Below are 57,671 nucleotides of genomic sequence, written 5' to 3'. Positions count from 1 at the left end.
TGATAATAGAAATTTTGACCTCAGCCAAATCGGTATTCAGCCTCTATCAGAGATCCACTTTGTTGATAATAGAGGAAACCTTAAGCAGGCCTACAACTTCAAATACATCTATATCTATGGAGCCATTGCTTTGGCTATACTGTTTATCTCCTTTATCAACTTTGTAAACCTTAGCATTGCGGGTTCAACCAAAAGACTGAAAGAGGTTGGCATCAGAAAAGTAGTTGGCGCCAGCCGAGGCCAGTTGATCATACAGTTTATAGCCGAGTCGTTCTTGATCGCATTTTTTGCTTCGGTCGCTTCGATCCTTCTGTCAAGTTATTTATTCATTCCCGCTGTGAATGATCTTATGAATAGCCAAATCACCTTGAATCTGACTGATCCATTTATGCTTTCAGTCGTAGCGAGCTTAGTGCTTTTGATTGCCTTAAGTTCAGGTTCTTATATTGCATTTTTCATTATCTCCTCCCAGCCTATAAGTGCTCTAAAAGGTGGACTGAAAACAGGAAACAAAGGAAATACCTTCAAAAATATACTGCTCGGCCTCCAATTCTGTATCTCAACAGTACTCATCCTATCAAGCATTTTCATATACAAACAGCTCAATTTTCTTGGAAACAAGGATTTGGGAATGTCCAAAGATCAAATCGTCAATGTGGCCCTGAGCAATACAACTGCTCAAGAGAATGGTGACCTGCTGGCTTCGAGATTCGAACAGATCTCAGGAGTAAAAAATGTATCTGCCACAGACTTTAGACCAGGAGGTGCTAACTGGAACCAGACCGTATGGTGGGAAGGACAGCAAGAGCCAATTAGCATGTTTTTGATTGGAGCGGATGAGAACTTCGTAGAAACCGTAGACATGGAGCTGATCGAAGGAGATTTGGCGTCTATCAGAAGCAATCAAAACACCCAGTACATTTTGAACGAAGCGGCCCTAAAGCAAATTGGCTGGGAAAGTGCCCTGGGTAAGTCTTTCAGCGCCTTCGGTCAAGCGAGTGCCGTCCCCATTTCCGGGGTCGTAAAAAATTACAACTTCAGGTCTTTACATCACAATGTTGACCCCTGTGTATTGGTAATCAGAGCCAATAGAAATCATAACCAATTGGCAGTAAAATTAGACGGAAGCAATGTTCCGGCATTAATATCCTCTCTAGGCGCTGCATATTCTGAGGTATTACCCGAGATGCAGTTCGAGTTTTCGTTTATGGATCAAAGCTTTGCTAAGCTCTACGAGGCGGAGACGAGAACAAGCAAAATTGTGGGTGTACTAACATTTGTAGCTATCCTTTTGGCGGTATTGGGTCTTTATGCCCTTTTGACTTTCGCTGTTCAGGAGCGCACTCGTGAGTTGGCCATCAGAAAAGTACTGGGTGTAAAAACTCAGCAGGTGTTACTATTACTATCAAACACCTACGTGCGCCTGATGATTATTGCGAACGTGATTGCAATTCCTGTCACTTGGTATATGCTCAGTGAGTGGTTGAATAATTTTAATTATAGAATTGATCTTGGAGTCTTCACCTTCCTGACCGCCATACTGATGACCTTTACTATCATCTACCTAATCGCTGCCCTTAAGACTTGGCAATCGAATAGAATCAATCCAACGGAAGCGCTGAGAAACGAATAAAATCAATTCATGACGATTCATCCTGTCAATCCTACGATTCGGTAAGACTTATTTATAGGAGTCCTATGACCATTGCACATTTGAGCTATCAAACACTCAAAAGCAATGCAACGTCTAAAACTCATCCTAACAATTTTTGCCCTGAGCACAGTTAGTGCTCTTGGGCAAACGGTCATTAAAGGCACCGTTAAAGATGCCAAGGGAGGCAGCATTCCTGGTGCCAACATTTACATCAAAGACACTTTTGATGGAGTCAACTCTCAAGCGGATGGGTCGTTCGTCTTTGAAACTGAGGAGTCTGGTAGTCATATTCTGGTGGTCAGTTTTATTGGCTTTAAGGATATCGAAAAGCCTATTGAGCTCACGGGAAAGCCATTGGTACTGGATCTAATCTTGCAAGAAGAGATCAATAAGCTTGATGGTGTAACCATTACAGCTGGTGCTTATGAAGCCAGTGATGTTAAAAAAATCACAGTCTTAAAACCTCTTGATATTGTAACCACAGCCAGCGCAGCTGGCGATATTATGGGAGCCATCAATACACTTCCAGGAACAGCCACCGTGGGTGAGTCAGGTCGTCTTTTTGTACGAGGTGGTGAGGGCTACGAAACCAAAGTATTTATTGATGGGCTTGAAGTCCGAAATGCTTTTGGTGCTACTGCTCCCAATGTACCCACACGTGGTCGTTTCAGTCCTTTCCTATTTAAAGGAGTCACCTTCAGCACCGGAGGATATTCTGCTGAGTATGGACAGGCCTTGTCCTCAGCTTTGGTATTAAATTCAAATGACATTGCAGAAAAAACACAAGGCGACATTTCACTCATGTCTGTTGGCGGAGACCTCGCTTACACCAAAAAATGGGATAAGACCTCTGTCTCGGGTAAAATTCAGTATACCGACTTAAGGCCATATCAAGATTTGGTTCGTCAATTTTTTGATTGGGAGCAAGCGCCTGTCGGCAAAGTGGGAGAACTGGTTTTCAGGCATAAAGTCAGCAAGAATGGGCTATTGAAAGTCTATACGAATATTGATGTTTCCAACTTCAGAATCCGCTTCCCTAATATCAATAGAGATGGGATCAAAGACACCATTAGCGTAGATAATAACTATGCTTATGTAAACGCAAGTTATAAAGACATCCTCAACAAGAAGTGGTCAATTCGTGGTGGTCTTTCTACTACTTACAATAAAGAAAAGGTAGGCTTCAACAACGATAAAATTGATGAAGTAGAGAAGGGAGCCCATGGTAAAGTTGCCCTCAATTGGGATGCAAGTGATAAAATCACCGTCAATATGGGGGGTGAATTTTTCCACAAGCGTTTCGATCGATCTTTCGGTCTTTCGGATGGTCCTTTAGACAGTTTTGGCTTCGAAGACAATATGATTGGAAGCTTTGTCGAAGCAGACTACTTCGCATCTAACAAGCTCGTCTTCCGCACAGGCGTTCGTTATGAGCATTCAACATTGGTCAATCAAAATTGGGTAAGCCCTCGATTGGCAATGTCTTATAAAGTAAATGACTACGGACAGTTCTCTTTGGCCTACGGCAAGTTTTTGCAATCTGCACAGAATGACTACGCTTTTGTAAACCGACAGTTGGCTCCTGAGCAGGCAACACATCATATTTTCAACTATCAATACATCCGTGAAAACAGAGTATTCAGAGTAGAAACCTATTGGAAGAAGTATGATGATTTAGTAAAGTTTCAGAGCCCTAATGACTTCAATCCATTGAACTACAACAACACTGGTTTCGGTGAAGCCAAGGGTGTGGATGTATTCTGGAGAGATGGCAAGACTTTTAAGGGAACGGACTACTGGGTTTCTTACTCATTTGTAGACTCTGAACGTAACTATCAAGACTTCAACACGCTGGCGACTCCCTCCTTCTTATCTAAGCACAACTTTTCATTTGTATTGAAGCACATGGTACAACCATTAAGGACACAATTTGGAGCGACTTACAATTATGGATCAAGCAGGCCTTTTCACAACCCAAACAGGCCTGGTTTTCAAAACGATCGCACGCCAGATTATCACGATTTAAGTCTGAATGCAGCCATTCTGCTCAAGCAAAACATTATCATTTATATGTCTTCTTCCAATATTTTTGGAAGGGACAACATATTCGGCTATGAGTACGCAGCTCAGCCAAACATCGATGGTATTTATGACAGACAGCCTGTAAGACAAGGCGCTAAGAGGTTTATCTTTCTTGGCTTGTTTATCACGCTTACCAAAGACGGACAGGAAAATCAATTAGAAAATTTATAAGTCAAAAATCATGAAAACAATCACAACAATAATCATCGTAATGGGACTAATGATAGGCATGGTTCCTACAAAAAAAGAAGTAGAAGGCGTAACGGTAACGGTAACCGTTGGTAGCCTAAGAAATGAAAACGGCTATATCGCTATCGCTCTTCACAATGGAGAAACCGAGTTTCCTGGAGACGATGCATTTATGACCAAGTACGTGGAAGCTGATGGAGGATCTGTGGAAGTAGTATTCAAGAATGTACCGGTCGGAGAATATGCTTTGGCAGTACTGCACGATGAAAATGGTAATGAAGAAATGGATTTCAACAGCTACGGAATGCCATTAGAAGGCTATGGATTTTCAAATGAAGCCATGGGTGAGCAAGGCCCTCCAGATTTTGAAGATGCTGCTTTTGATGTAGATGAAGATACTGACGCTTATGTTGATTTAATGTATCTAGGTGGTTTCTAGAATCCTAAAAACTCTTTTTAAATCCTCGGCTTGCCGGGGATTTTTTGTTTTGAGAAAGGTAAACCAAAACTAGTCTTTCTTCTTCTACGATTCATCTGGCTTATTCTACGGTTCGGTCAATCCTTTTATGCCGCTTCGCAGGTTCGAACTACATTTAACTTATCAAAAACGAAAACACAGGATCATGAAAAAGATATTTTTATTAATCGGATTATTAGTCGCAGGATTCGCGCTTCACGGGCAAGGTAAGGAAGCTTACACTAAAGCAATGTCAAAGGCATTAACTCAAATGTCTACTGTAAAGACCATTGAAGACAGACAGGCTGTGGCCAGTCAGTTTGAAAGAATTGCAGCTAAGGTTGATGAAGAATGGTTACCTAGCTACTACGTTGCACTTAACTATATCAATATGTCTTACATGGCTGAAGGCATCAGCACTAAAGACAAGTACACTACAAAAGCACAAGAGTTTATAGACAAAGCAATCGCTCTCGAGCCCAATAATGCGGAAGTAGTGGCCCTTCAGGGTTTCAACTACATGACTCAGTTAGCGGCAGACCCTAATTCTAGAGGTCAAATGATGTCTGGTAAGGCTATGCAACAATTTAGCATGGCAGTAAGAATAGCCCCTGAAAACCCACGTGCTAACATGTTATTAGGACAGATGCAGCTTGGTATGGCACAATTCTTTGGGTCGCCAACTGACCAGCCATGCGCAAAGGTCAAGCAAACTATTCCAGCCTTTGAGGCAGAAGAGGCCAATGTGACGCTAGAACCAAACTGGGGGAAAGCGATGGCAGAAGGCATCATCAAACAATGTGGTCAATAAAAGAAGTTTTTGCTGAAAGCACTCACATTCGCGTGGTGCTTTCAGCCTAATAACTAAAACATCAACTCCCAATGGAACAGGCGCTCATCTTATCACATGTTATCGCAGGAATCACCTCCCTAATAAGTGGAATTATTGCTGGATTTTTCGGTCGAAAAGGAGGAAAGTTGCACAGACAAGTAGGTAAAATGTTTTTCTGGTGCATGTTCTGGGTTTTTGTAAGTGCCATTCTCATAATAAGCTTAATTCATTTCAATGCCTTTTTAATGGTAATCGCAGTTTTCAGCTTCTATATGGCCTTTTCAGGGTACCGTGCTTTGAAAATGAAGAAGACAAGAAAGGCAGAACAAATTGACTGGATCGCAGCCATTACAACCCTTCTATTTGGTTTAGGAATGATCGGCATGGGTGTCAACTATCTAGTACCAACATCCTTCTCCTCAGTCATTGGTTACTTATGTCTGTTTTTTGGTTTCTTCACTGCAAAAACCGCTTGGGATAACATACAAATGTATCGCAAACTCGAGTCGGCCGATAAGATGTGGTGGTGGTTTGCTCACATGAACTCTATGTCAGGAAGCCTTATCGCTTCGGTTACAGCATTTCTAGTCCAAAATGGTGAGATCTTTAACTTTCCTAATTCATACAGCTGGGCCCTGTGGGTCTTACCTACTTTTGTTGGGTTTCCAATTGTGAGTTATTGGGCCAGAAAATACAAAGCACAGTTCAATACAAAGGCTGTTTAAATATTATCTTTAATCATGGCGATTTATACGTTCAAGAAAGTTTGGCAAAGGGAGCTGGTGCATTTCATTCTCATATTTGCCCTAGGCTGTGCAATGGCTTTTGTCTTTGATACCAGCCTTTTTAATAAGCCATGGATCAACATTCGCTTAAGCATGACTTACTCCGGCTTTATGTGGCTTTTCTTTTGGAAAGGAAACTCATATCTGGTCGATTTCTGGAACAAAAGAATCTCTTGGCTAGAGCAACCAGGCAAGAGGTTTATCATCGGAGTCATTACAGTGCTCGTCTACACCCCTCTGGTTATTGTGGGACTTAATACCTCATACAATCTACTGCCAGGGGTAAGCACAAATTGGGGCGGAGTCGATGTTCTGATCTCCATCGGAATTACCTTTTTCATCACCTTTTTTATGTTCGCGAAGACCTTCTTGGACAATTGGAGAAAAGCCTCCTTAGATACAGAACGTATCAAGAGGGAGCAGATGTCAACAAAGTATGAGTCGCTAAAAAATCAGGTCAACCCTCATTTTCTGTTCAATAGCCTCAATGCCTTGACCAATCTTGTGTATGAAGACCAAGACATGGCAGCAGACTTTATTCGAAAATTATCCAAGGTGTATCGCTACGTTTTGGATAATCAATCGAAGGAAGTTGTACCGCTGGAAACGGAACTTGCCTTTGTGAACTCCTACCTTTTTCTTCAAAGGATTCGATTTGACGACAAGCTGAAAGTCAAGATTGACATTAGCGGGTACGAGAACAGAATGATTCCGCCAATCGCGCTGCAAATGCTCTTTGAAAATGCGATTAAACACAACACCATTGCCGAAGAAGAGCCTCTATATATTGACGTACACATCGAAAATGGTGAGCTATTGGTCATCAAGAATAATCTTCAAAAGAAGAACATTCCAATTGAAGAATCTTCTGGTGTTGGCCTAAAGAATATAAAGGCTCGCTACGAATTTCTTAGCCCAACGAAGGTTGAAATTCAGGAAACTGATTCAGAATTTATTGTCAAACTCCCATTGTTGTCTTTTTCCGAATGAAAGTACTATTAGTCGAAGATGAGTCGATGGCCGCGAAAAGGCTAACAAGGCTTCTACATGATTTGAACCCCAGCATAGAGATCCTTGCTCAGCTAGACTCTGTCAAGAGAGCTGTGAAGTGGCTAAATGAAAACGAGGCCGATCTATTATTCTTTGATATACAACTTGCCGATGGACTCAGCTTTGAAATTCTAGAGCAAGTCCAAGTGAGTGCTCCGATCATTTTTACAACGGCTTTTGATGAGTATGCTATTCAAGCCTTCAAATTGAATAGCATCGACTACCTATTAAAGCCGATCGATCCGGAAGAGTTAGGCAATGCGCTCAAGAAGTACGAGGATTTGTTTGCCAAAAGAGAGGTTCCTTCAATGAATATGGCACTTATCGAGCAGGCCATGCAGATGATGACAAAGAAGTACAAAGAACGATTTGTGGTCAAAATAGGAGAGCATATTCACACAATTGCCACTAACGATACAGCCTATTTCTTCAGTCAAGAAAAAGCCACCTATCTGCAAACCATCGAGAAGAACAGGTTCATTATAGATTATACCTTAGAACAGGTAGAGCAACTGGTCAGTCCGGAGCAATTCTTTAGAATTAATAGAAAATATCTTGTTTCTCTCGATGCCGTCAAAGACATAGTGACGTATTCAAACAGTCGATTAAGGCTTATTCTAAAGCATTCAGATGATATGGATGCTATAGTCAGTCGAGACAAAGTACAGGAGTTTAAAAAATGGTTAGACAGATAGTTGCATGAACAACTTAGTAGGAAGTGAAATTGGCCTCGTACACTTAATTGCCTCATTGGTAGCTACCGTTGCAGGCACTATAGTGATAGGAGCGCGAAAGGGAACAAAGTTCCACAAACAAGTTGGCTATGTCTATGCCATATCCATGCTTATTCTAAACCTTACTGCCTTCATGACCTATCGGCTCTTTGGCACTTTCGGTATCTTTCACTACGGTGCAATTGGCAGTCTGTTAACACTTTTGGCTGGGATGATTCCTGCGATAAGAAGGAAAAGCAAAAGGTGGATTTACCGCCACTTGGGCTTTATGTATTGGTCGGTCATTGGCCTTTATGCTGCTTTTGCATCCGAAACATTTACCAGGATACCAGAGACTCCCTTTTTCGGAATGGTAGGTATAGCGACTGGAGTGATAATGCTCTTGGGCGCAAGATTCTTCATCCGATATCAAAAACGCTGGAATGAGCAGTTCTCAAAATATGTGAAAGACTAGCCGAAGCAGTCTTTTCGTTTATATTTGGACATGCTCAAGAGATTCGTTCTATTGCTTTTGCTGTGTTCTGGCAATATGCTTATTGCACAAAAACCGTCTGGCTTATGGGTGCTTAAGTATGTAAAAGCCCTTCAACCTGTTTTTACAATGGTACAAATTGACGGCCAATATGAAATGGTGGACGAGGACCCACAGGACTCCACTTTTCTATACAACTCAGGCCTAATGACTCTCGAATTCAGCAAAAGACAAAAGCCAGTAAGTCATGCATGGGATGGCAAGGAACAATGGGAAATGGACCTGAAGGATAACGAGATTTTCCTTTACGGTAAAAGAGACACCCTCTATGGCAGCTACAACACGGAAGAAATTATTCTGCGTTCTACGCTTGACGATCGGCCAACATATTATCATTTCACTCCACTTAAGGAGAAGAAGATATCCACACCAGCAATATTAGAGGGAAAATGGCAGATTGACTCTTCAAATCGACTCCTTAAAGATCTTCAAATAAGTTTTTCAGAGGATAGCACTTTTCAGATCACTACAGGCAAGAGTCTTGAAAGTAAAGTTTACTTTACGTATGATATGGAGAAGATAAAGGGTATAGAATACGATTTCCCTCCAAAAACAATAGAGAGTAAAGACAATGAGCTGGGTACTATCTACCTATTCAAAACAAGAAGAAAAACGATCAAAGGAGTCTTCTATCCTGTTACTGATGGTGTTTCTATACCAATCCGAAGTGAGCTTACACTTCTTCGAATTGACAACTGACCGAAAAACACAATTTTCATTAATTTAATCTTTCAATCTTCGCGGTAGAGATTAGTCATGAAAATTGTACCCCAAGCCTTCTATCTATCTCCAGCTATTAAGAAAATAATGGTTGACGGAGACTGTTCAATTATCCACAAGCAGGCATACAAAATGGACCTCGATAACCAAAGGTTGCTTTCAGCGCATGCTTTGACCATAGTATCAAGTGGGGCATTAATGGTCCACAGAGATGAAGGTATTCCCGTCAAAATTAATTCTGGTGAGATGGTTCTTCTTCCAAAAGGGCTCTATGCCATCACAGACCTTATACCTGATGACAACCCTTTTGAGGCCACCGTCATCTTCTTTAATGATAACATAGTCAAAGAGTTTCTAGAGCAAAAAACCAATGATATCTCAGAGGTAAAACCTGAAAGCACTCCCTCAAAATTTGATGTAAATAGCTCCTTCCGGGCATTCATTGATCAAACTATTTCATTATATGAGCATATGAAGCCAGGTCCATCAATAGTCAGGAATAAAATACTCGAAGCGCTTCACATGATTTGTGACACAAACTCAAATGGTGCTTTCATAGACAAGGTTTTAGCCCTAAAAACTAATCCAAAGAAAGAACTACTAAGGTTTATGAAGCTTCACTTTGATAAACCCTTGAGTGTAGAACAGTTCGCTCAGCTCAGTGGCAGAAGTATCTCTTCTTTTAGACGAGACTTTCGACAATCTTTCAAGGTTTCACCAAAAAAGTGGCTCATCCATCAGAGGCTCAACAAGGCAGAGATTCTTTTGATTCAAGAAAGAATCACTGTTACCGATGCCGCTCTAAGCTCAGGTTTTACCGATATTCCTCATTTTATAAGGTCATTCAACAAACAGTTCCTTAATACGCCAAAGCAATATTTGTTATCAAAACGGGACAAAAATCAATCAAACTAGTGCCTTGGTCGAAAAACACAATTTTCAAGCGCACACCTCAAATACTTTTGCCAAATGAACACAAGAAAAATGAAAATCGGATTTGTCGGGCTTGGTATAATGGGAAGTAGAATGGCAGCCAACCTCTTGAAGGAGGGGCATGAGCTCGTTGTCTACAATCGTTCAATTGACAAAGCTCAATTACTAGTGGACCAAGGAGCCTCAGTTGCCAAAAATGTCAAAGACCTTGCAACCCAAGTTGACTTAGTTTTCACGATGCTGTCGACACCCACAGTAGTCAGAAAAACAGCAGCAGAACTGCTCCCCAACCTAAGACCTGACAGCTGGTGGGTTGACTGTAGTACTGTGAACCCTTCTTTTTCAAGAGAAATGGCACAGCTATCGAAAACACATGGTGTGAACTTTATAGATGCTCCAGTTGCGGGTAGCAAGGCCCCAGCAGAGAATGGCGAGTTGCTATTTTTGGCCGGAGGACTAGAAAAAAACCTAAAGCCTATATCTCCCTATTTAGACTCAATGGGCAAAAAGACGATTTTTCTTAATGAAATAGGAAATGGTGCTAATATGAAAATGCTGATCAATCTTATGCTCGCCCAATCAATGGCCACCTTTTCAGAGGCAATTGCTTTAGGGAAAGGTATGGGATTACACCAAGAGCTTCTCTTGAACATTATGACTGCTACGCCTGTCGTCTCACCTGTTATGGGCTTGCTTAAAGACAGGCTCGTTGCCGAAAACTTTGATGTCAACTTCCCGCTAAAATGGATTCATAAGGATATTCTACTCGCTTTAGAAACGGCTGAGGAAGTAGGTGTCCCAATGCCAAGCCTCAATCAAACGGAGATACTCTATAGAGATGCCTTGGACAAAGACCTTGGAGAATTAGACTTTTCGGCAATCTATAAATCTCTGGTAATCTGAAAATTAATGATCGTCCATGGTTGATTTCCATGTAAGTCATCTACCTTGTCTAGAGATAGATGTCCATAATCAGCAAAGTGAAGGCGGTTGAAAAGATTTTTGCTTCCCTCGATAAAGAAATCTCAGCCCTTCAAGCCACCAGTGGACTTCATTGCATTTCGGGGTGTGGAAAATGCTGTTTTAAACCCGATATCGAAGCCACCCCGTTAGAGTTTCTTCCATTTGCTTTCCATCTCTACCTCACCAATCGCATAGAAGAAAAATATGACCTACTGCTAGAAAGGGAATCTAGCACCTGCACGATTTTCGAGCCACAACAAAGTTCATTGGTTAATGGAAGTTGCTCTGAGTATAAATTCCGGGGCTTAATTTGTCGATTGTTTGGTTACTCAGCTGTCAGAAATAAATATGGAAAAACCAGCTTTGTCACCTGTGCTCCCTTGAAAACCCAAAGCCCTGAAAAAGTCAACGCCATCAATACCGCAATAGGCAATGGGGGAAATGTTCCTATGATGAACGACTACTACTTTCAAATTAGAAGCATTGACCCTGACTTAGGCAATAACCTGCTTCCCATTAACCAAGCCATTCGACAAGCGATGGAGGCAGTTATGGGTTATTATGCCTATAGACAACCACCGCCAGCTCCGGGAATGTTAAGCGCATAAAAAAGCCCAAGATTTTCATCTCGGGCTTTTGATAAATCATTTAAGGTAAGGCCTAGTTTCCTCCGCCTGCTCTTTGCATTGGGTTAGAGCCTGAAGACTGTCCTCTTGCTGAGCCTCCTCTACTCTTGAATAACTCAAAGCGGTTAGGCTTTGCGCTTCTTGGGAAATAGTTATTGGCTTCATCTGTATCAGCAGTCTCTCTGTCAGGGTCTAATCTGATCTGAGCTACTTGCTTCTTCTTCATAAAGGCTTTAGTCACCTTATCTTCATTCTTTCTCCAGATATAGGCAGGAATTCTGTCTATCTCTTTTGTTCCATCCACGAAAGTCCATTCAATGATCAATGGCATTACCAAACCACCAACGTTGCTGAAATCTATTTCATAGAAGTTGGCTTTATCACCAAGAATAGCTCTTTCTTCATCTGAAAGCGTAGCATCAAAACGTTGATATGCCGCCTTTGCAGCATCCGTTACTTCAAACTGATCATAAGAGTAGTAGAAGTCCTGTAGTCTTTCGTCTTCTTCCACATAAAACTTTCTACCCTCTGCTCTATTTCGCTTTGCAGCTAGATCACTCTGAGTGTTTTTAGCTTGCTCGCTAAGAATAGGGTACTCTATCTCAGGGTTCTTTGTGCTCAACTGATACCATTTCACATCATCGATTGCAATGTCAACATTGTCGATAGTGAAGTACCATCCGCGGATAAACCAGTCAATGTCTACAGCAGAAGCATCTTCTAAAGTTCTGAATAAATCGTCAGGGGTTGGGTGCTTAAAAGCCCATCGTTTCGCATACTCTTTAAAGGCGAAGTCGAAAAGTTCGCGACCCATGATTGTTTCTCGAAGAATATTCAATCCGGTTGCCGCTTTCGCGTAAGCATTATTGCCAAAGCCAATGATATTCTCGGAATTAGTCATGATTGGTTCCAACTGCGATTTTGGCAAGGCCATATAAGGCGCAATTTTATGAGCTGGCCCTCTTCTGTGAGGGTAGTTAGGATCGAACTCTTGCTCCGTCAGGTATTGCACAAAAGTGTTTAAGCCTTCGTCCATCCAAGTCCATTGTCTCTCATCAGAGTTCACAATCATCGGGAAGAAGTTATGTCCAACCTCATGGATGATTACGCCAATAGCTCCATACTTAGTCGATTCAGCATAGGTTCCGTCAGCTAGTGTTCTTCCATAGTTGAAGCAAATCATTGGATACTCCATACCGTTAGAAGCTTCAACCGAAATCGCTACTGGGTATGGGTAAGGAATAGTAAAGTTCGAATATGTCTTTAGGGTATGTGCAACAGCCTTAGTAGAATATCGCTCATAAATACCATAGGCTTCCTTAGCATAGTAAGACATTGCCATTGGATGATCAGATCTTCCTTCGATGTCTACAGCCATTGCATCCCACACAAACTTTCTCGAAGAAGTCCAGGCAAAGTCACGTACATCTTCGGCTTTGTAGTGCCAAGTCTTGGTTCCAGAAGCTTTAGTCTTTTCATTTTCCTTAGCCTCGTCCAGTGTCACAATTTTAACAGGCTCAACAAATTCCTTTTGTGCCTGATTCCATCTTTTCTGCTGCTCAGAAGTAAGAATTGATTTTGCGTTTTGTAATACTCCCGTTGAACCTACCACATGATCTGAAGGTACAGTCATTTTCACATCGTAGTTACCGAAGGTCAATGCAAACTCTCCACGTCCGGTGAACTGTTTGTTGTTCCAGCCTTGGAAATCAGAGTAGACAGCCATTCTTGGGAACCAACCTGTGATCGTATAGATGTAGTTGCCATCTTCCGGAAAGTATTCATGGCCTCCACGTGCTCCAGAAATAGCTCTCGGGGTAGTATTATACCACCATTTGATACTGAAGGCGATCTTCTGACCTGGTTTTAATGGAGTAGCCAAATCAATACGCATCATTGTCTGGTTGATGGTATAGTTCATATTGTTACCCTTGGAGTCTTTCACTTCCATAATGTGAAATCCCCAGTCATTATCATGACCATCGAGGCCATCCAATTGTCCAAAAGACATTCTAGGGCGGATACTGCTTGGATCGAACTTGTAAGAGTCGTTCTCAGGGTTTCTCACATTTTCGTCTAAGGCCAACCATAGATAGCTCAATACATCAGGTGAGTTATTGAAGTATGTAATGGTTTCGGCACCTGTTAATCGCTGATTATCGTCATCAAGTGTCGCTTCAATTTTATAATCAGCCTTTTGCTGCCAGTACTGTGGGCCGGGAGCTCCAGAAGCCGTTCTATAAACACTCGGGTCCCTTAACATACGCTCCAACTGCTCAAAGCGCTTCCCATGATTACTGTTAACTACTTGAGCAATAGCACTCGACCCCATAAAGGTCAAAACCATTGCCATAAGCCAAAGTCTTTTCATTCCTATATCGTTTATTTTACCAAAATTTAGTTTCTAACATGATTGTAATGGCTATTCCAGCCACAGCTGACGAAATGATCAAGTTCCAATCTCTACGCGCCACATTGAATATGTTGACAAACACAAAGGAGATGATCATAAAGAATGCCACAATTATAATCTGACCCAATTCAAGACCAAGATTAAAAGAGAGTAGGGGAGTTACAATGCTATCTTCCCGACCCAAAATGCTTTTCAAATAATTTGAGAACCCTAATCCATGAATCAGGCCAAAAACCAGCGCGAAGAAATAATTAGTGTTGAATCGGGCAGGAGTTAGGGCGCTTTGCTTGCGCAAAATATTAGAGAAGGCGGTAATGAAAATGGTGCATGGAATCAAAAATTCAATGATATCGCTTCTGAAATTCACTATCTCCAAGGTACTCAAGGCCAAAGTGATGGAATGGCCAAGCGTGAAGGCTGTAATCAGGATCAACACCTTTTTCCAATCTTGTAGTAGATAGATAGCGCAAAGGGCAATTACAAAAAGTATGTGATCATATCCGTCAATATCTAGGATATGCTCTCGCCCTAATTCAAAATATATTGCAAACTGGCTCATAAACGGCCTTTATTTCAGGCCTGGATTTTGTAAGGAATGCAATAATAAAGTTTAATTTTGAATACCCCTATAAAACTTAAAAGCATGCAGCAAAAGCTTATTTGGTCGGTTTTTTTAAGTGCTGTTCTGTACTGGCACCCTTTTCATGTGAGCGTGACAGATATTGAGCATGATGCTGAGGCGAAATCTATTCAAGTGAGTCATCGGATCTTTTTAGATGACCTCGAGGTTGGATTAAAAAAGTATCACAACATCGAAAAACTCGATACTTACGAGCCTGAAAGTCAAGAAAGGCTTGATAGTTTAATCAGCTCATACCTTAAAAAGAAGGTGCTCTTTGTAATCAATGGTGAATCCATGACATTCAATTATCTAGGGTCTGAGCTTGAGGGTGATGCCCGCTGGTGCTATTATGAAATAGAGAATGTAGATCAAGTAGATGAAGCCGAAGTAACCAATGTTGCGTTGATGGAGGCCTTTGATGATCAACAAAATATTGTCCACTTTAAATCAAAAGGTAAACTCAAGAGTTATAAACTAGACAAGGACACCAAGTTTATCCAGTTCAAATTCGACTAGTGAAAAAACACCTACTCTTTATAGCCTTCATTCTTTCAATAACCGCGTGTGAGTTTGGCTCCAAGAAGCCAGCCTTTGTAGAAGTCGAAACCCCCGATAGCATCCCAGCATTTGTGGAGTATAGAATAGAGGTTTTGAATGAAAAGTCGGGGCCTTGTGAGCAAGACAGTCTTTCGAGTCAATGTACTACCTATGCTGTGGAGTATCCGGTAATCACCGGGATGATCAGTGAACAAGCCAAGGCTGAAATCAATGAGAACATCAAATCCGCAATCTTTGACTATGCCTTTCTCACTGAAAAACCTGAGAGTTTTCAGTCACTCATTGACGAACTATCGGCAGAATATACTTCAATATTAGAGGAGTACCCTGACTATAGTGCATCATGGTCAATGGAGGTCAACTCTGACATTATTTATCAGGACTCTAGCTTCATTAGCGTAGCATCAACCATTTATTCCTATACCGGAGGCGCTCATCCAAATCAGTATCAAGTATATAGAAGCTATGACCTGCAAACAGGTAAAGCTATCACTCTCTCTGACATCCTTTCTTCAGGTTTTGAAGAGGAGCTGAACCAAGCTGCAGAAATCGAGTTCAGGATGCTAAAAGAAATTCCTCCAAATGAGGAGTTAAAAGATAGAGGCTACTTTTTTGAAGGGGGTACCTTTGTTCTCAACGACAACTTTGCCATCATAAATAAAAGTCTGATTTTCTATTTCAACCCGTATGAAATTGCTCCTTATGCAGTTGGTTCTACGGAGTTAGAATTAAAACTTACTGATTACATCAATTTGTTAAACGAAAATGGAGTTCTAAATGATCTCAAGAATTAGTCTCTTACTTATTGCTCTACTAACATCCAGCCTCGGTTTTAGTCAGACTAAGGAAACTGATATAAGCTTTGTCATTAGAAATGCTGGTATCGGTGTTGATGGGTTTTTCGAAGAAAACACACTTACCTATAAATTCGACCCAGATAACTTAAACGCATCATATTTTAACCTTACCATACCAACCACGACCATCAATACCAATATCAAAGGCAGAGACAAACACCTACGAAAGTCTAAGTACTTTGATGTAGAAAACTATCCAAACCTCACATTCAAATCCACAAAAGTAATTCAGACTGATTCAGGTTATAGTTTATCTGGGGACCTAACGATTAAGGCCACTAAGCGTTCGATTGACATCCCCTTTACCATAGAAGAATCTGACGGTATGCGCTACCTAATGGGTTATGTCGAAATTGATAGGAGAGACTATGGAGTAGGCAAAAACCATCTGATCCTGGGTGATTTAGTGAAAATCAGTATCAAAGTCGCCTATCAAGAGAATTGAAATTCCTTGTAGGCGTTCCACCTCGTGCCATCATGCTTTAGCAACCAGAAGGAATCTACGATAAGTCGCTCATTAAAGTCTTTTTCTTTAAACTCATCCCAAGCTTCTAAAAAAGCATCCTTCTTTAAATCTCTAAAGGCAACTGTCATGTGTGGGTGGTAACCACGGTTATGCGTTGCATTGAAAAGGTTCATATGTCGCTTCGCAAAGTCCGCCAATCGCTTTTGAAAATCGATTAATTCTTGACTCTGTTGATTCTTGATGAACATCGTTTTGGGCGAAAATGCTCCATAACCGTTAAGTTCTAATTCAAATTTTGATTCTTTAGTTGCTTGCGCAAGTAAATCAAAAAGTTTTCCTTCCTTTTTTTCCTTCCATCGGAAAGGCATATGCAAAGTGATATGAGCCGGAGACCTTAAAGCACCCTTGCTACCATAGGTATCTCGAAAGTATTCTTTGATTTCCTGAACCTGCGATTGAACAGGCTCAGAAGGGATTATGGCAAGAAAATATTTCGCTTCGGTACGCTTCACTGCGCGAAGCTAATAATTGAAGATTGCTTATTCAATTATCTCAGCATAGTACCTAGCCAAGGCCACTAGGTCTTCTTCTTGTTTGAATTTGAGCTTCTTCTTTTTGATAAAGCCTCTTAACTGATCAGAGTACATTTCGAATACGCCTAAGGACCTCTTTCCAAATGATGTAACAGGAATCAGTTCAGTATTCTTGGCAAAGAAATAATCCGTTTGGACACCAGTACTTATGCTGCTTTGTAAACCTTCTCCATCATCCGAGTATACTTTTTTGGCAACCACCCTGCTGTGAGCCAGCACTCCTATTCTACCAATCTCCAAAACTTCAAAAAAGCCTTTAGTCAAATAGTCCACTGAGGCGAATTCCTTGATATTAACAAACAATCTTCTTTGTTCCTTTTGATCTATAAACTCAAATTGACTAATGGCCTCTCCCGAGATGTAATCTACTTTGCCATTTGACAAAATTTCAAAAGTATTCGACTCTGCATTGTAGCGCATTGCCTTTGATGATAGTTGAGATCCTTCGGCACTGGTAAAAACCATGCCCACGAATTCCTCTGTCAGGTAAGGGCCAGCAAAGCTTCTCTCAATTGTCTGTGCTGATTTATTCCTCTTTAGATTCTGATTAAATATGGTTAAGCCAGGCGCCTGGCTTTCTTCATGAGTACAAGATTCCAATGACTCTTCGTTGATCGATTGTCCCCTTAAAAAGAAACTCATTGAAAGAAGAAAGGTCAACCCTAAAAACCCTCTTCGAAACACTTTAATATTGTCCATCCCTTGGTCGATTTTATATACCAATTTAACTACTTCTCAGTCAGTCAGTTGTCACAATTCTATAACAATAGAACTTAGGAGTCGGCCAGATGTCCTTTCTCAGTTCATAATGTTTTTATTGCAATCCATTAGATTTGGCATATTGTTTGAAACGCTGCATCGCACAACCAAGCGATTAACAATGGAATTTATTAAGAGAAACTTTTTAATCTGTCTAGCTTTTACCCTTCTAATTGCATGTGATAAACGTAAAGATGGAGATGCACAAGACCCGTTTACATTTTCAGAGGCTGAAATTCTCCAAGTGCACAACGGAGATCAAAAAGAATGGAGGTTGACTGAATTCTATGAGTCATATCGCGACAAACTCAAAAGCGATTTAGAGCCCTGTGTTATCGATGATGTTTATACTTTCTCAGCCAATGATCGGGTTGCAACGGTGGTATATGGTGAAAACTCCTGCTACTGGGATGATCCATCAATACAGTTTGGTGGAGCCACCTATACATATTATCCAGAATCAGGGGAGATGTTTTTAGACTTCTCAATTGCTGAACAAAAAGAATCTCTTAGTAGTGTCGTCATATGGGTCATGAGACTAATCGAATTGAGCCCTAACCGTATGGTTTTTGCAAATGGCACCTCTGAAAATAGAGGCAGAGCAGTAGTTTTCGAAACCAACTGACGGTAGTTGTTCTCTACATAAGATCATGTTGTTTTGGGAAGTGAATTCCTGTAAATTCCGCCTTCTTAAAACTCACTCATGATGAAAAAACTCTTAACAGCAGCTCTCATTGCAATTCTTACCACCTCTGTCTGTGTGGCACAACAACTCAAAAGTCCGGATGAATTCTTAGGCTATGAGTTGGGCACAAGGTTTACCCCTCACTATAAAGTAGTGGACTACTACCAGTATGTAGCAGGCGAAATGAGCAACGTTAAGACACATCAGTATGGTCAAACAAATGAGTTGAGACCACTAATAGCAAATCTTATCTCATCACAAGAAAACATCGACAACTGGGATCAAATCCGGACCGATAACCTTAAGCGAATCGGTCTTATGGAGGGCGATCCGGTTGGAGGAAAGATCGGTATAGTTTGGCTAAGCTATAATGTCCATGGTAACGAGGCCAACTCTACTGAAACTGCCATGAAAACGCTTTATGAGTTGGCAAGGCCTGGCAATTCCAAAGCACAAAACTGGTTGAAAAACACAGTAGTCATCATGGATCCGTGTATCAACCCTGATGGAAGGGATCGCTATTCCAATTGGATTAACCAAGTGGCTGGCACTACACCAAACCCTAGCCGTGATGCAGTTGAACACCGAGAGCCATGGCCAGGAGGCAGAGCTAACCACTATCTTTTTGACCTTAACAGAGACTGGGCATGGCAAAAGCAAGTAGAGTCTCAGCAGCGCATGAAGCTTTATAATATGGTAATGCCACACATCCATGTGGATTTCCATGAGCAGGGTAGCAATAGTCCATATTATTTCGCTCCAGCAGCAGAGCCTGTACATGAGCAGGTAACTCAGTGGCAAAGAGATCTTCAGGAAATGATCGGAAGAAACCACGCCAAGTATTTTGATGAAAATGGATGGCTGTTCTTCACTAAAGAGAGTTTCGATATCCTTTACCCTAGTTATGGAGACTCATACCCAATGTACAACGGTGCCATTGGTATGACATATGAGCAAGCAAGTAGCGATTTGGCCATTCTCACAGATGAAGGCGATACACTAACTCTTAAGGATGCTATCGCCCACCACTACACTACGGGGATGTCAACGATAGAGGTGGCTTCGGTCAATTCTGAAAAAATGGTTGATGAGTTCACTGCTTATTTCAATACTGCGGTGAATAGTCCAAAAGCGAAGTATAAGACCTATGTAATTCGCGGAACGAATCACCCTGATAGATTGTCTCAACTTAAAGACTTCCTAGACAGACATCATATCCAGTATGGTACCGGTAGTACAAGAAAAGCCGTTTCAGCATTTGATTTTCAATCTGGAGAAACCAAGAACATGACAATTCAAAATGGCGATATCGTTATTTCTGCCTATCAGCCAAAAGCTGTACTGGTACAGGCCTTCTTCGAACCAAATACTTATACAAGTACCTCTGCCACATACGACATTACCGCATGGTCGACACCATATATGTTAGGCTTGAATGCCTTCGCGACAGAAGTCAAAGTTGATGTCAACCCTGCTGAAATCGTAATTCCTGGGGCAGAAATGATCCTTAACAACTCCACGCCTCCGGCTTATTTAGCTAAATGGGAGACGTTGGAAGACGCTAAGTTTTTAGCTGAATTACTTAAGCACAACATCAAGCTTAGATATGCAGTAGAGAAATTTAATGTTGCCGGTAGAGAGTTTAATCCTGGAACATTGATTATCACCCGAAAAGGAAACCGGCAAATGAAGGGTCAGTTTGACGAGATCGTGAGGAAGACTGCAGTGAAATTCAATCGTAGCCTCTATTCAACGCCAACAACCTTTGTTGATGCTGGAAAGGACTTTGGGTCAAATAATGTTCCGTTTATCCAAAAGCCAAAAATTCTCGCGCTTCGTGGTGATGGTGTTTCTTCACTCGGTTTTGGTGAGTTCTGGTATTTCATGGAGCAGGAGTTGAACTACCCTATTACCATGGTGGATACAGATGCTTTCGGGTCTATTGACCTTGACAACTATAATGTCATTGTTATGCCATCTGGTTCTTATGGAAGAATGCTGAATGATAGCAGAATGAATAGTTTAAAATCATGGATCAGAAGCGGAGGGAGGGTTGTCGCATTAGAAAGTGCTATCAATACTTTTGCTGGTAAAGACGGTTTCCAATTAAAAAGAAGAGCTGAGGATAGTAAACCAGCCAAAAAAACAGATGAAGAAAAAGAAAAGGATGCACTGACTTCCTATGCTGACCGCGGAAGCAAGTTTGATGATTACAGGCTGCCGGGTGCTATCTTCAAACTGAAGGTTGACAATACTCATCCATTGGGCTTTGGGTATTCAGATCAATACTTTACACTTAAGAGAAACACATCTAGGCTTGCCTACTTACCAAATGGATGGAACGTGGGGATTATCGAAGGAGAAGCTTCTCATGTTGCTGGCGTAGCTGGCGCAAAAGTGAAAGAAGATCTTGCCAAATCAATGGTATTCGGAGTAGAAAATATGGGCCGTGGAGCGATTGTTTACTTTGCAGATAACCCATTATTTAGAGCTTTCTGGGAGAACGGAAAAATGTTTATGGCCAACTCTCTGTTTATGGTTGGGCAGTAATCTATTAAACTTAACAGAACATAGAAGGGGGGCTAAAGCCTCCCTTTTTCTATTTGAAGCACGCCCAACGCTACAGTTACTGCATCGCAAAAGTTCCGCAATTCATTGTTGATAGGTTCTTGATCCAGAACTTTGGTATAAAGAGCTTTCCTTTGATTGATTAGTCGGTCATTGCCCAAATAGCTTATACTAGGGTTAATCTTGTGCAAGACTTTTCTCAGCAAGACTTGATCCTTTTCTTTTTGGGCTTTTTCTAGTTTTACCAATTCTAAAGGAAGTGTCTCAAGAATAGTCTCAATAATCTCCTTCATCAAGGCGCCATCCCCCTGAGTAGAGGTTCTAAGGTTGTCGAGATTAATTGTGACTTGAGGTTCCTCAACACATAGCAGGGCTATTAAGCTGTCCGTGGCAATTGGCTTCATCAGGTAGTCATGGTTTTCTATTTCCTGAAGCCCGTCAAGTATCTCTTTGTCGTCACCAGACAAGAAAATGACCTTAGTGGATTGATTAAGGCCTGATCTACTTCTCAACCCTTCAATTGCGGAGATCATATCCCCATCAGGGAGGTTCACATCAGTAACGATAAAATCAAATGGTCGTTCTTGTGCCTCTAGTTCAAAAGCCTCTATACTTTTGACAAACGTTCCCTTAATGCCCATCTCTGAAGCAATCCCTTTTAAAAGGACGGTTCCTATTTCATCGTCTTCGACAAAAAGAACTTCTAAATGGCTCAAATCGGTTGTTGACTTATCCTCCTCTTGGACTGGTTCTAGGGTGGATCTTTGAAATTCCAGTTGGAAGGTCATCGTTGTACCTTTTCCCTCCTCACTTTCAATGCCAAGTCGGCCTCCCATCAACTGAATTAACTGTTGGGCAATTCCTAGACCTAGACCTGTTCCCCCAAACTGATGATAATCTTGTCCCTCAACTTGGGCATAAGGCTCAAGTATCCCTTCAATATCTCTATCCGACATGCCCTTTCCGGTATCTCTAATTGTAAAGGCTAAAGTTTGAATCGAATCACTGGACCGCTCTGCTGTTACAGCCAAACTAACATGACCACGATCGGTGAATTTCAAAGCATTACTCAAGAGGTTGTAAATGACCTGCGAAAACCTTACCGAATCGCCATCGACATGCACTGGAATAGTGGAGTCTATTTCAAGGTTCAGTTTAACTCCCTTTTCCCTAGCACTATGTTCAAAACCTGCTACAATATTTCTGATGGTTTTCTTGAGATGAAATGGGCTCAGGGATAGACTAAACTTACCTGCTTCTATCTTAGAAAGGTCCAGCACATCATTGATAATGGCATTTAAATGATTGGAGGTTGCCTTGAGCGCAGCCAGATAGTCTGTACTACCTTCACTTTGAGACGATCTTAATAGGTCAATCAAGCCTGAAATACTATTCAGAGGGGTTCGCATTTCATGACTTACTTCTGCGAAAAACTGCTCTTTGAACTTTTGAACCCGATGTAACTCTTCGTTTTTATAATCCAGTAAAGCCTTCTCCATTTCAAGATACTTCCGCTGTATCTCCAGAAACTCTTCATTGATTGCCGAGTCATTGCGCTCTTGCTGAACTTTTGTGATTTGTTCCTGATCCTTAGTCTTGTTTAGGATCACCCATTGAATTCGAGTATCATCGAACTTCACAAACTCCAGTGCGAACAAACCTTCGGCTCCTTCATTCCACTCTACAACATCGAAGACTAGCTTTTCACCAACAGGTAAGCCTGGAAATACCTCTTCAATACTTTTTAGAAAGTCGAATTGATCAAAAACGGACTTCTTTGCTTCTACTTTTATTAAGGTATCACAGGTATCTAATACTTCACCGTTCGTATGGAAAATGACTACCTGAGACAAGGGGGAAATCATCTCTAATTTTATCCGCTCAATTCTTGAAATGTGCTCGAACATTAGACCATCTTTTTGGCAAGTCGCTGAAACGCTTCCTCCACATGCAATCCAGTTTTGGCACTGGTTTCAAGAACTTCTTCTAGAGAAAGGCTATCCAAAATGTCTTCTCTTTCAGTGTCATTGACCAAATCCATCTTATTGGCCAATATCTGAACGGGTATTCCGGGAATGACTTGATTGAGGTAATCCAACTCTGATTGAAGGTTCTCATATGTCGATGGTCGACTAAGGTCAAATACGTAAAGCGCCCCGTGAGCACCTAACCTGTAGCTAACGGGAACTTTCTTCTGGCTGTCCTCACCTGCGATGTCCCAAATAATCATGGTAACATCAAAGCCATCGACTTGCACAACCTTCTTATCGATCTTAACACCGATGGTGGTGATGTATTGGTCCGAAAATTTCTGATGTACAAAGCGTTGGACCAAGGATGATTTGCCAACGCCAAAATGTCCAATGAGGATTACTTTCTTACTCAGTGACATCGTCAAAGGCATTAAAATGCTCTTCTAGACCAGAAGAAATTAATTCTTGGGAAGCTTCGGCCTCTTCTCCATCCTTTGCCTTGATGAGTACTTTCTCAGCAAAAGACAGCAACTGATCATCGAGTTTATCTTTAAATGCGGTGCTCATGCCGCCCGAACAGACTACTGAGATAAAGAATGACTTGAAGCTCTTGATGATTACCTTATAGTTTTCATAGTCGATGCTTTCCAGTTCTTGCGCATCTGCCGAAAAAGCATCTTCTACAAAGGCCTTAATAGCAGTGAGCATACCAGCGACCATATCTCCATCTAGCGATTCCTTTTTAGAGTAACTCCCAATGAGAATCCCTGAATTCCTTTCTATAACGTAGATTTCTTCAATTTTCGGTTCTATCAGATTGGATAGCACCATATCCTTTTGAGGTGTTCCTGAAACCCACGCTTTAATTCTCAACTTCCATCCTTCCCATGAAAAAGCCAGCTCCATTTGGGCATCCACTTTTTCGGAAAGTTTCTCGATTTCAGACGTGATATACTTCTTGATCATTCGACCAATAATGGGGTAGAGGACTTCTACCACTTCATCTTGAGATTCCTTGATCTGCTTTTTGATAGACTCGGTGATCTGAGGGCCAAAAAGCCCAGAAAAGTTCTTCTTGAGTGCTCCCTCCTGATCGGTGAGGATAGGGTTTACGCGCTCTTCAAGCTTCTCTTTATCATTGAGTTGCTGATCTAGTTCTTCTAATTTTTGAGCGAGTTCGTTTCTGTCCTCTCGGTCTTGTTCCAAGAGGATTTCTTTTAGTTTCTCAAAACCAACGGCCTTGCTCATTCGAAATGGTCTATTCTGCTATTTGTTTACCCATTTCCTGAAGCATACTCCCTAGGAGTTTGCGGTTGACTTTTTTCTCGTCTAAATCTGCAACAGAATCATCCATGTCAGACCTCAGTTGCGTGACTTTCTTATTCATATCACTGCGTAAGTCTGAAATCTCATTGGTCAATGTTTCCTTAGTCTGATTGATCAGCTTATTCAGCGCATCGCGGGTATCATTGATTTCGTTTTCGACATCAGTACGTGTCTTTTTAATGAGTGCTTTGATCTCATTAAACTCTGAATCATACTGCTGCATATTATCTCCAAAAATGAGCTGTTTTACTGCTTCAATTTTTGGATCAACACCTGTTGCTTCTACTTCAGGTGCCTTCTCTTCTTTCTGCTTTGCCATAATCTATTTTAATAATACTTTTAAAGTCTCTTTATCTACTTGTCCTGAAGGGAACAAACCGTTCTCGGTTTGAAACACCCTCAATCTATATCTAGTAATTGTATTAAAAATTCCATCTACCGGAATGCTATCTCCTTTGGAATTTAGCATCCGCTGTAGCTCCATAGCATCGTTGCCATTGGAACCAATGGCAAGACCCAGTAGATGCTCTTTGTGCATAAACTCGATGTCTTCCGGGGTGATTCCCTTTTCGAGCATCTTAATTTCATCGTTATTGTAGCCTTTCTTTTTGCGCTCAGCGGACTTCAAGAGCTTGTTCTCAAGTATTATTGCACTTGCCCGGAGTAACTCGTAGTATTCAGTCGCTTGAGTAGACTCGAAGTTCTCCTTATCCATATAGCGAACATCAATACCATCGTTGTTCCAGAGCGAGCGGGCATAAGAACCTACCTCAAGCGCTGTTTTATAGTATTCTTTTACCACCAATTGGTCATAGTAGTCTTTGTCAATGGCTTCTGAAATTGGGTAGTCATAGGCAGAAGGAGGGTTGAATCTTCTGTCTTTCAGGTATTGAACCGCGATGTAGGAAATGACCCCCAAGAGGATCACTATGGTCAGGAGGCGTTTCATGTTCTTTCGTGTTAAAAATAGTGTTCGGTTTATAAAAATAAGACATTTTTATTAGCGAAGAGTCCAGAAGGAACTTGTAATAAATTGAGAATATCAAAAAGCCCCAACTGGAGGTCAGTTGGGGCTTTTAAACAGCATTAGAGAGGGCTATTTGGTGATTACTTCCACGACTGTTTTATAATCCTTGATCTTGCGTTTGGGAAACTTTTTGAGAGACTTGTCTTTATAAATGTTAATGCTCTTGATAAAGCTATCCTTATACTCTAAGAGATAATTGTCTGGCATAAACTTACCATCGAGCACTAACACTGGTTTTTCAAACACCATCATTGAACTCCTGATTACTTGCCCAGCTGCTTCTTGTCCAGCTTTACTTTCACTAAAGTTATATCGGCTGTTTTTCGATGAAAATACGCCAGCCCTCTCCGTGCCCAGCTCCTCTTTGAGCTTTCCATCTCCCTGGTTAGTTATAATAGAAATTATGCCATCATAACCCTTTGTTTCCCCATTTGGATAGCGTTTTTGCTGAGCCCTATCCTTGAAAATCTGAATACTAGAAATATCCTCTTGTCTGAAGTCACTGAACTTTAAGTCAGGTCTCAGCTTGCCATCAACTTCGAGTACAGGCTTATTACCCAAGTTCTGAATCGGTTTGCTTACCAACTCCCAGATCTCCTCCTCGACTTTGCCTTTAGGAAACTCATAAAGCTGGTGGTCATCAGAGTAAACCGTAGACCTGAAAAGGTCAGCCTCTTGTTGTTTAGCCGCTAATTCATCGCTTAAAGCAAGAATCTCTTGTTGTTTTTGAAGTATAGCATCCAGCTTAGCTTGCTGTCGATCCGTAGTCTCTTCCAACATTTTTTTGTGATTAATATACTTTTCAGCATTGCTTCCCCCATCATGAAAAGCCAAAAGCTCCTTCTCGAGCTGTTTCAATTTTACGACCTGATCATTCAGCACTTTTGGGTCTACACTTTCAGGGTCAGTAGAAGCTTCGAGAATCATTTGATCTAATTTCTGCTGCTCTACTAGGAGCATATTTTGCAACAGTCTGGTTCTTTGAGCTTGCACTTTATCAAGCTCTACCATTTGAGTTTGATCTTTGAGCTGCTTCTGCCTTTCAAGCACCTCATAATGTCGATAAAAAGCCTCCTTTTGTTTAGGTGTCAATTTTTCAATGATCAGCCCAATGTTCTCCTCTAGCTTTCCAATTTTATCTATCTGACTGCGAGCAGCCTCGGTTTCCTCGTTTGATGGGTTGGTATCGTTACTCAAGCGCACAACCATTTTATCCCCTAATTCCTTTTCATGGGCCCAGAGGTCCACAAGTCTAGTTAACTCCTTAAAGTTTTCATTCCCGAGATTGATATTTGAAGGCTTATTTTTTTTGGTTGTTTGCGGGTTACTACCCATAAACTCCGACATTTTTTTCTCAGCGACTTTGGAAGAATAATTGTTCAATCTCATGTAAGCTTCCGAATACACCTCAAACGTCTTTCCTCTCAGCCTTTTGTCATCCCTTGTAATTCTAGTAGGTTTTCCATTAGAATCAGTCGTAACCACAATGAGGCTCGAGTCTTCTAGGATCTCCATGGTGGCCTGAGCTACCGTTATGGTATCGCTTTTTTCTTGTTTGTCTGATATGTCAAATCTTAATATCGAATCATCAGATGTACCGATAATACCCGGTTTGTCAAGATCAAATGTCAGAATATTCGGAAGTGTATCGCTAAGGTCTCTCTCAAGATTCGATTCAGTCAGTTCAGGTTCAACAATAGCTTTCTTTTGACTCTGGCTGGTAAAAAGAAATACTGACAATAAGATGACGCAAGGCAAAATTAAGCCCGTCCAGTTGGGTTTTTGTTGTTTTTTCATAATTCTATTGACACGTTTGAGTAATTGGTTCTTTGAGCTCCCGGCAAAACCGATAGATGGAGACAGCATTGAAAATTCTTGGGCCTTGGTAAGGGCACGCACTAAGGTCAGACCATCGGCATGTCTATCCATTACCATTTCGTCTGAGGCAAATTCGCGCTCATTGTCAAGCTGGCTTTGCAGCCACCAATAGACAGGATGGTAAAAATAGACTGCTCTTAACCCGTTGATAACTATGTTGATAAGGAAATCATTTCTCTTGAGGTGTGCGAGTTCATGTAAAAAGATTACCTCCACTTCATCCATCGTCAAACCCTGAATAAGCCCTAGAGGAAAGAGTATTATTGGTTTAAAGAACCCATAGACCATCGGGCTCGAAACCTTTGACGACTCCTTTAGGAAAATCGTTCTTTTCAAGTCAAATTCGTTCTTCAGTTTCTCTAAAAGCCTAGTTATTTCATTTTCCTGAATCTCAGAGGCTTCTGATTTCAAGCGATTTAGATAAGCGTATGAGCCCAAAGACCTTAGCAAAACAAATGCAAGTCCGATCGTCCAAATGACTCCTATCCAAGGTGTCATCTCTACAAATTCAAATACTTGGTTTTGAACTTCTGCAGGTGTGGACAGGGGCTCATTATAAAAGTTCGCAGATTCAACGGACGAGCTAATGGTTAATTCTGCACCTGAGATTTCCACAATGGGTTTTGCCCTTTCAAATCGTTGATTAAAGGTATAGACTCCAAGTATAGGTAGGGCCAAAATACAGACTAGTAAGAAGTTATGCCTGAGCCGTGCCCTGCTCTTTTTCATAAGCAAAAGCCCGAAAAAGGCTATGGACATGACGATAGCACCTTGCCATAAGGAATCGATTAACGTCATTCCCAAGGCGTCAAACAATTGTCTATTGATCACCATCTTCAAGCTTTTTAATAAGTTCTTTAATCTGATCAAGTTCTTCTTTAGAAGTCTTACCTCTACCCAATGCACTGAGCACTAACTGAGAGGACGAGCCTCCAAATGCCATGTCAAGGAGTTTGTCAACCATCGCCTCTTGCACTTGTCCTTTCTGAGCAACAGCTCTGTAAATGTGTGTACGACTGGTTTCATCCCTCTCAACTAGACCTTTTTGTGCCATGATCTGCATGATCTTCAGGGTTGTGGTATAACCAGTCTCCTTAGATTCGTTAATCTTATCATTAACTAACCGAACACTGGAAGGTCCATTAGACCATAACACTCTGAGTATTTCTAATTCTGAATCTGTAGGCTTAGTCATATTCACTTTTATCTTTTTATATAACAGATGAGCGCACCCATACCTAAGCCCTTTTCAATGAACTTTGGGTTCTGCGCATCTAAATCTATCTCAACAACAAGAATTTCCTCCGGTTCAGGGGTTGGTACTAATGGAGTTCCTTGCTTCAGGAGTTGTACTTTCAATTTTGTCTCTGTCGATTCCATCTCTTCAAAAATCACTTTTTGAATTGGGCCAAATTCATCAATGACCTGCCTGTAGAACTTTAGATGGTCATCGAAATTCTTCATTTTATTTAACACTTCCGGAGCATAATAGGTCTTGATAAATGAAGAAATGGCCTCATCCGTACCTTTATTCTGGGTTTCAATCCAAGCGTTCAAAATGACCATTGCATCCTTAGGTGCTTCACTTTGAACAGGGGTGACATGGAACCAGGAAATGATTAAGAATAAGAGAACTTTCATAACTACGACTTGTTTCGTACTTCAATTATATACGAACAATTTCGTACTTCCAAATTTTACTACGAAGTATTTCGTAATTCTTTTGTCTTTTAACTTTATTTAAGAATCGTAGTTTTGATTAATCATGTCTGACAAAAAGAAGAAATCTGGTAAGAGCGAAGAGCTGGGCTTTGGCCAAAAGGCATATACCAAAACCACGCGGTTAATCTCTCAAAATGGAGAATTCAATGTCGAAAAAGGAGGATTGAATTTTTGGCAATCTCTCGATATCTACCATGAGCTTATTTCTATGAAGTGGTGGAACTTTGTAGGGCTAATTACGCTCGCCTTCTTTTTTGCTAATCTGATATTTGCCCTCTTATACTATATCTCGGGGATTGACAGTATTGCTGGCCACGAGGCAAAGCCTGGCTTAGACCACTTTATTAACTCATTCTATTTCAGTACACAGAGTATCACCACCGTAGGTTTTGGAAAGCTTTATCCAAACTCAAATGCCGCTAGTATTTTGGCAGCAATAGAGTCTTTCATTGGCTTATTAGGGTTTGCGCTAGCCACGGGTTTGATGTTCGCTCGCTTTTCTAGACCTGGTAGAAACTTGATCTACAGCAAGAAAGCAATCATTGCTCCTTATCAAGGTATTAACGGCTTGATGTTTCGGTTCGCAAACGGCAATAAGAATCAGTTAATCGAAGCAGAAGTAGATGTAGTGATATCCTACTGGTATCCTCAGGGAAATCGAAGGGTCTTTAAAGGTGTCAACCTAGAAAGGAAGAAAATCAATTTCTTTTCAATGAGTTGGACTATCGTTCATCCTATAGATGAAAAGAGCCCAATCTTTGGTTGGAACCAAAAAGATTTTGAAGAAAAGAAAGTGGAAATCATCATCATGTTCAAGGCCTTTGACGACACTTATGTAAGGCAAGTTTATGATCGCATGAGTTATGTGGCAGAAGAGGTTGAATGGGGCAAGAAGTTCTCTCCAATCTATAATGACTCGAAAAAAGGCAAGATATTAGTCGATATGGAGAAGCTTAGCGAGACAGAGGCTGCTCAATTAAATTAACCTTCCATCCCACTTTTTTTGGCCTCAGTGTATTAGTCCTTGATTTTGAGAGACTCAGCGTTAATTTCAATAGTCTGATTAAAGTCAACGCTATGAAATTCAAGCACAATATTTTCAAACTCTGCGGTATTTGTCTTATCGCCATGTGGCTATATATGGCCCCAGCGCAAGCGCAGGAAGGGTACCAACGTCCTCCTGAAGTAATTGCCAAACTGATCGATGCCCCTTCGACACCTTCGGTAAGTATAGACTCAAAAGGGGAGTGGATGCTCTTGATGGAGCGGCCAGGTTACCCAAGCATTGCTGAAGTAGCGGCTCCTGAGCTTCGCATTGGTGGGACTCGAATCAACCCTGCGACAAACGGCCGAAGTCGTCAAACATTTATGACTGGCCTAAAACTGAAAAACATGGATTCCGGAGAGGAATTTAGCTTTAGTGGCATGCCAAGCAACCCTCAGCTCGGTAATGTTGGTTGGTCTATGGACGAAAGCAAAATAGCATTTACACATACAGTAGCCACGGGTATAGAGCTATGGGTAGCCGATGTAAAAACCAAAACCGCAAAGCGTCTTTTAGGTGCGGTGATCAACAATGCCTATGTTTCTGCTTATGACTGGATGCCTGACAATCAAACGCTTATAGTTAGTACCGTTGTGGATGGTAGAGGGGAAGCACCAAAGAAGCCTAGTGCCCCAAAAGGCCCCGTTTTGCAGGAAACTTCAGGTGCAGAGGCGCCATCGAGAACTTATCAAGACTTACTCAAGAACTCGCATGACGAAAACCTATTCGAGTACTACACAACCGTACAGCTCAGAAAAGTAGATCTCAATGGCAACGCCACCAAGATTGGTAAACCAAGTATTATTAAGAGGTTCAACCTATCGCCTGATGGAAAATATATGCTTACGCAAACCATCCAGAAGCCGTTTTCTTATTTGGTCCCTGCTTCCAGGTTTCCGTTCAATTATGAGGTTTGGGACACCAACGGCCGATTGGTAAAAGTAATGGCAGAGATCAGCCTTGATGAAGTACGGCCAAAGGGATTCGATGCCACAAGGTTAGGAGCCAGAAGTATGACATGGAGAGCAGATAGGCCTGCAACACTCTATTGGGCAGAGGCCCAAGATGGTGGTGACCCTAAGAAAGAAATTACTGAAAGAGATATGGTATACATGTCTGATGCCCCTTTCAACGCTGCTCCTACAGTATTAGCCTCAACAAGTTTGCGTTACTCAGGAATTACCTGGGGAGACGATTCTAGGGCACTACTAAATGAAGGTTGGTGGGCTCAGAGACTGGACAAAAGGACTTTAATAAACCCGTCAAAACCTGGAGAAGCAGGTACGGTGATCATTGATCGGAGTACCACGGATAGTTATAATGATCCGGGTAGACCAATGATGAAAAAGACCAAGTACGGAACATATACCATGATGTTCGACAAGGACAACCTGTTTATGAATAGCATTGGTGGCTCTTCTGAAGGGAATCGTCCATTCTTGAGCAAATTCAACCTAAAGTCTAAAAAGCAGGAAATACTATTCCGTTCCGAAGCGCCATACTATGAAAGACCAATCGATATTCTTTCTTCAAAAGGCGATAGGATCATCACACTCCGAGAGTCTGAAAATGAGCCTCCTAACTATTATGTGAGAAACATCAAGAAGGGAACGATGAAACAAGTAACCGACTTTCCTCATCCTCAACCGGATATGATGGCGGTTAACAAGGAGATCATCAAATACCAGAGAGAGGATGGTATAGACTTAACAGCTGTGCTTTACACGCCATCGGGTTATGACAAAGAAAAAGATGGTCCTTTACCCGTTCTCATGTGGGCATACCCTCGTGAGTATAAATCGAAAGCCACTGCCGCCCAAGTACGAGGCACCCCTTATTCATTCACGAGAGTAAGTTCTGGTTCACCATTGTTTTGGGTACTAAGAGGCTATGCGGTTATGGCAAATACCGAGTTCCCGATTATTGGCGAGGGAGAAGATGAGCCGAATGACACGTTTAGAGAGCAGTTGGTTATGAATGCAAAGGCAGCCATTGACGCTGTATCAGCACTGGGTGTGGGCGACAGAAATCGAGTAGGTGTCGGAGGGCATTCTTATGGCGCCTTTATGACGGCCAACCTACTGGCACACTCTGATCTTTTTGCAGCCGGTATTGCAAGAAGTGGGGCCTATAACCGAACATTGACTCCTTTTGGTTTTCAGCGAGAGCAACGAACTTATTGGGAAGCACCAGAGTTGTACAATTATATGTCTCCGTTTATGCATGCGGACAAGGTTAACGAACCTTTACTACTCATTCACGGAGAGGCTGACAACAATTCGGGTACATTCCCGATTCAGAGTAAAAGATATTACAATGCCATAAAAGGGCATGGAGGCACTGCACGACTTGTTATGCTTCCCGATGAAAGCCATGGATATAGAGCTAAAGAGTCTATACTTCATATGCTTTGGGAAATGGACACATGGCTGGAAAAATATGTGAAGAATGCCGCAACAAAACCGGAACCTACGAGTATAAACTCTAAAGGAAGGTAGTAACAAACACAATCATTTTGCTAGGGCTCGTTAACGCGGGCCCTTTCTTTTTGCCCTTTGATCAAAGTCTAATAAGAAATTCAAACCAATTGATTTATATTCCTAAGTCAAACAAACAAACATGAAAAAGTATATCTCCCCACTCATTTTGGCAGCACTCCTATTGGTTGCCATTAACCTTGATACTCAAGCACAACGAAGAAAAGGCAAGAAGGCCGAAAAAACTGAGGTCGAAGACCCTCTCAAAGGAGTGTCTCTAGGTACCATGGCCTTCCGAAGCATTGGGCCAGCATTGACATCGGGTCGAATCGCTGATATTGCTGTTAATCCGGATAATTCCAACGAGTTTTATGTTGCAGCAGCAGCTGGTGGTGTCTGGAAAACAACCAACGCTGGAACCACCTTTAAACCAATCTTCGAAAACTATGGTAGCTATTCAATAGGCTCGCTCGCCATGGACCCGAATAACCACAATGTGATTTGGGTAGGTACTGGAGAAAACAATAACCAACGCTCAGTATCATATGGTGATGGTGTTTACAAGTCGATTGACGGTGGAGCCTCATTCAAAAAAGTGGGCCTCGACAACTCCGAACATATCGGCATGATCAAAGTAGACCCAAGAAATTCAGATGTGGTTTATGTAGCAGCTACAGGTCCTCTTTGGAGCGCTGGTGGTGATCGAGGTCTTTACAAAACCATTGATGGTGGAGAAAATTGGGAAAAGGTGCTGGAAATCAGTGAGCATACAGGAGTTAACGAAATACACATGGACCCAAGAAATCCAGATGTCCTTTATGCGACTGCACACCAACGCAGGAGGAGGCAATGGACTTACCTAGGCGGTGGCCCTGAATCAGGTATTTACAAATCGACCGATGCCGGAGCTAATTGGGAAAAAGTTAATAAAGGACTTCCTGGTGGAGATAAAGGAAGAATTGGGTTGGCGATTTCTCCAGTTGACCCAGAAGTGATTTATGCTGTTGTTGAAGCGAAGCCTGGTCAGGGAGGTTTTTATAAGAGTACCAATCGTGCTGCTTCTTGGCAAAAGATGAGCGGCACATCTTCTAGCGGTAACTACTATCAGGAAATTGTAGCCGACCCTGTCGATGTAGACCGAGTCTATTTGCTAAATACATTTACTCAAGTGACGGTTGATGGCGGTAAAACCTTTAACAATCTAGGAGAGCGAAGTAAGCATTGGGACAATCACGCCATGTGGATCGACCCAAATAACAACAAACACTTACTTCAAGGTTGTGATGGGGGAGTTTACGAGTCTTTCGACCAAGGTCAAACCTGGAAGTTCTTCACTAATCTTCCAGTTACTCAATTCTATAAAGTCTCCGTTGACAATGCCAAACCTTTCTACAATGTAATGGGTGGTACACAGGACAATTATAGTCTTCATGGACCCTCTCAAACAGTAAGCCAACATGGAATAGTAAGTAGTGATTGGATTGTAACTCAGGGTGGTGACGGTTTCGAATCGGTTCCTGATCCTGTGGATGACAATATTGTATACGCCCAATACCAAAACGGAGGTCTGATCCGATTTGACCGCAAAAGCGGAGAGGGTGTGACGATTATACCTAGACCAAGAAAAGGAGAGAAAGCCTATAATTTCAATTGGGATGCTCCTCTCATGGTAAGCCCACATGATCATAAGACGCTTTATTATGCGGCTAACAAGCTATTCAAAAGTACCGACCATGGTGATTCCTGGACGGTTATTAGTGATGAGCTAGACCAGGATATCGACAGAAACTTACTTCCGATTATGGGCAAAATTTGGCCGATGGATGCAGTCGCAAAAAATGGTTCTACTTCAAGATATGGAGCAGCCGTATCGCTTGATGAGTCAAGGGTTCAAAAGGGGCTTTTATATGTTGGTTCCGATGATGGACAGATTAGTATTAGCGAGGATGATGGAAGCTCTTGGAGACAGATCAATCGATTTGATGGAGTTCCAGAAAACACTTATGTCTACGACTTAATCGCTTCAAAACACAATGCGAATACAGTATATGCCGCTTTCAATAATCATAAGAGTGGTGATTTCACCCCTTATGTTTACGTGAGTAACGACAAAGGACTCACATGGACAAACATCAGCTCCAACCTTCCTGAAGGAGCTGTCTATGCACTAGAGCAAGATCATGTGAATCAGAATATCTTATTTGCGGGCACTGAGTATGGCGTACATGTGACGGTAAATGGAGGTGCTAGTTGGACACCTTTGAAAGCCGGATTGCCCACAATCAATGTTAGGGATATGGCCATTCAGGAAAGAGAAAATGACCTAGCACTTGCCACTTTCGGACGAGGCTTTTATATACTAGATAACTATAGCCCGTTAAGAGAACTAGCCGAAAAGGCGACTGAAAAAGACGCCCATATTTTCGCCATAGAAGAATCCCACATGTTTAATACGTGGACTCCACTGGGAAGCTTAGGCTCTAGGGAGAAGGGTTTTCAGGGAGAGTCGTTTTACACTGCCAATAACCCAAAAACAGGGGCTGTCATCAGGTACTGGCTAAAAGACAGTCCAAGTACGCTCAAGGCTGAACGCCAGAAAAGGGAAAAAGAAGCTTTTAAAAACGGAGAGCCTATACCATACCCTACCATAGAAGCCTTCAAGACAGAGCAAGACGAACAGCCGTCATTTCTAATATTCACTATCAAAGATCAATCAGGCGATATTGTGAGTGAGTTGAGAAAACCAATGGGTAAAGGAATGAACGAGGTAGTGTGGGACCTTACTTATATGAGCTTTGGTCAGGTTAATACCAGGCAAGCCAGTCAAACACAAAGCCTCCCATCTTCGAATGTATATGTTGTGCCAGGCAACTACACCGTCTCAATGAGCAAAAACGTGGCCGGGGAAGTCATCGACTTGACCGATGCTGTGAGCTTTAAGGTGAGTGAACTTGACAACAGAACAATTCCTGCCAGCGATTGGGCAACTATGGCGGCATTTAAAAAGAAGGCTGTCAAGCTTGTTAATGCTATCAATGCTACGCAGGGTGTACTGGGTCAGCTCAACACAAAGATTCAGGGCTATAAAGCAGCCGCCAAAGGTTTGCCTGCCAAGGAATCTGCCACAATGTTCACGGAAGTGCGACAGCTAGAAGACGAGTTAAGAACAGTAAGGGAAATGTTGAATGGAGATCGAACACCAAACCGATTGGATATTGATGGGGAATACAGTACTGCCAACAGGGCTCAGAGTGCTATCTTCGACATCTTCGGCTCTACTTCCAACGTAACAGGCACTTCGGAAAGAAACTATGGCATCGCTGCGGATGAATTTGCCGCAATACTAAATGCAGCCAAGTCAATACACACTAAGTTTGAGCAAATGGATGCGAAACTTGGTAGACAAGTAGGCCTGCCACTGCTGCCAGGTGCTCTTCCGAATTGGAAAAAGTAATAATCAAAAGAGGGTGACTTAGTCAGTCACCCTCTTTGTTTAAAAGTAACAACCCTCGTGCATGATGACCAATGGTTTCTTCGACCACGCTCATAATATATGTATATACTGCTACTTGCATAACAATTTATTTGCTGTGATCGACAGATAATTGTATGTAAAAGAATGATTTTCTGTTGTATATTTAAAAGTCATTCTATCCTCGACTTAGTAGTTATAAGTAGCAAAAGCCTTAAATTTGCTCAGCGCGCTGTGTTGGATCATTGAAATATGTAGTATTCATACTGGTTTTCTTTTCTTCTGAGAGGGTTATTTCTCAGGACCTAATTTCTGTTGCCTCCACTTTCTTAAATGATAAGAACTACATCGAAGCAAAATCATCTATCGATGAAGCCTTCGACAAAAGCACATTGGTTGATAATCCTGGGGCTTGGTTTATGAAGGCAAGGATCTATCACGAAATACTACTTTCCAACGATCGTAACCTGAATCAATTCAAAGAGGACAAAAATGCCTTCATTAAAACGATAGTCGAAGCTTACAATAAGACCATTTCCTTATCCGTACGAACGAGCAACTTCAATGTACTCGCTAAAAACCAAATAGAGATACTATGGGCCTACGGTATCAACGAAGGTCAAAGGCTTTTTCAAGCTCAAGCTTTCGATAGGGCTATCGAGGCTTTCGAAATTGCCAAAATCACCAAACCAACAGAGTCTAGAGCCTATATCTCAGCAGCAGTAAGCGCACTATATGCTGGTAAATACCAATTAGCGATAGATAATTACACAGCTGTCAAGGATATTGATGATTTACCCAGAGACGGTTATGATGGTCTGATTCTCGCAAAAAGGAACCTTCGGGTTTCTGATCAAGAATTACTAGAGGTCGTTGGCGATGCCCGATTTGATTACCCCAACCATGTTCCTTTTGTTATTGAAGAGGTGAGAACGCTTATTCGACTTGACAGACTGGACGCTGCCGAATCAGTTTTGAACACGGCTATTAAAAGAAATCCGAATGATGCCAGACTGGTATTAAGGCAGGCTGATTTATTCGATATCATTTTTAAGGACGCATATATCAATGGTGAGCCTGAGCGATCGGAACGTTATTTTGAGATGGCCTCCACTAACTACGAACGCTTTCTAAACCAAACCCCAGGACACTTTGCTGCAAACTATAACTATGCGGTAATGATCAACGAACAGGCAAATAGGGTTTACACACGAATCAACCTCATGAGCAATGAAGAATACGAGATTCGAGGTAGAGAGAGCGAGGAAATTGGCCATGACTGGACCAGAAAAGCACTGCCATATATGGAGAAGGCTTGGGAGCTAAAACAAGGTGATGCTAAGGTTATGGAGGCTCTTGCCGTATTTTACAAACGCCTTAAAATGGACGACAAGCTAGCTGCCCTCAATGGAAATTAAAGTCGTTGTGGGGTCTAAAAACCCTGTAAAAATCAAGTGCACCCAACAGGCCTTCGATAAGGTATTTCCCAATCATAAATTGACAGTTGATGGAGTATCAGTGCCTTCAGGCGTTAGTGATCAGCCCATGTCCGACAAGGAAACTTTTACCGGGGCACTTAACAGAACGAAACAGGCCAAGATAGATTTTCCAAAAGCCGATTACTGGGTGGGCATAGAAGGTGGTATTGAAGATAGCGAAGCGGGAATGGAAGCTTTTGCCTGGGTTACTATCCTTTCTTCAGACCAACAGGGGCAAGCCAGAACGGCCACTTTTCAGCTGCCTCCAAAGGTACAAGAGCTAGTCCGACAAGGTATTGAACTCGGTGTGGCCGATGACATGGTCTTTAAGCGAAGCAACTCCAAACAGGCAAATGGAGCAGTCGGCATTTTGACAAACGACCTTATTGATAGAACAAGCTATTACGAACCAGCCGTAGTACTGGCGCTTATCCCATTTTTACATTCAGAATTGTATTAAAAAAGCCATCCCGATTACTCGGAATGGCTTCTATTCTCTTCTAGGTGGCCTATCTAGACCTATTCAAGTTGTTATCAAAAACCTTTGGCTTCCTTGGCATTTTTTGATCCATATTGGCCGTTTGCATTACCATAGTAGCAATGATCACAGCATTTTTTCTTAGGTCCGCGGCTTGAAGTCTTTCGAACAAATCCATATTGGTATGGTGTGTTCTTGTACCATAGTCAATTGGGTCTTGGATAAACTGAAACCCTGGTAGTCCAATACCATCAAATGCTTGGTGGTCCGTCCCTCCAGTATTTCTAATGGTTACGGTATTAGCTCCCATATCTTCAAATACTGAGAACCAGCTATCGAAAATTGGTCTTACCGCTTCGTTTTGCTGTAAATAAATACCGCGAATAGCACCAGTTCCATTATCCATATTGTAGTAAGCGGAAAACTTCTCATGCGCTTTATTTGGACCTCCATTTTTCATAAAAGTGTTCTGAACATAGTTTCGAGAACCGTAAAGGCCTTGCTCTTCACCACTCCAAAGTGCGATACGAACTGTTCTCTTTAATGGTACACCAGATTCTTTCAAAATTCTGATAGCCTCCATCATTGTAGCCGAACCTGCTGCATTATCTGTTGCACCTGTACCAGCAAACCAAGAGTCCATGTGAGCACCAAGCATTACCACCTCATCTTTAAGGTTTGGATCTGATCCCGGAATCTCTGCAATTACATTATAACCCTTTAAGTCACTGCGATGAAACTCCGTCTTAGTATCTGCTTCAATCATTACAGGCTCACCCTTAATGGCTAGTCTTACCATTCTGTTATAGTGTTCCGGTGCAATTTCCATTTCAGGAAGTGCATTTGGATCTCTTCGGGCACCATTAGATGTGAAGAAAGTTCCTTGTCCTCCACCTCTATGCGTATTGAGTACCATTTTTACGCCCTCATCTTTAAATAACTGATAAGCCGCATTTCTAAGGTTAGCTCTTCTTCTGAACTCAGAGACTCTTCTTTGTGTAAAGTCTCCATTAGCATTGCTGACTCTAGAGGACGTCATTCCCTCTAGCTCGTCATCGGTCCATCTTTTGGCATCAGCTTCAAAAGTTGTTCGTGCCTCAATGCTAGTTGGCAGCATAACCACTTTACCCGCCAGCTTACCTTTATACTCTGTCAAATCAGCTTCATTCTGAATGTTGACGTAGACTACTTCTGCTTGGATTTGACCATTGGTTCCTGGAGTCCATGCTTTCGGTATGCCGATAATCGCTTGATAGTAAGGAGCAGTCATCGCGAGATACGATTTCTTTACGTCCCAACCCGGACCAAACTCTCCCCATGCTTCAACCTTAACATTTGAAAGGCCCCATTCCTTCATTTCTGCTGAAGTCCAATCGTAGGCTTTCTTAAGGCCAGAAGACCCTGTAAGTCTTGGCCCAATTCGATCGGTCAAATTCCAGGCGATATCCATCACCTGACTATTATTCAACCCTTCATCTTTGATTTTATAAACTGCGTTGTAGTCGACTTCCGTGTTTTGGAAGGCCATCGCGCTAGTGCCCACAAAAAATAGGCAAGCAAAAAGTATACTTAGCTTCTTCATTTTTTCATTGGTTTTCCTAAATATAAGAAGGACAAGAATGAAGCGCTCAGAAATTTAGACGTGTGGAGAATATGTGGGATTAGTTCGATTTTTCTTGGATAACCTTATTCATCTGAGCCAAAAAAGTGCTCAATGCTTGGCTCCAATCGGTGGAAGCATCCCATTCCTTACCCACATAAATGTTATTATTTCTCAGGTCATTGAGGTAGAACTTATGAATGATTCTACCTGTGGGTTTCGGTCTGTCAGGAAAAGGCAACCACTCGTAAACACGGTCATCGGTTCCACTAACAAACATCAGTTCATACTGAAAACCTTCCTGTCTCAAGGCTTGATTGGTCTTTGCCGCATCCTTGTAGAAAATATTGTTGGTACTATCAGTTACCAATGCTTGAATAGCGTAGTCACGATCCCGAATGCCTTGAATGAATTCATCCCGAGCATAGAAATTCTCATATCGAAATGAAGCAGGACCTATTTGATCAAAAAGCGCGAGATCGAGCGCCTGCACTGATACTTTAAATTCTGCCAGCCTTGGAGGAATACTCTTTGCAACAATGCCCAAACTTACCTCGGGAAAGAAAAACTCGGGTGATTCATTAACCAATAGGTTATCGCGATATACCGCCCCCGTCTTAAAGTAGGTATTCAATTCGCTGGCCACACTTTCCAGTTTTGAAGCAGACCTAGTCCAGAAAACACTGCTCTTATCAAAAAAGGAAGGTTTTCCGTTATAGGGGCCCATGGCAATAAATATGGGTGAGTCTTCATCCTTAGCGGCAAAAAGGATCACATTCTGAATTTCTCGTTGATTCAAATAAGTCGGAATCTCTAAAACCTTGTTAGGAATGGAAAAGAGTGACTCTACTTGTATGTACGCTACAGCATCTATTCCTTCTTCAGCCAAAAATTGCTGCAGTTCATCCACCAAAATCATCCACTCGTTCTGTTCAGCGACCTCAGGCACAGAAAGTAACACAATTGACTTAGTACTTAGAATATTTTCGGGAGGATATAAGGCTTGATTAAGCTGAAGCTTTTCAAGCATTTGATTGGTCTCTGACTGACTATTGGCAGAATGCCAAAGGCAAATGAAGACAAAAAAGTACGCTAACTTCTGTATAAATGGTCGCAAGACTTCGTTTCGTATTGATTAAGTTTATGAAAGTTAATTAAACCACAACCGAAAAGGATTTCATCAACTTTCGACAACCCTAGTAACGATGCAAAGGTATTCAAATTTCATTGCCCTATTTATTCTCGCCCTGATCATTTCCCTGCCTGCCACAGCTCAGATAGATCGTCTCGACTCTGAATATATGCTGGATGACCTAAGAAGGCTTTCTCATGACGCGGCTCAGGGCCGAAGAACTGGGACTCCCGGAGCAGAAGCTGCCAGACGATTTATTGTAGGTCAAATGAAGGATGTTAAAGCAAGAAGTCTTAACAAAGGCTATTTGCATCCTTTCACCTTTAAGAATAGGGCTGGAGAAGAGATCGAAGGCGTGAATGTGATTGGTTATGTCCGAGGACGCGAAGAAACTGCTTTTGTAATTACAGCACATTACGATCATCTGGGCGTACGCGATAGCGTGGTTTATAATGGGGCTGATGATAACGCCTCTGGGGTCGCAGCACTACTTGCCATGATGGAGTATTTTAGAGCGAACAAGCCTCGCCACACGCTGGTTTTTGCTGCGCTGGATGGTGAAGAAATGGGCTTACAAGGAGCAAAAGCCTTTCTGGAAGATGAGCGTATTCCCTTGGAGAACATTGTGTTGAATATCAACATGGATATGATCAGCATAAACGATAAAAATGAGCTTTATGTAGCAGGAACGCATCATTATCCTAACCTGAAACCCATCATTGAAAAAATTGACCCTCAACCTCTGAATCTTAAACTAGGCCATGACTCGCCTGACCTTGGTAATGATGACTGGACAGGTCAATCTGATCATGGAGCATTCCATAAAAAAGGCATTCCGTTTCTATACTTTGGTGTTGAAGATCATCAACATTACCACAAACCAACTGATGATTTCGAGAATGTAAATCAAGAATTCTATGTCAGAGCAGCACACGCAATATTGGATTGTATTTTGGCACTAGACACCTCACTCAACTGATATAAATATGATTCAAACCTTTATTAGTCACGCTTGGAAAGAGAGTTTCCGGTCACCAATTTGGGCGAAGAATCTACTAGCCAACATTTTTCTTGGGTTTGTAGGGGTTATGCTAATGGTCTACGCCATCATGGCCGGTGTAGGAATAGCCTTTGGCTTAGAGGAAGTGGTCCCAGGTAAGGACCCTGTTGAGCTCATCAACAGTCTGCTGCTCTATTACTTCTTCTTTGAGTTCATGATCCGATTCTTTCTACAAAATGTACCTGTATTAAGTATTCAGCCTTACTTACATCTACCTATCAAAAAGAGTCAGTTTTTGCATTTCATGCTTAGAAAAAGTCAGGTCAGTGTATTTAACCTTTTGGCCATTTTTCTTTTTGCCCCTACGGCAATTGTAAGAGTTGGTCGGGAATACGGAGCGCTTACAGGCTTATTATGGCTAGTGATGATCATTGGGATGGTCTTTACCATACATTTCCTGGGCATTCTTTTCAAAAAGAAACTCAATGATATGCCCAACCTTTTGTTGGGTATGGTAATCATCTTTGCAGCCCTCGGAGCTCTGGATTATTTCCAAATTGTATCATTTTCAATGATCTCGGATAAGCTGTTTGGTGCCGTTTTAGCACAGCCAGCTTTTGCAGCAATACCTGTTGCGCTGTGGTTACTCTTCTATAGGCTGAACTATATCTACCTATCAAAGAACACTTATCCGGAAGAAATCTCTACCAAAAAGAATAAAACGCGAGTCTCGGGAGATTTTGCATTCCTCAAAAGGTTTGGGAGAATTGGTGAGCTCATCGCCCTAGAACTTAAGCTGATTATAAGACACAAAAGACCAAGAAACACATTGGTTATGAGCGGGCTACTCCTCTTTTATGGATTAATCTTTTACACCCAAGACATCTACATGGAAGAGATGAGTGGCATCTTTCTGCTGGCAGGAATCTTTGTAACAGGTGCGTTCTTTATCAACCACGGTCAATTTTTACTGAGTTGGGAAAGTGGCTACTTCGATTTTGTTCTAATTCGAAAAATGAACTTAAGGCAATACTTCGAGGCGAAATACTATATGTTCGTGACGGCATGCACTATCGCCTTTGTAGCCTCTTTGGGCTATGCCTATTTCGGAGTCGAAATCATCTTGTTCAACCTTGCCGCTTATCTCTTTAATATTGGTGTGAATATTCCTTTCGTGATGCGCATCGCTATGTTTAACCCTAAGAAAATTGACCTCAATAAAGGAGCGGCATTCAACTATGAAGGTGTAGGAGCGGCACAATTTCTTATTGCCATACCGGTGCTGGGTTTACCATACTTGTTCTATGGTCCATTATTAGCCTTTGGTTATGGGACTTACGGTTTGCTTCTGGTCGCCCTTATCGGCTTGATAGGCTTCCTACTCAGAAATAAGGTGATAGATTATATTACCAAATCGTTCACTGAAAACAGACACAAAATCGCTGCGGGCTTCCGTGCACAATAAATGAATTCAATTATGATTGACGTTAAAGAGCTTTCGAAGACATACAAAGGTGTTGAAGTGGTTAATATCCCTGAGCTGTCCATTGGTAAAGGGGAGAGTTTTGGCCTTGTGGGTAACAATGGGGCAGGAAAAACTACTTTCTTTAGAATGATCCTGGATTTGATAAGGCCCACTAAAGGAGCTGTCACCTCCAAAGGAGTAGACGTTCGATCATCAGAAGATTGGAAGTTTTATACAGGTTCATTTCTTGATGAGTCTTTCTTAATTGACTATCTCACACCAGATGAGTATTTTGAGTTTGTAGGTTCACTTCACAACTACTCTCCTGGTGATATGAAAGAGTTTTTAGGCCAGTTCGAAGCCTTGTTCAATGACGAGATTGTTGGCAAGAAAAAGTATATCCGAGACCTGTCTAAGGGTAATCAAAAGAAGGTGGGGATTGCAGCAGCATTAATGGGTAGCCCGGAAGTAATTCTACTAGATGAGCCTTTTGCTAACCTAGATCCAACTACCCAAATTAGGTTGAAAAACTTACTTAAGGACTGGAAAGAAAACCACCAGCTTACTATGTTGATTTCTAGTCATGATCTCAACCATGTGACGGAAGTCTGTGAAAGAATTGTCCTTCTAGAAAAAGGATTGATCAAACAAGACATCGCTACCAGCGCTTCCACGCTCACTGATTTGGAAGAATACTTCGCTACTTACTAAGGAAGCCTAAACCTTACCATCCAGTCGCTATAGAGCGCATTTATCTTTATGCGATCACCTTGGGTGACATCTTTTGGTTGCTCAAAGTAGTATATAGCTTGAAGCCAATGGTCTAGCTCGCCTCCCGGTCCAGATGAATAAGTGTCTTCTTCATCCATATGTAAATCGAACCAAAAAGCTACCGCCTGAAGTTGACCACTTTCAATACATTTAGGCTCAAGGGTATCAATTTCCGGTTTGTTAAAGTCGATCTCATAATCGTTGACATCATTGAAATCATAGGCCCTCAAGTCAAACACTTCACTTAGGGGTTTGTATTCTTGAATTGCAAGATTTAACGGGGTATATGTATCCGAAACCCTGAACTCATCAAAGATGGAAAGATCAAAACCCGATATACTTTTGATAGGGTTAACTTGGTGAAGCTTTGGGATTTCAATTAACTGTGCCTTAAGGGAAATTCCGGCAGGAATAATTCTGACGTTCTTGGTTGCCACTTCCTCTTTGGCCTGTCTCAATGTAGGTAAGACGCCTTCGCCTAAACCACCTGAATCCAGAATTTCACAGATGATTAAATCAAACTTTTCATTATAATCCTCTCCCTGCTCTAAGTGGCTCGACCGCTTGTTGATAACTTTGATGCTGTCTCCAAACCCATTAGCGTCAACAATTCTCTTTGCTGCTCTAAATAAACCCTCGTGCTCTTCACAGGCTATTATTTCTTTTGCACCACATCGAGCCGCCATCATAGACAGCAAGCCAGACCCCGTCCCAATGTCAAGTATTCTTGTCTTTCTGTTTGTGTGCTTTTTTATCGCCTTCTCGAATGCATCGTTCCTGTTGGTATCCGCCAACATAGTAAAGTGCCACCTAGGAACACTTTCACTTCTTAACTCCTCAAGCGCATTTTTCGCTTGAGAATTATCGGGTTCGAAGAGAAGAATATGCTCATAGACTTTTTCTGCCTCCTCTGGTTTTTTCTGTTTTATGAATAAATCAGCTAGGGAAATGAGATCATCAATATTTTCAGGAGAAATACCGAACTCGTGTTCCCAATTCTCAGCAGGAGACTTACGCTGCTTCTCTTGTTCTTCCTCGTCACTCATCGACCCTGTCTCCGCCATTAAGGCAAAATGCTCTTAATCTCTCCAACCTTCCAATCAATCACCAAGCCCTTTGCTACCCCTTTGGCCTTTTGCTTTCCATAGAGATACTCGACCAGATATAGAGCAGGATCATATGATTTAGCCCCTCCAGATGAGGTAATCGCCTTTCCGTCATGAACAAAGCTCACATCTTCATAAATGTCCAGATCAGGGAAACGCTTTCTCATTTTAGCTATATCGCTCGGAAAAGTCGTGCACTTCACATTGTCCAAAAGCCCTGCTTGAGCTAGGATAAACGCACCATCACATAATGACATTACAAACTGGGCTTTTGCGCCTTTCTCTTTGACAAACGAGATCAAGACTTCATCCTCCAGATCAGAATCCATATTGTGCTCCGCACTCGGAACTACTAAAACATCAATCTCTGGCACATTCTCGAAGCTATAGTGCGGAGTAACAGTAATGCCCTCGAAAGTGACAATAGGTTCGAGGGTTGGTGAAACAATAAATGTTTTCATGCCCGGGTCAGTGTGAAAGATTGTGTGTTGAAAAATATCGTAAGGCGCCATCAGTTCAGAGTTGTAAACTCCATTAATCGCCAAAAAACCAACATTCAAGACTTTTGTCGGAGCATTCTCTGGTTTGTGAATTTCTAAACTTGTCTGCACAACTTCTTTCGAATCCTTTTCAACTCCACAAGCCGACAAGAACACTATTAAGCCTAAAAAGTAAACTTTCTTCATATCAATTTCTTTTGTAAATCACTCCATTCTTCATCACCAGGTTCACTTTTCTCAAATTAGAGATGTCGTTCAAGGGGTTCCCTTCAACCACAATGATATCAGCCAAAAACCCTTCCTTTATTTGTCCTAGACGATCTAAGTGGAACATGTCAGCATTAAGAGATGTAGCTGATTCCAATGACGCTTGGCTGCTCATCCCATAGCCAACCATCATCTCCAGTTCCCTAACGTTATCACCATGTGTAAATACGCCAACATCTCCTCCAAAAACTATCTTGACTCCTGCATCAAGAGCCATTTTGAAAGACTTTCTCTTATTCACAATTCTGGTTGGTTCCGGATCAACATCTTTATTCCAGCCACCATATTGTGTTATAGCGTCACCTGCTGCTAGTGTAGGACAAAAACCAATCCCCTCCTTAGCCATTAATGCGAATAATTCAGGAGTTCCGCCATCTCCATGTTCTATGGTTTCAACTCCAGCTTCTATCGCCCTGCGCATACCTTCAGGGGAAGAGGCATGAGCAACGACATAACGTCCGCTACTCTCGGCAATCTCTACTATGGTTTTGAGTTCGGCCACTGTAAAAGTAGCCTCAGCAGTTCTATTAGGTCCCCAGCGATAATCAGCATATACCTTTATAAAGTCAGCTCCGTGCCCAATTTGGTCTCTAGTCACTTTGATCAAGTCATCAAATCCATCTGCCGTTTCTGCGCCTAATGGCACTTGTACGCCCTCATGAAAGCCTTTAGGGCCGTAACTTCCTGTTGCAACAATTGCTTTACCGGCTACCAGAAGTCTAGGTCCAGGAATTACTCCTTTTTGCACGGCCTGCTTCATGCCAACATCTGTGTAACCTGCACCTTCAGAGCCTAGATCTCGCATAGTGGTTACACCAGCCATCAGTGATGCCCTTAAATGATTCACGGCCCGGGCTGATCTTTCAGCCCAAGATTCTTTAAGTACCTGATCGTTCCAAGAGGTTTCGTTGTAAGGGTGTAGTAAAATGTGAGAGTGACCTTCAATTAAGCCTGGCATTAAAGTCATACCCTTGAGTTTTATCGACTCTCCTGCCTTTATATTTCTGTCTGGCCCCGCATAGGTAATTTCATTTCCTTTTACAGCCACCACCCAATTATCGTGCATGGTCACTCCATCGAACACTCTATCTGGTTTTAACAAAAAGTCTACCTGTGCATGACCAAAGAGAGGTAAGCATAGTATTAGCAGGAACAAAATGGGCTTTCTCATTTGGCAAACATTTGAGATGGGTCTCTAAACGACTTAAATTCTAATGCATTTCCGCTAGGGTCTAGAAAAAACATAGTTGCCTGTTCGCCCACTTCCCCTTCGAACCGAATATAAGGCTCGATAATAAAGTCCGTACTTACTTCTTTGAGTTTATCTGCCAATCCATGCCATTGGTCCCATTCCAAAACAGCCCCAAAGTGCCTAACCGGTACATTCTTTCCATCCACAGCATTTGTGTGTGCAGCGACAAGCTCCTCTGGTTTTACATGTGCACTGAGTTGGTTGCCAAAGAAGTTAAAGTCGATCCACTTGTCCGTAGAGCGGCCAATTTCGCAACCTAAAAGTCCCCCGTAGAACTCTCGCGTTGATTCGATATCCTTAATAGGAAATGCTAAATGAAAAGGAGAAGTCATTGTCTTTAATTTTAAGACAAATTGATCATTTCTAGTTTCGGGTGCAACCGATTTTTATATTCCATCACATTCTTGTGGTACTTGGTCACATTTAATTGTTGACTGGTGAACCGAGTGTTATGATTGGAGCATGAAACACATTAAACTGATTCGATTTACATATCTATTCATAATACTGATATTCCTTGGTCAGAAACTCTATTTTTTCGCAGGTTCTGTCGGCCAACAAGTAATATTAAACTCATTAAATGCTTTTGGAGATAAGGCACTAGCCGTAGACCATCATACCAACTTTTTGATTCAAAAAATAGTTAACTACTTAGTTTACATTGGGGTCATAATCTATGCCTATAAGTCCCTATTCCCTCAACTCACTATTCAGAAAAAATGGTCATTAGCTTTTCCAACAACAATGGTCATCTCTATTATTATTGGAGTGATCATGGCCTATATAGGCAGAGCCATTAATCCAGCACTCTTTCTATCCCCTTTTAGTGGAAAAGTTGCCGCTTCCTCAATATCAATGTTTGAACACTTGATTATAAGCAATGTCCTCGGGACAATGCATGCTTTTGGTATTGCAACGGTTCTGCTGAGCGTAGAAGACTTCATTCGACAACAGAAAAATCAAACCACACGGATAAACTGGTCATTTTGGCTCAGTTTAGGACTTATCTATTTCGTCCTTTCCCTTGTTTTGGCAACACGGGCGTTTGGGGGTCTATCAGGTCTGCTGCTAACTTTTACACCAACAGCAGCATTAATAGCCGTATTAATGACATTTTCATCTTACGTTTTCACCTCCACATTCCTCATCGAGTCAAAGGTGCACCTAAGAAGTCTTGGAGCCAAGGCCACACATTTCCTATTGCCATCTATTGGTTTGGTTGGAATTGTTGTGTTCAAATATAGTCATAGCATAGGTTTTGGAGATCTATGGCTTTTATCCGGCTGGAGAATAGCAATTAATTCATTTCTATTTCTATCCCCTATTCCAGCATTCGTAAGCTTTTTAGCCTTTCGATTCAACCTATCAAACGTGAAGTCTGATCAAGGTCTGCGAAAAGGCCTAGAAGTAAAGAAAACGGAACTCTCTTTACTCAAATCTCAAATCAACCCACACTTTCTATTCAATTCTCTCAATACCGTATATGGTTTGGCGCTAGAAGAGCAAAGCCCAAAAGCGGCAGAAGGCATTCAGAAGCTGAGTGATATGATGCGCTTTATGTTGCAAGAAAATACAGTTGAACACATTCCTTTAGAGCGAGAAATCAAATACATCAATGACTACATAGATTTTCAAACGCTACGAATAGCAGATAGGGAAAATATTCAATTAGAGATTAATATTAGTGATCGTTGCAAGGGTGAGATTGCTCCCATGCTTTTAATTCCAATGATTGAAAATGCGTTTAAACATGGCATAAGTTTAGAAAAATACTCTTGGATTAACTTAGCATTGAAATGTCAAAACGATGAAGTACACCTTAACATTAAAAACAGTATGCATCAAAAAATTGGAGGCAACTCTGAAGAAAGCGGTATTGGGCTAGAGAATGTTAGGCAGCGTCTGAAAATTCTTTATCCTAACAAACACCTTTTCCTTCTAATAGAAAGCGAAGAGCAGTTTGAAGCCATCATCAAAATAACATTGTCATGATCAAAGCCATTGCCATAGATGATGAGCCTGTAGCGCTCAAGGTTATTGAGAATCACGCAGCACGAATTCCGTACCTAAGCTTGCAAGCTTCTTTTACCAATGCCTTCGATGCACTTAGCCATCTCAATGCAAACAAGGTTGATTTGGTTTTTTTAGACATCAACATGCCAGACATCTCGGGCTTAGAGTTTTTAAAAAGCCTCACCACGAAGCCTAATGTAATTTTTACTACAGCCTATTCTGAATATGCCGTTGAGAGTTATGAACTAGAGGCGGCTGATTATCTACTAAAGCCTTTTGACTTCGGGCGATTTTTAAAGGCAGTAAACAAGGTGGCTGACTTGACTTCGGAAGAGAGTAAAGACCATCTATTTCTCAAAAGTGGCTATGAACACATTCGAATTGACAAAGCTCGTCTAAGGTACATCAAAGGTGATGGAAACTATGTTGGGTTCTATACAGTGGACCAAAAGATTCTTTGCCGCATGAAAATGTCTGAGGCAGAAGAGTTGCTGCCTAACGATACTTTCCTCAAAGTACATCGCTCATACGTTGTAAACAGGACTGAAATCACAAAGGTGGAAAAGCATCAAGTTCATTTAAAAGATGAAATCATTCCTATCAGCCAAACCTATTATGAGAGACTGATATCTCAGCTTTAGTTTCTTAAATTGGGCTTTCTAAAAAATGCCCATGAACACCAAAGACTTCCGAAAGCATGCCCATGAATTAGTCGACTGGATGGCTGACTATTTCGAGAATGTAGAAGACTACCCTGTCTTGCCTGACATCCAACCGGGCGACATTTTTAAGCAAATCCCCACAGAAGCTCCAAAGACACCAGAGTCTTTTGAGGCCATCTTTAAAGACTTCAAGGATGTCATTATGCCCGGAATTACCCATTGGGAAAGTCCGAACTTTATGGCCTACTTTCCAGCCAATAAGAGCAAAGCCTCTGTTCTGGCCGAAATGCTCATGAGCACTTTGGGTTCGCAATGCATGATTTGGCTAACCTCTCCAGCTGCAGCTGAACTAGAAGAAAGTGTGATGAATTGGGTACGTGATATGCTCGGTTTATCCAAGTCATTCACCGGTGTAATTCAAGATACGGCCTCCACGGCAACACTTTGTGCCATACTTACTGCAAGGGAACGAGCTACAGGATATGCGGTGAACGAAAAGGGTTTCCAAGAACAGAAATTCACCGTCTATGCCTCATCAGAGATCCACTCTTCCATTGAAAAGGCAGTGAAAATCGCGGGTATTGGAGCTGCCCAATTCAGACCGATAGCAGTTGATGAGAATTTTGCCATGAGGGCAGAAGTATTATCCAACACCATTGAAGAAGACATTGCGAAAGGATTTACTCCTATATGTGTGGTTTCAGCAATCGGCACCACAAGTACTACTGCGATTGACCCCATTGCCGCAATCAGCAAGATTTGCCAGACACATAAGGTTTGGCATCATGTAGATGCCGCTTATGCCGGCACGGCATTGGTACTTCCAGAAATGCGATGGATGTCAGAGGGTGTTGAAGAAGCTGACTCATTCGTTTTTAACCCACACAAATGGATGTTCACAAATTTCGATTGTACGGCTTATTATGTGAAAGATCCCGTTGCACTGGTCAATACTTTTACGATCACCCCTGACTATTTGAAAACCTCTGTCGATGGCGAAGTCAAAAACTATCGGGATTGGGGAATTCCCTTAGGCCGAAGGTTCCGGGCCTTAAAACTGTGGTTTGTTATCCGAGAAATGGGTGTAGAAGGGATTCAATCAACCATTAGAAAACATATTACCCTCGGAAAATGGTTGGCTAATGAGATCATAGCACATCCTGATTTCGAACTAATGGCTCCTGTACCGTTAAACACTGTCTGTTTTAGGTTTACTTCCGGCCCAGAAGACCAGCTTGATCAAATTAACGAGCAGATTATGACAAGTATCAACAAATCAGGTAAGCTCTTTTTTACCCAGACCAAGCTTTATGATCAGTTCACTTTGAGGCTTTCATTTGGTAATACTAACCTAGAAGCCTACCATGTGGAAAATGCCTGGCAACTGATCCGAGAGACAGCCTCCAAACTCAAACAACCTCAATGACATTGGGTTAGTACATTATGAGCAGAGGCTTTGCTTTATGTGTCGCAATATTACTCACCACAGGCTGCAACCCTGATAAGCAGACTAAGGTCGATCAAGACAAAATTGTCTTTGCCACGGATGATGCGTCCAGACTGTTCTTCAAAAATGTGAGGAAGATTTATTATGAGCTTGAGGTGATGGAGGCTGCAAAGCTCGATGTCTATCGCCATAAGCAAAGAGAACTTTCAACGGACGTTCCAGTAATCAATCTGGCTATAGTTGACAACTGGAGATATGATGAAGCATACTTGCTATTAGAGCCAAACGAATTAATTGGTACTCAGGGTGAACTAGCCGTTCAGTGGGAATTGGGAGCGGAGAGAGGTAAAATCGTTTTTAGACCTGGAAACAAAGCAGCTCAAGTTGCCTTCGCAGACAAAGTATACCATCGATTACAGCTGGGCTGCAGCTTTAAGATTCAGATAAACGATACTTGGATTCCTTTCCTTGACTCAGACAAGTCGAGAGAAGCTTTCAGGATAACAATGTTTGACTATTACAGGCTAGTCAAACGCATTTGATTAATGCTCTTCCTTCTTCTTTTTGCCCTTGAAAATGGCATCGTGCTGGCTTAGTGCACCTACAAAACCTATTAGGATTACAACAATCCAAAGAAACGTATTTGCGCCAGAAGCAATTGGTGGATCAAACAACATAGTTCTTACTATTTAGGCCACAAAGATAGAGCAAATCTCAAATGTTGAGTAGTGCTTCACAGTTTTTTAACAGCACTGTAACAATAAAGTATAATTAGGGTATAAAATGTAATAAAAAGTTAACCCCACATACCCAAAGAAGCATCGCATTTAGCTCTATTTTCGTGTGTCCAAAAGTTCCATAAGGATGAAGAGTATTTTAAAGGAAGAACGTAAGAGAAGAAAGATTACTCAAGAGCAGCTGGCACAAATGGTTGGAGTTTCTAGACAGAGCATCAATGCCATAGAAAGAGGGAAATACACTCCATCAACCGTGTTATCGCTCAAGATTTCAGAAATCTTTAACACCTCCGTCAATAAGCTCTTTGAATTGGAAGCATCAGATTACCAACCTTAAGAGCTTTCCATTTACCGTATTTTCTGTAATTTAATATGTCAACCTTATTGGCATTCAAACACATACAGAAAACTATGGACAAAAAGATCAAGATTTTATCAATTGATGGTGGTGGAATTCGCGGAATCATTCCAGGAACCATTCTCCACTACATCGAAACCGAAATCCAAAAACGCCCAGGACAGGAAAACTCTCAACTCGCTGATCACTTTGACCTCATAGCGGGTACAAGTACAGGTGGCATTCTTACCTGTACCTACTTGGTACCAGATGAGAGTGGTAAGTCTAAATACTCCACTGAATTCGCGTTGAATATCTACCTGAAAACTGGGCCTGACATTTTTAGCAGAAGCTTTTGGCAAAAGGTTAAAACGCTTGACGGTATCGCAGGAGCAAAATATTCTGCCGATACCATCGAAAAAGAACTTGATCAATACTTTGGCGACCACTGGATCGCAGATTTGAGAAGGCCCTGTATCATAACCTCATACGACATTACCAACCGCAAAACGGTTTTTTTCAACAAGCTTGACGGTGTCGACAACCCTGTCAGAAATTACAAGGTGAGAGATATCACACGGGCAACTTCGGCCGCTCCTACCTACTTCGAGCCAGCTCATATTAGCTCTGAAAACGGTACTATTTCTACACTAGTTGATGGTGGTGTTTTTGCAAACAATCCTGCACTCTGCGCTTATTCGGAGGCTAGGACCCTAGACTTTAGCAAATTAGACACTCCAACGGATACTCCTTTCCCTTCGGCCAAAGACATGATGATCTTATCGATTGGTACAGGTACAGTCAAGGAGAGTTATCATTACGACAAGGCCAAGAAATGGGGTGCAATCGGATGGATAAAACCAGTGATTGATATTATGATGTCTGGTAACTCAGAAACCGTGGACTATCAACTGGGGCAAATCTTCAATGCCACTGACAGTGGGGATTATTACCATAGGATTCAACCCGGTCTTGGAGAAGCTAATTCTCAAATGGATGATGTTTCGGAACAGAACCTAAAAGCATTGCATCAGGCTGGCCTGCAATACGTTGCTGCCAATCAGGATAAACTTGATGCTATCGTTGATCAAATACTTTCTTAGGTCCCGTGTAAGGTAAGTACCAAATGACGACTGCCACCTTGGTTTCGGTGCTCGCATAAGTATACGCCTTGCCAAGTACCCAGATTTAAACGACCATTGGTGACAGGGATTGTCACAGAGGAACCTAGTAAGGACGCTTTGATATGAGAAGTCATATCATCGGGTCCTTCAAAGGTATGCTGGTAATGATTTTCTTCTTCTGAAACTAGAAGGTTAAAGTGTGTTTCGAAGTCTTCTCTGACCGTAGGGTCGGCATTTTCGTTGATGGTCAGGCTCGCAGAAGTATGTTTAATATGGACGTGTAGCAACCCCTGGTGGATCTGATCTAACTCTGGTAAAATGGATACAATGTCCCGGGTAATCAAATGAAAACCCCTAGGGTGAGGCCTCAGTGTAAGCTCTTTTTGAAAGTACTTCATTCCAAGCTTCCGTCTTGAAGCTTGTCTGCGTTTTCGGCTATACGAAGATTCTCAATAAAATCTGCAAGTTGGCCATCCATAACGGTTGGAAGGTTATGCACTGAGTAACTTATACGGTGATCAGTCACTCTTCCTTGTGGATAGTTGTAGGTCCTGATTTTGTCCGAGCGATCACCACTGCCCACCAATGACTTTCGGTCGCTTGCAATTTCATCTTGCTGTTTCTTCAGTTCCTTTTCATAAAGCCGAGAACGAAGTACCTGCAGCGCCTTATCATAATTTTTGTGCTGAGAACGACCATCCTGACACTCTACCACGGTATTGGTTGGCAAGTGCGTAAGCCGAACTGCTGATTCAGTCTTGTTTACGTGCTGACCACCCGCTCCTGAGCTACGATAGGTGTCTTTTTTAACATCCTTCATATTGAGCTCGAAGTCGACCTCGTCCACTTCAGGAAGGACCGCTACAGATGCAGCAGAGGTATGAACTCTGCCTTGGGACTCTGTTACTGGTACACGTTGAACTCGGTGTACACCAGACTCAAACTTTAAGGAACCATAGACATCATCGCCTGAAACCCCAAAGACAATTTCTTTGAAGCCGCCAGAAGATGCCTCACTCAAACTGATTAATTCTTTGCTCCAACCTTTAGTTTCTATAAACCGATCGTACATCCTATAGAGGTCTCCAGCGAAAATTGCAGCTTCATCACCGCCAGCACCAGCACGAATCTCCATAATCACATCTTTCTGATCATCTGGATCTTTTGGAATCAGTAATACTTTGATTTCCGCCTCAAGTGTTTCTTCTCTTGGTACCAGTTCATCGAGTTCCATTTTAGCCATTTCTCGAAACTCTTCATCCTTTTCAGTTTGAAGCACCTCTTTGGCAGAAGCAATGTTGTCAATGACATTTTGATACTCGTCATAAACCTTTACGATTTTCTCTAAATCCTTGTACTCCTTGCTCAGTTTAGAATAGGCTTTCATATCGGACATGGCATCTGGCTGTACAAGCAGTTGGCCTACTTCTTCAAATCTGTCCTTAATGGCTACAAGTTTTTCAATCATTCCGAATCGGTTTAGTCTCCAAAATTAAAAAACAATAGCAATCCCTTATACATTTGTATACCATTCCATAAAAACGAAGAATGAAAAAGCTGTTGATTCTTATTGTACTTCCACTCATCACCATTTCATGTGGAGACCAAAAGATAGATACCACTCAAGCACGTGAAGAAATGGAAGACCGCGAGATCAAAGTGGTTTCTGAGGCAGAGATCATTGAGAGGGCAATGGAAATTGGTAACATAATCTCAAAAGACTTTTCCATTGATGTTATTCCTCAGCCTAATACTGAAACCCACGTAATTAACACTGACTTTGGTACTGATTCTGTCTATCAAAAACATAGATACTTCTTCGATGATCCAGGAGACCTTAGCGGCAAACCACTCCAGGTTTTTGAAGCTTATCGGTACAACCGAGAAAATGATTTAAGGTCTGAACCTAATGTTCAAAAACTAGATGATGGCAGAATGCTTTACTACACTACACCCATGTATTCAGATACGGTGATGGTGGGCATGTGGGCAATCGAAATTCCCCGTAAGAAGGTGGTATTAAGCATAAAAAATTAGACCTCCTTATACCGGAAACAGTCTTTGACATGATCATTGACTAGACCACAGGCCTGCATATAGGCATACATTATGGTACTCCCGACAAACTTAAAGCCCCTTTTCTCTAGGTCTTTACTCATTTTATCAGATTCTGCTGTTGTTGCCGGAACCTCAGCCATTGACTCCCATTGGTTCACAATGGGCTTACCATCAACGAATGACCAAATGTATTTGTCGAAAGAGCCAAACTCTTCTTGAACCTTAAGAAAGTTCTGCGCATTGGTCACAGCACTTTTTACCTTAAGTCGATTTCTAATAATCGCTGAGTCCAATAGTATTTGCTCCATTTCTGCCTCGCTGTAATTGGCCACTATCTCTGGGTCAAAACCCGAAAACACCCTTCGATAACCTGCTCTCTTCTTTAAAATTGTCGACCAATTCAAGCCTGCTTGTGCCCCTTCAAGAATTAAAAACTCAAAATGGATTCTATCATCATGGACAGGAACACCCCATTCCTCGTCATGATATTTGATATAATCTTCAAAAGAACCTTCGCACCAGCTACATCTTGTTTTCATGCCTTCAAATTAAGAAACATTAATCTTTAGTAAGGCTAATTTCGGTTCTTGATTCTTAAGTTTGATTAGAAACCATTCGAAATGCTCTGATGAGGATATTGCTTATTGAAGACGAAGCAAAGCTAGCCGTCTTGGTAAAAAACGGATTAGAAAAAGCCGGACATTCTATCAGTGTGGCCTCAAATGCGTTTGAAGGAATAGCTCAGGTGACAGCCGAAAAATTCGATTTAATTTTACTGGATATTATGCTTCCCGATAAGAATGGTTTTGACCTGCTAAAAGAGCTTCGAAGTTCGGAAATTGACACTCCAGTAATCTTTATGAGTGCACTAGCCGAAAGTGAGCACGTTATTAAAGGGCTTGATCTGGGAGCGGTAGACTATGTCAAAAAACCTTTTGACTTCGAGGAACTGAAAGCACGTATCAGAAATGTTCAAAGAAAATTTGGGTCAGACAGAGTTTCACTCTTAAGGATAGAAGATCTTGAAATGGACTTAATTAAACGTGAAGTGTCTCGGGCTGGCGACAGCATAGAATTAAGCAAAAGAGAATTTTCAATACTTGAGTTACTATTAAATAATACGAATAGACCTATCTCCAAAGCTGAGATAACGGAAAAAATCTGGAAGATAAATTTCGACATGGGTACCAACGTTATTGAGGTGCATATGCATCAGCTCAGAAAAAAGATCGACCAAGCATTTGATCGAAAGCTTATTGAAACAAAGGTTGGTGAAGGATATTTAATCGCAGGAGAATTAATAAAAAATTGAGGTATTTGAAGTTCTTTCGAAGCATTCAATTCAAAATTGCTGCATCATTCTTTGTGGTATTTATGGTCATCACGACCATTTTTAATGTAAACTCCTTTCAAACGGTAAGAAAAAGCCTTGTCACGGCTCACCATGAAAAGCTCACTGTGCAGACACAAAGAATTCTGGATCAGATCACCAGCGATAGTGTCCCTACCCTAAATCAAGACGTATACGCGTATCAAGTTTGGAACAGCTCCCTTGATGAGAGCCATATGACATCTGATAGAGGTAATTTTCCCTCGAGCTTTCAGCAGAGCGTCAACCTTCTTCTTCCAGAATCATACGTCAGTAACCTAGAACCACCAGCAGTGCTGGAAATTGATGACTTCACCTTCTGCATAATTGAGAGATATTCCTCTGCCGATCACTTATCCAAAACAAACCTTGTGGCCGCATCAAAAAATGTAGCATTATATGCTCAGATTGAGTCCATTAAAAAGTCTCTACTCTACAATTACCTCATTGCAGCCCTAATAGCCTGCGTTACAGTAATTCTTATATCTGGTCTTGTGCTTAAGCCCATTAAATCCCTCATATCAAAAGCTCAGGGTATAAAGGCCTCCGAAACAATGGATCGACTCCCTGTCTCAGGTGCTCACGATGAGTTAACAGACCTATCTAAAACTATAAATGAAATGATTGAGAGGATAGAGACATCTATTAAAGATCAAGGGCAGTTTTTTGCCTCTGCATCTCACGAGTTGAGAACCCCATTGGCCAATATGCTCTCTGAACTTGATTTGAAGATAGCTGATGCTGATCTCAAATCAGATAAAAAGTCCTTTGAGAGTTTTAGAAATGAAGTCATCAGGCTTAGTCACTTGGTTGAGGACTTCCTCCTAATGAGTCAACTCAAGGCCGATACTCTAACTATTCACAAAACACAATTTCG

Annotated in this window: 56 protein-coding genes (2 of these 56 running past the window's edge); 34 read left to right on the top strand and 22 right to left on the bottom strand. The window is 41.7% G+C overall.

Annotation, left to right across the window (positions count from 1 at the left end):
* The 12 genes from J4E76_RS10240 to J4E76_RS10185 form a co-directional block, all read left to right on the top strand.
* Positions 1–1,633, top strand: partial view of an ABC transporter permease gene (locus J4E76_RS10240; protein ID WP_208503828.1) — the 3' portion only. Its footprint begins 977 nt before the window's first position; only the last 1,633 of its 2,610 coding nucleotides appear in the window; its start codon lies off the left edge, out of view; it ends in the stop codon at positions 1,631–1,633.
* A 105-nt stretch (positions 1,634–1,738) separates the two neighbouring features.
* Positions 1,739–3,907, top strand: coding sequence for a TonB-dependent receptor (locus J4E76_RS10235; RefSeq protein WP_208503826.1), 2,169 nt, complete (start codon positions 1,739–1,741; stop codon positions 3,905–3,907).
* Positions 3,908–3,917: 10 nt separating this feature from the next.
* Entirely contained in the window at positions 3,918–4,364 is a 447-nt protein-coding gene (locus tag J4E76_RS10230) for a DUF2141 domain-containing protein (RefSeq protein WP_208503824.1), read from the top strand.
* Positions 4,365–4,548: 184 nt separating this feature from the next.
* Entirely contained in the window at positions 4,549–5,193 is a 645-nt protein-coding gene (locus J4E76_RS10225) for a hypothetical protein (RefSeq protein WP_208503823.1), read from the top strand.
* Positions 5,194–5,264: 71 nt separating this feature from the next.
* Positions 5,265–5,939: a hypothetical protein gene (locus J4E76_RS10220; protein WP_208503821.1), complete on the top strand. Its 675-nt coding sequence runs from the start codon at positions 5,265–5,267 to the stop codon at positions 5,937–5,939.
* 15 nt (positions 5,940–5,954) lie between these two features.
* The gene (locus J4E76_RS10215; RefSeq protein WP_208503819.1) at positions 5,955–6,989 is read left to right on the top strand and encodes a sensor histidine kinase; all 1,035 of its coding nucleotides are present in this window, start codon (positions 5,955–5,957) and stop codon (positions 6,987–6,989) included.
* The gene (locus J4E76_RS10210) at positions 6,986–7,744 is read left to right on the top strand and encodes a LytTR family DNA-binding domain-containing protein (protein ID WP_208503817.1); all 759 of its coding nucleotides are present in this window, start codon (positions 6,986–6,988) and stop codon (positions 7,742–7,744) included. The genes J4E76_RS10215 and J4E76_RS10210 overlap by 4 nt, the downstream gene beginning before the upstream one ends.
* Before the next feature lie 4 nt (positions 7,745–7,748).
* Positions 7,749–8,237 carry a DUF2306 domain-containing protein gene (locus J4E76_RS10205; RefSeq protein WP_208503815.1) on the top strand — a complete coding sequence of 163 codons (489 nt, stop codon included), beginning with the start codon at positions 7,749–7,751 and terminating at the stop codon, positions 8,235–8,237.
* A gap of 30 nt (positions 8,238–8,267) precedes the next feature.
* Complete coding sequence (locus tag J4E76_RS10200) at positions 8,268–9,014, top strand: hypothetical protein (protein ID WP_208503812.1); 747 nt, start codon at positions 8,268–8,270, stop codon at positions 9,012–9,014.
* A 57-nt stretch (positions 9,015–9,071) separates the two neighbouring features.
* Positions 9,072–9,950 carry a helix-turn-helix transcriptional regulator gene (locus J4E76_RS10195; protein ID WP_208503810.1) on the top strand — a complete coding sequence of 293 codons (879 nt, stop codon included), beginning with the start codon at positions 9,072–9,074 and terminating at the stop codon, positions 9,948–9,950.
* A gap of 54 nt (positions 9,951–10,004) precedes the next feature.
* A complete protein-coding gene (locus tag J4E76_RS10190) occupies positions 10,005–10,871 on the top strand; it encodes an NAD(P)-dependent oxidoreductase (RefSeq protein ID WP_208503808.1) in 867 nt (288 codons plus the stop codon).
* 59 nt (positions 10,872–10,930) lie between these two features.
* Entirely contained in the window at positions 10,931–11,539 is a 609-nt protein-coding gene (locus tag J4E76_RS10185; RefSeq protein ID WP_208503806.1) for a YkgJ family cysteine cluster protein, read from the top strand.
* A gap of 52 nt (positions 11,540–11,591) precedes the next feature.
* Here J4E76_RS10185 and J4E76_RS10180 read toward each other — a convergent pair whose 3' ends face one another.
* Together J4E76_RS10180 and J4E76_RS10175 are read right to left on the bottom strand one after the other, a co-directional pair.
* Positions 11,592–13,928, bottom strand: a complete 2,337-nt coding sequence (locus J4E76_RS10180) for a M1 family metallopeptidase (protein WP_208503804.1) — start codon at positions 13,926–13,928, stop codon at positions 11,592–11,594.
* A 16-nt stretch (positions 13,929–13,944) separates the two neighbouring features.
* Positions 13,945–14,529 carry a HupE/UreJ family protein gene (locus J4E76_RS10175; protein WP_208503801.1) on the bottom strand — a complete coding sequence of 195 codons (585 nt, stop codon included), beginning with the start codon at positions 14,527–14,529 and terminating at the stop codon, positions 13,945–13,947.
* Positions 14,530–14,613: 84 nt separating this feature from the next.
* Between J4E76_RS10175 and J4E76_RS10170 the strand changes: the two genes are divergently transcribed.
* The 3 genes from J4E76_RS10170 to J4E76_RS10160 are packed head-to-tail and all read left to right on the top strand — an operon-like array spanning position 14,614 to position 16,452.
* Positions 14,614–15,108 carry a DUF6702 family protein gene (locus J4E76_RS10170; protein ID WP_208503799.1) on the top strand — a complete coding sequence of 165 codons (495 nt, stop codon included), beginning with the start codon at positions 14,614–14,616 and terminating at the stop codon, positions 15,106–15,108.
* Positions 15,108–15,944, top strand: a complete 837-nt coding sequence (locus tag J4E76_RS10165) for a DUF3298 and DUF4163 domain-containing protein (protein ID WP_208503797.1) — start codon at positions 15,108–15,110, stop codon at positions 15,942–15,944. Before J4E76_RS10170 ends, J4E76_RS10165 begins: the two co-directional genes overlap by 1 nt.
* The gene (locus J4E76_RS10160) at positions 15,928–16,452 is read left to right on the top strand and encodes a YceI family protein (RefSeq protein ID WP_208503796.1); all 525 of its coding nucleotides are present in this window, start codon (positions 15,928–15,930) and stop codon (positions 16,450–16,452) included. Before J4E76_RS10165 ends, J4E76_RS10160 begins: the two co-directional genes overlap by 17 nt.
* Here the strand turns inward: J4E76_RS10160 and J4E76_RS10155 are convergent.
* Positions 16,440–16,985: a 2'-5' RNA ligase family protein gene (locus J4E76_RS10155; RefSeq protein WP_208503794.1), complete on the bottom strand. Its 546-nt coding sequence runs from the start codon at positions 16,983–16,985 to the stop codon at positions 16,440–16,442. The genes J4E76_RS10160 and J4E76_RS10155 overlap by 13 nt on opposite strands.
* Before the next feature lie 27 nt (positions 16,986–17,012).
* Positions 17,013–17,765, bottom strand: coding sequence for a hypothetical protein (locus J4E76_RS10150; RefSeq protein ID WP_208503792.1), 753 nt, complete (start codon positions 17,763–17,765; stop codon positions 17,013–17,015).
* A gap of 181 nt (positions 17,766–17,946) precedes the next feature.
* Between J4E76_RS10150 and J4E76_RS10145 the strand changes: the two genes are divergently transcribed.
* Positions 17,947–18,450, top strand: a complete 504-nt coding sequence (locus J4E76_RS10145; protein ID WP_208503790.1) for a lipocalin family protein — start codon at positions 17,947–17,949, stop codon at positions 18,448–18,450.
* Between the two features lie 81 nt (positions 18,451–18,531).
* Positions 18,532–21,060 carry a M14 family metallopeptidase gene (locus J4E76_RS10140; RefSeq protein ID WP_236017374.1) on the top strand — a complete coding sequence of 843 codons (2,529 nt, stop codon included), beginning with the start codon at positions 18,532–18,534 and terminating at the stop codon, positions 21,058–21,060.
* A 32-nt stretch (positions 21,061–21,092) separates the two neighbouring features.
* Here J4E76_RS10140 and J4E76_RS10135 read toward each other — a convergent pair whose 3' ends face one another.
* The 8 genes from J4E76_RS10135 to J4E76_RS10100 all read right to left on the bottom strand — a co-directional run bounded on the left by J4E76_RS10135 (position 21,093) and on the right by J4E76_RS10100 (position 28,923).
* Positions 21,093–22,985 (bottom strand): ATP-binding protein, encoded by a 1,893-nt coding sequence (locus tag J4E76_RS10135; protein ID WP_208503786.1) that lies wholly within the window; start codon positions 22,983–22,985, stop codon positions 21,093–21,095.
* The gene (locus J4E76_RS10130) at positions 22,985–23,470 is read right to left on the bottom strand and encodes a Rab family GTPase (protein WP_208503784.1); all 486 of its coding nucleotides are present in this window, start codon (positions 23,468–23,470) and stop codon (positions 22,985–22,987) included. The genes J4E76_RS10135 and J4E76_RS10130 overlap by 1 nt, the downstream gene beginning before the upstream one ends.
* Complete coding sequence (locus J4E76_RS10125) at positions 23,457–24,299, bottom strand: hypothetical protein (RefSeq protein WP_208503782.1); 843 nt, start codon at positions 24,297–24,299, stop codon at positions 23,457–23,459. Before J4E76_RS10125 ends, J4E76_RS10130 begins: the two co-directional genes overlap by 14 nt.
* A gap of 10 nt (positions 24,300–24,309) precedes the next feature.
* On the bottom strand, positions 24,310–24,696 hold the full coding sequence (locus J4E76_RS10120) for a hypothetical protein (RefSeq protein ID WP_208503780.1): 387 nt from the start codon (positions 24,694–24,696) through the stop codon (positions 24,310–24,312).
* Between the two features lie 3 nt (positions 24,697–24,699).
* Positions 24,700–25,326, bottom strand: coding sequence for a peptidoglycan-binding protein (locus tag J4E76_RS10115; protein ID WP_208503778.1), 627 nt, complete (start codon positions 25,324–25,326; stop codon positions 24,700–24,702).
* 147 nt (positions 25,327–25,473) lie between these two features.
* Entirely contained in the window at positions 25,474–28,116 is a 2,643-nt protein-coding gene (locus J4E76_RS10110; protein WP_208503776.1) for a M56 family metallopeptidase, read from the bottom strand.
* Positions 28,103–28,477, bottom strand: coding sequence for a BlaI/MecI/CopY family transcriptional regulator (locus J4E76_RS10105; protein ID WP_208503767.1), 375 nt, complete (start codon positions 28,475–28,477; stop codon positions 28,103–28,105). The genes J4E76_RS10110 and J4E76_RS10105 overlap by 14 nt, the downstream gene beginning before the upstream one ends.
* A gap of 8 nt (positions 28,478–28,485) precedes the next feature.
* Positions 28,486–28,923, bottom strand: coding sequence for a hypothetical protein (locus J4E76_RS10100; protein WP_208503766.1), 438 nt, complete (start codon positions 28,921–28,923; stop codon positions 28,486–28,488).
* A gap of 124 nt (positions 28,924–29,047) precedes the next feature.
* Here J4E76_RS10100 and J4E76_RS10095 point away from each other — a divergent pair, with 124 nt between their 5' ends.
* From J4E76_RS10095 to yjjX, 5 genes are all read left to right on the top strand, one after another.
* Positions 29,048–29,989: an ion channel gene (locus tag J4E76_RS10095; RefSeq protein WP_208503764.1), complete on the top strand. Its 942-nt coding sequence runs from the start codon at positions 29,048–29,050 to the stop codon at positions 29,987–29,989.
* 92 nt (positions 29,990–30,081) lie between these two features.
* Entirely contained in the window at positions 30,082–32,547 is a 2,466-nt protein-coding gene (locus tag J4E76_RS10090) for a prolyl oligopeptidase family serine peptidase (protein ID WP_208503762.1), read from the top strand.
* A 121-nt stretch (positions 32,548–32,668) separates the two neighbouring features.
* Entirely contained in the window at positions 32,669–35,980 is a 3,312-nt protein-coding gene (locus J4E76_RS10085) for a glycosyl hydrolase (RefSeq protein WP_208503760.1), read from the top strand.
* A gap of 263 nt (positions 35,981–36,243) precedes the next feature.
* Complete coding sequence (locus tag J4E76_RS10080) at positions 36,244–37,416, top strand: hypothetical protein (protein WP_208503750.1); 1,173 nt, start codon at positions 36,244–36,246, stop codon at positions 37,414–37,416.
* Positions 37,406–37,936 carry an inosine/xanthosine triphosphatase gene (gene yjjX, locus J4E76_RS10075; protein WP_208503748.1) on the top strand — a complete coding sequence of 177 codons (531 nt, stop codon included), beginning with the start codon at positions 37,406–37,408 and terminating at the stop codon, positions 37,934–37,936. The genes J4E76_RS10080 and yjjX overlap by 11 nt, the downstream gene beginning before the upstream one ends.
* Before the next feature lie 49 nt (positions 37,937–37,985).
* Here yjjX and J4E76_RS10070 read toward each other — a convergent pair whose 3' ends face one another.
* Both J4E76_RS10070 and J4E76_RS10065 read right to left on the bottom strand, forming a co-directional pair.
* Complete coding sequence (locus J4E76_RS10070) at positions 37,986–39,536, bottom strand: M20/M25/M40 family metallo-hydrolase (RefSeq protein ID WP_208503745.1); 1,551 nt, start codon at positions 39,534–39,536, stop codon at positions 37,986–37,988.
* Positions 39,537–39,615: 79 nt separating this feature from the next.
* Positions 39,616–40,584, bottom strand: a complete 969-nt coding sequence (locus tag J4E76_RS10065; protein WP_208503743.1) for a hypothetical protein — start codon at positions 40,582–40,584, stop codon at positions 39,616–39,618.
* 175 nt (positions 40,585–40,759) lie between these two features.
* Between J4E76_RS10065 and J4E76_RS10060 the strand changes: the two genes are divergently transcribed.
* From J4E76_RS10060 to J4E76_RS10050, 3 genes are read left to right on the top strand one after another with little or no spacing between them, the layout of a single operon-like run.
* Positions 40,760–41,665 carry a M20/M25/M40 family metallo-hydrolase gene (locus tag J4E76_RS10060; RefSeq protein WP_236017373.1) on the top strand — a complete coding sequence of 302 codons (906 nt, stop codon included), beginning with the start codon at positions 40,760–40,762 and terminating at the stop codon, positions 41,663–41,665.
* Between the two features lie 7 nt (positions 41,666–41,672).
* Positions 41,673–43,151 (top strand): DUF5687 family protein, encoded by a 1,479-nt coding sequence (locus J4E76_RS10055; RefSeq protein ID WP_208503741.1) that lies wholly within the window; start codon positions 41,673–41,675, stop codon positions 43,149–43,151.
* A gap of 12 nt (positions 43,152–43,163) precedes the next feature.
* Positions 43,164–43,862 carry an ABC transporter ATP-binding protein gene (locus tag J4E76_RS10050; RefSeq protein ID WP_208503739.1) on the top strand — a complete coding sequence of 233 codons (699 nt, stop codon included), beginning with the start codon at positions 43,164–43,166 and terminating at the stop codon, positions 43,860–43,862.
* Here the strand turns inward: J4E76_RS10050 and J4E76_RS10045 are convergent.
* Genes J4E76_RS10045 through J4E76_RS10030 form a run of 4 tightly spaced genes read right to left on the bottom strand, consistent with a single transcriptional unit; the run spans position 43,859 to position 47,379 of the window.
* Positions 43,859–44,968, bottom strand: coding sequence for a 50S ribosomal protein L11 methyltransferase (locus tag J4E76_RS10045; protein WP_208503737.1), 1,110 nt, complete (start codon positions 44,966–44,968; stop codon positions 43,859–43,861). The genes J4E76_RS10050 and J4E76_RS10045 overlap by 4 nt on opposite strands.
* Before the next feature lie 17 nt (positions 44,969–44,985).
* Complete coding sequence (locus J4E76_RS10040) at positions 44,986–45,714, bottom strand: DJ-1/PfpI family protein (protein WP_208503735.1); 729 nt, start codon at positions 45,712–45,714, stop codon at positions 44,986–44,988.
* Position 45,715: 1 nt separating this feature from the next.
* Complete coding sequence (locus tag J4E76_RS10035; protein WP_208503733.1) at positions 45,716–46,966, bottom strand: amidohydrolase family protein; 1,251 nt, start codon at positions 46,964–46,966, stop codon at positions 45,716–45,718.
* Positions 46,963–47,379: a VOC family protein gene (locus J4E76_RS10030; RefSeq protein WP_208503731.1), complete on the bottom strand. Its 417-nt coding sequence runs from the start codon at positions 47,377–47,379 to the stop codon at positions 46,963–46,965. Before J4E76_RS10030 ends, J4E76_RS10035 begins: the two co-directional genes overlap by 4 nt.
* A 130-nt stretch (positions 47,380–47,509) precedes the next feature.
* Here J4E76_RS10030 and J4E76_RS10025 point away from each other — a divergent pair, with 130 nt between their 5' ends.
* The 4 genes from J4E76_RS10025 to J4E76_RS10010 are packed head-to-tail and all read left to right on the top strand — an operon-like array spanning position 47,510 to position 51,711.
* Positions 47,510–49,039: a sensor histidine kinase gene (locus J4E76_RS10025; RefSeq protein ID WP_208503730.1), complete on the top strand. Its 1,530-nt coding sequence runs from the start codon at positions 47,510–47,512 to the stop codon at positions 49,037–49,039.
* Entirely contained in the window at positions 49,036–49,701 is a 666-nt protein-coding gene (locus J4E76_RS10020; RefSeq protein WP_208503727.1) for a LytTR family DNA-binding domain-containing protein, read from the top strand. The genes J4E76_RS10025 and J4E76_RS10020 overlap by 4 nt, the downstream gene beginning before the upstream one ends.
* 31 nt (positions 49,702–49,732) lie before the next feature.
* On the top strand, positions 49,733–51,148 hold the full coding sequence (locus tag J4E76_RS10015; protein WP_208503725.1) for a pyridoxal-dependent decarboxylase: 1,416 nt from the start codon (positions 49,733–49,735) through the stop codon (positions 51,146–51,148).
* A 17-nt stretch (positions 51,149–51,165) separates the two neighbouring features.
* The gene (locus J4E76_RS10010; protein WP_208503724.1) at positions 51,166–51,711 is read left to right on the top strand and encodes a hypothetical protein; all 546 of its coding nucleotides are present in this window, start codon (positions 51,166–51,168) and stop codon (positions 51,709–51,711) included.
* On the opposite strand, the gene J4E76_RS21040 is transcribed toward J4E76_RS10010, so the two are convergent.
* Positions 51,712–51,846, bottom strand: coding sequence for a hypothetical protein (locus J4E76_RS21040; protein WP_255552052.1), 135 nt, complete (start codon positions 51,844–51,846; stop codon positions 51,712–51,714). It abuts the gene before it with no gap.
* A gap of 187 nt (positions 51,847–52,033) precedes the next feature.
* On the opposite strand from J4E76_RS21040, the gene J4E76_RS10005 reads away from it, so the two are divergent.
* On the top strand, positions 52,034–52,243 hold the full coding sequence (locus tag J4E76_RS10005) for a helix-turn-helix transcriptional regulator (protein WP_208503722.1): 210 nt from the start codon (positions 52,034–52,036) through the stop codon (positions 52,241–52,243).
* A 74-nt stretch (positions 52,244–52,317) separates the two neighbouring features.
* Entirely contained in the window at positions 52,318–53,346 is a 1,029-nt protein-coding gene (locus tag J4E76_RS10000; protein ID WP_208503720.1) for a patatin-like phospholipase family protein, read from the top strand.
* On the opposite strand, the gene J4E76_RS09995 is transcribed toward J4E76_RS10000, so the two are convergent.
* Complete coding sequence (locus J4E76_RS09995; RefSeq protein WP_208503717.1) at positions 53,343–53,765, bottom strand: secondary thiamine-phosphate synthase enzyme YjbQ; 423 nt, start codon at positions 53,763–53,765, stop codon at positions 53,343–53,345. The two genes, J4E76_RS10000 and J4E76_RS09995, sit on opposite strands and share 4 nt — an antisense overlap.
* Positions 53,762–54,835, bottom strand: coding sequence for a peptide chain release factor 1 (gene prfA, locus J4E76_RS09990; RefSeq protein ID WP_208503715.1), 1,074 nt, complete (start codon positions 54,833–54,835; stop codon positions 53,762–53,764). The genes J4E76_RS09995 and prfA overlap by 4 nt, the downstream gene beginning before the upstream one ends.
* Before the next feature lie 80 nt (positions 54,836–54,915).
* On the opposite strand from prfA, the gene J4E76_RS09985 reads away from it, so the two are divergent.
* The gene (locus tag J4E76_RS09985; RefSeq protein ID WP_208503713.1) at positions 54,916–55,404 is read left to right on the top strand and encodes a hypothetical protein; all 489 of its coding nucleotides are present in this window, start codon (positions 54,916–54,918) and stop codon (positions 55,402–55,404) included.
* On the opposite strand, the gene J4E76_RS09980 is transcribed toward J4E76_RS09985, so the two are convergent.
* The gene (locus J4E76_RS09980) at positions 55,401–55,964 is read right to left on the bottom strand and encodes a DNA-3-methyladenine glycosylase I (protein ID WP_208503711.1); all 564 of its coding nucleotides are present in this window, start codon (positions 55,962–55,964) and stop codon (positions 55,401–55,403) included. The two genes, J4E76_RS09985 and J4E76_RS09980, sit on opposite strands and share 4 nt — an antisense overlap.
* 89 nt (positions 55,965–56,053) lie before the next feature.
* Between J4E76_RS09980 and J4E76_RS09975 the strand changes: the two genes are divergently transcribed.
* Together J4E76_RS09975 and J4E76_RS09970 are read left to right on the top strand one after the other, a co-directional pair.
* The gene (locus tag J4E76_RS09975; RefSeq protein WP_208503709.1) at positions 56,054–56,737 is read left to right on the top strand and encodes a response regulator transcription factor; all 684 of its coding nucleotides are present in this window, start codon (positions 56,054–56,056) and stop codon (positions 56,735–56,737) included.
* A gap of 5 nt (positions 56,738–56,742) precedes the next feature.
* Positions 56,743–57,671, top strand: the 5' portion of a protein-coding gene (locus J4E76_RS09970) for a HAMP domain-containing sensor histidine kinase (protein WP_208503707.1). The gene runs 385 nt beyond the window's last position; the window shows 929 of its 1,314 coding nt (coding positions 1–929); the start codon lies at positions 56,743–56,745; the stop codon falls past the right edge of the window.

The sequence above is a fragment of the Roseivirga sp. E12 genome (assembly GCF_017592825.1).
GTDB lineage: Bacteria > Bacteroidota > Bacteroidia > Cytophagales > Cyclobacteriaceae > Roseivirga.
The sequence above is the reverse complement of the archived record's forward strand: the minus strand, read 5'-3'. Positions and strand labels throughout refer to the sequence as shown.

What these genes read in the sequence shown, in the direction of transcription:
- J4E76_RS09980 (WP_208503711.1), bottom strand. Translation starts at nt 55,964, where the DNA reads ATGAAAACAAGATGTAGCTGGTGCGAAGGTTCTTTTGAAGATTATATC.
- J4E76_RS21040 (WP_255552052.1), bottom strand. Translation starts at nt 51,846, where the DNA reads ATGTTGTTTGATCCACCAATTGCTTCTGGCGCAAATACGTTTCTTTGG.
- J4E76_RS10005 (WP_208503722.1), top strand. Translation starts at nt 52,034, where the DNA reads ATGAAGAGTATTTTAAAGGAAGAACGTAAGAGAAGAAAGATTACTCAA.
- J4E76_RS10140 (WP_236017374.1), top strand. Translation starts at nt 18,532, where the DNA reads ATGAAAAAACTCTTAACAGCAGCTCTCATTGCAATTCTTACCACCTCT.
- J4E76_RS10085 (WP_208503760.1), top strand. Translation starts at nt 32,669, where the DNA reads ATGAAAAAGTATATCTCCCCACTCATTTTGGCAGCACTCCTATTGGTT.
- J4E76_RS10215 (WP_208503819.1), top strand. Translation starts at nt 5,955, where the DNA reads ATGGCGATTTATACGTTCAAGAAAGTTTGGCAAAGGGAGCTGGTGCAT.
- J4E76_RS10060 (WP_236017373.1), top strand. Translation starts at nt 40,760, where the DNA reads ATGCAAAGGTATTCAAATTTCATTGCCCTATTTATTCTCGCCCTGATC.
- J4E76_RS10130 (WP_208503784.1), bottom strand. Translation starts at nt 23,470, where the DNA reads ATGTCACTGAGTAAGAAAGTAATCCTCATTGGACATTTTGGCGTTGGC.
- J4E76_RS10110 (WP_208503776.1), bottom strand. Translation starts at nt 28,116, where the DNA reads ATGGTGATCAATAGACAATTGTTTGACGCCTTGGGAATGACGTTAATC.
- J4E76_RS10230 (WP_208503824.1), top strand. Translation starts at nt 3,918, where the DNA reads ATGAAAACAATCACAACAATAATCATCGTAATGGGACTAATGATAGGC.
- J4E76_RS10045 (WP_208503737.1), bottom strand. Translation starts at nt 44,968, where the DNA reads ATGAGTGACGAGGAAGAACAAGAGAAGCAGCGTAAGTCTCCTGCTGAG.
- J4E76_RS10100 (WP_208503766.1), bottom strand. Translation starts at nt 28,923, where the DNA reads ATGAAAGTTCTCTTATTCTTAATCATTTCCTGGTTCCATGTCACCCCT.
- J4E76_RS10120 (WP_208503780.1), bottom strand. Translation starts at nt 24,696, where the DNA reads ATGGCAAAGCAGAAAGAAGAGAAGGCACCTGAAGTAGAAGCAACAGGT.
- J4E76_RS10030 (WP_208503731.1), bottom strand. Translation starts at nt 47,379, where the DNA reads ATGACTTCTCCTTTTCATTTAGCATTTCCTATTAAGGATATCGAATCA.
- J4E76_RS10105 (WP_208503767.1), bottom strand. Translation starts at nt 28,477, where the DNA reads ATGACTAAGCCTACAGATTCAGAATTAGAAATACTCAGAGTGTTATGG.
- J4E76_RS10055 (WP_208503741.1), top strand. Translation starts at nt 41,673, where the DNA reads ATGATTCAAACCTTTATTAGTCACGCTTGGAAAGAGAGTTTCCGGTCA.
- J4E76_RS10210 (WP_208503817.1), top strand. Translation starts at nt 6,986, where the DNA reads ATGAAAGTACTATTAGTCGAAGATGAGTCGATGGCCGCGAAAAGGCTA.
- J4E76_RS10200 (WP_208503812.1), top strand. Translation starts at nt 8,268, where the DNA reads ATGCTCAAGAGATTCGTTCTATTGCTTTTGCTGTGTTCTGGCAATATG.
- J4E76_RS10050 (WP_208503739.1), top strand. Translation starts at nt 43,164, where the DNA reads ATGATTGACGTTAAAGAGCTTTCGAAGACATACAAAGGTGTTGAAGTG.
- J4E76_RS09995 (WP_208503717.1), bottom strand. Translation starts at nt 53,765, where the DNA reads ATGAAGTACTTTCAAAAAGAGCTTACACTGAGGCCTCACCCTAGGGGT.
- J4E76_RS10135 (WP_208503786.1), bottom strand. Translation starts at nt 22,985, where the DNA reads ATGTTCGAGCACATTTCAAGAATTGAGCGGATAAAATTAGAGATGATT.
- prfA (WP_208503715.1), bottom strand. Translation starts at nt 54,835, where the DNA reads ATGATTGAAAAACTTGTAGCCATTAAGGACAGATTTGAAGAAGTAGGC.
- J4E76_RS10170 (WP_208503799.1), top strand. Translation starts at nt 14,614, where the DNA reads ATGCAGCAAAAGCTTATTTGGTCGGTTTTTTTAAGTGCTGTTCTGTAC.
- J4E76_RS10095 (WP_208503764.1), top strand. Translation starts at nt 29,048, where the DNA reads ATGTCTGACAAAAAGAAGAAATCTGGTAAGAGCGAAGAGCTGGGCTTT.
- J4E76_RS10025 (WP_208503730.1), top strand. Translation starts at nt 47,510, where the DNA reads ATGAAACACATTAAACTGATTCGATTTACATATCTATTCATAATACTG.
- J4E76_RS10020 (WP_208503727.1), top strand. Translation starts at nt 49,036, where the DNA reads ATGATCAAAGCCATTGCCATAGATGATGAGCCTGTAGCGCTCAAGGTT.
- J4E76_RS10010 (WP_208503724.1), top strand. Translation starts at nt 51,166, where the DNA reads ATGAGCAGAGGCTTTGCTTTATGTGTCGCAATATTACTCACCACAGGC.
- J4E76_RS10220 (WP_208503821.1), top strand. Translation starts at nt 5,265, where the DNA reads ATGGAACAGGCGCTCATCTTATCACATGTTATCGCAGGAATCACCTCC.
- J4E76_RS09975 (WP_208503709.1), top strand. Translation starts at nt 56,054, where the DNA reads ATGAGGATATTGCTTATTGAAGACGAAGCAAAGCTAGCCGTCTTGGTA.
- J4E76_RS10115 (WP_208503778.1), bottom strand. Translation starts at nt 25,326, where the DNA reads ATGAAACGCCTCCTGACCATAGTGATCCTCTTGGGGGTCATTTCCTAC.
- J4E76_RS10000 (WP_208503720.1), top strand. Translation starts at nt 52,318, where the DNA reads ATGGACAAAAAGATCAAGATTTTATCAATTGATGGTGGTGGAATTCGC.
- J4E76_RS10090 (WP_208503762.1), top strand. Translation starts at nt 30,082, where the DNA reads ATGAAATTCAAGCACAATATTTTCAAACTCTGCGGTATTTGTCTTATC.
- J4E76_RS10015 (WP_208503725.1), top strand. Translation starts at nt 49,733, where the DNA reads ATGAACACCAAAGACTTCCGAAAGCATGCCCATGAATTAGTCGACTGG.
- J4E76_RS10160 (WP_208503796.1), top strand. Translation starts at nt 15,928, where the DNA reads ATGATCTCAAGAATTAGTCTCTTACTTATTGCTCTACTAACATCCAGC.
- J4E76_RS10150 (WP_208503792.1), bottom strand. Translation starts at nt 17,765, where the DNA reads ATGGACAATATTAAAGTGTTTCGAAGAGGGTTTTTAGGGTTGACCTTT.
- J4E76_RS10235 (WP_208503826.1), top strand. Translation starts at nt 1,739, where the DNA reads ATGCAACGTCTAAAACTCATCCTAACAATTTTTGCCCTGAGCACAGTT.
- J4E76_RS10040 (WP_208503735.1), bottom strand. Translation starts at nt 45,714, where the DNA reads ATGAAGAAAGTTTACTTTTTAGGCTTAATAGTGTTCTTGTCGGCTTGT.
- J4E76_RS10225 (WP_208503823.1), top strand. Translation starts at nt 4,549, where the DNA reads ATGAAAAAGATATTTTTATTAATCGGATTATTAGTCGCAGGATTCGCG.
- J4E76_RS10180 (WP_208503804.1), bottom strand. Translation starts at nt 13,928, where the DNA reads ATGAAAAGACTTTGGCTTATGGCAATGGTTTTGACCTTTATGGGGTCG.
- J4E76_RS10205 (WP_208503815.1), top strand. Translation starts at nt 7,749, where the DNA reads ATGAACAACTTAGTAGGAAGTGAAATTGGCCTCGTACACTTAATTGCC.
- J4E76_RS10070 (WP_208503745.1), bottom strand. Translation starts at nt 39,536, where the DNA reads ATGAAGAAGCTAAGTATACTTTTTGCTTGCCTATTTTTTGTGGGCACT.
- J4E76_RS10125 (WP_208503782.1), bottom strand. Translation starts at nt 24,299, where the DNA reads ATGAGCAAGGCCGTTGGTTTTGAGAAACTAAAAGAAATCCTCTTGGAA.
- J4E76_RS09985 (WP_208503713.1), top strand. Translation starts at nt 54,916, where the DNA reads ATGAAAAAGCTGTTGATTCTTATTGTACTTCCACTCATCACCATTTCA.
- J4E76_RS10035 (WP_208503733.1), bottom strand. Translation starts at nt 46,966, where the DNA reads ATGAGAAAGCCCATTTTGTTCCTGCTAATACTATGCTTACCTCTCTTT.
- J4E76_RS10195 (WP_208503810.1), top strand. Translation starts at nt 9,072, where the DNA reads ATGAAAATTGTACCCCAAGCCTTCTATCTATCTCCAGCTATTAAGAAA.
- J4E76_RS10175 (WP_208503801.1), bottom strand. Translation starts at nt 14,529, where the DNA reads ATGAGCCAGTTTGCAATATATTTTGAATTAGGGCGAGAGCATATCCTA.
- J4E76_RS10185 (WP_208503806.1), top strand. Translation starts at nt 10,931, where the DNA reads ATGTCCATAATCAGCAAAGTGAAGGCGGTTGAAAAGATTTTTGCTTCC.
- J4E76_RS10190 (WP_208503808.1), top strand. Translation starts at nt 10,005, where the DNA reads ATGAACACAAGAAAAATGAAAATCGGATTTGTCGGGCTTGGTATAATG.
- yjjX (WP_208503748.1), top strand. Translation starts at nt 37,406, where the DNA reads ATGGAAATTAAAGTCGTTGTGGGGTCTAAAAACCCTGTAAAAATCAAG.
- J4E76_RS10065 (WP_208503743.1), bottom strand. Translation starts at nt 40,584, where the DNA reads ATGCTTGAAAAGCTTCAGCTTAATCAAGCCTTATATCCTCCCGAAAAT.
- J4E76_RS10145 (WP_208503790.1), top strand. Translation starts at nt 17,947, where the DNA reads ATGGAATTTATTAAGAGAAACTTTTTAATCTGTCTAGCTTTTACCCTT.